Below are 45,281 nucleotides of genomic sequence, written 5' to 3'. Positions count from 1 at the left end.
AACTGGAAGGGATAAACAATCGAATAAAGGTCATTAAGCGGATGGCGTACGGTTACCGGGATAGCGAGTTCTTTTTCATGAAGATCAAGAGCGTCTTTCCCGGTAATCCGTGAAGAACCAAAAAAAATGCGCCCCTGAGGGCGCATTTTTTTGTTCGGTCAGCTACCGCCTATCAGGCCATCGCATCCCAAGCCCGATCACCATTCTCGTCTTTAATCCGAGTCGGCAACCCCATCACGTCCAGCGCCTTCAGGAACGGCTCAGCCGGCAGCTCCTCAACGTTGGCCATGTGTTTAACATCCCACTCACCTCGCGCTACCAGCAGCGCAGCGGCTACCGGAGGCACGCCTGCGGTGTAGGAGATGCCCTGGCTTTCGGTCTCGGCAAAGGCTTCTTCATGGCAGGCCACGTTGTAGATGAACATCTCACGTGGCTGGCCGCCTTTGGTGCCTTTGACCAGGTCACCGATGCAGGTTTTGCCGGTGTAGCCTGGGGCGAGCGACGACGGGTCGGGCAGCACGGCCTTGACCAGTTTAAGCGGCACGACTTCCAGGCCTTCGGCGGTGGTAACCGGCTTTTCGGAGAGCAGGCCGAGGTTTTTCAATACGGTGAACACGTTGATGTAGTGTTCGCCGAAGCTCATCCAGAACCGCACGTTGGGCACGTCGAGGTTTTTCGACAGCGAGTGCACTTCATCGTGGCCGGTGAGGTAGAGGTTCTGCGAACCGACGACCGGCAGGTCGTCGGTGCGTTTGACTTCGAACATGGTGTTGCTGGTCCACTGGCTGTTCTGCCAGCTCCACACCTGCCCGGTGAACTCGCGGAAGTTGATTTCCGGGTCGAAGTTGGTGGCGAAGTATTTGCCATGGCTGCCGGCATTGACGTCGAGAATGTCGATCGAATCAATGCGGTCGAAATGCTGTTGCTGCGCCAGCGCGGCATACGCGTTGACGACACCCGGGTCGAAGCCCACGCCAAGAATGGCAGTGATGTTCTTCTGTTTGCACTCTTCCAGGTGGTTCCATTCATAGTTGCCGTACCACGGCGGGGTCTCGCAGACCTTGCCCGGCTCTTCGTGAATGGCGGTGTCCAGATACGCAACGCCCGTGTCGATGCAGGCACGCAGTACCGACATGTTGAGGAACGAGGAACCTACGTTGATGACGATCTGCGACTCTGTCTCGCGGATCAGGGCCTTGGTCGCTTCCACGTCCATGGCGTTCAGCGCAAAGGCTTTAATATCCGCAGGCACCTTGAGGCTACCCTTGGCCTTGACGCTGTCGATGATGGCCTGGCATTTGGAGATGTTGCGCGACGCGATAGCAATACGACCGAGTTCGTCGTTGTGCTGCGCGCACTTGTGGGCCACCACCTTGGCGACACCTCCTGCACCAATGATAAGAACGTTCTTTTTCAATTGCTTTATCTCTCCTTTATCCGCCAGCTTACGAAAGGCTGGACAGGTAGTCGTCGTAACCAAATTCACGAACCACCTCGACTGTACCGTCGAGTTGTTTCACTACGATGGACGGCATTTTCAGGCCGTTGAACCAGTTTTTCTTGACCATGGTGTAGCCTGCGGTGTCGATGAACGACAGCCGATCGCCGATGGCCAGCGGACGATCAAATTGATACTCGCCGAAGATGTCCCCGGCCAGGCAGGATTTGCCGCACACCATATAGGTGTGTTCACCCTCGCTCGGCGCCAGCTTGGCGTTGAGGCGGTAGATCAGCAGGTCCAGCAGGTGGGCTTCGATGGAGCTGTCTACCACGGCGAGGTTCTTGCCGTTGTAGAGGGTGTCGAGCACAGTCACTTCCAGCGATGCGCTGTTAGTGATCGCCGCTTCACCGGGTTCCAGGTACACCTGCACGTCGTACTTCTGCGAGAACGCCTTGAGGCGCTGGCAGAAGGCGTCGATGGCATAGCCTTCACCGGTAAAGTGGATGCCGCCGCCGAGGCTCACCCAGTTGACCTTGTGCAGCAGCGCGCCGAAGCGTTCTTCGATGGTGTTGAGCATCTGGTCGAACAGGTTGAAGTCACCATTCTCGCAGTTGTTGTGGAACATGAAGCCCGAGATCTGCTCGATCACGCCTTCGATCTTCACCGGGTCCCATTCGCCCAGGCGGCTGAATGGGCGCGCCGGGTCCGCGAGCAAATAGTCGGAGCTGCTGACCTGCGGGTTGACGCGCAGGCCGCGGGTCTTGCCTTCGCTGCGTTCGGCAAAGCGCTTCAATTGGCTGATGGAGTTGAAGATGATCTTGTCGCAGTTATCCAGCATCTCTTCGATTTCGTCGTCAGCCCACGCCACGCTGTAGGCGTGCGCTTCACCTTCGAACTTCTGGCGACCGAGCTTCAATTCATACAGCGACGACGAGGTGGTGCCGTCCATGTATTCCTGCATCAGGTCAAACACCGACCAGGTGGCGAAGCACTTGAGCGCCAGCAGTGCCTTGGCGCCGGACTGCTCGCGCACGTAAGCAATCTTCTGCATGTTGGCCAGAAGTTTCTGTTTATCGATGAGGTAGTACGGCGTTTTGATCATTTTTGAGAGCCTGCGGCGGTGCCTGCCAAAAAAGGACACGCATTGTGCCCGCACTTGGATCAGATCGAAAGGTTAGCGGGCGGATTTTGCGCGCCAGGTTTTCAAAGGTAGCGTCTGAGTATGACTGTTTGTGGCTACGACACCGGTCTGCAGTAGCTGCAGGTGAGCCAAATCACTTCACGGACTTGGCGTGAGTGGCGGTGTCATCAGTCACCGAGTGAAACCCGCACTGTAGATAAAACGCTGCGCCCTGTGTTGTGTCTGTAGTCAGGCGTACCGTTTGAAAGTGCATTGCGGCGAATGCCAGCAACTGTTGTACCAACGTTTTTCCGACCTGTTGCCCACGCATCGCTGGAGCGACGTAGACGCGGCGTATTCGGCCGTTGTCGGCAGTGGAATACGGATCGCGTGAAACGCCCCCGATTGCGACCAATTGGTCGTGGCGGAACACACCCAGAAGGCACTCACCGGGTTGATCAAACCGGTTAGTGCGGTTTTCCCATTCGGTGACAAGCCGCGTGAGGAACCTGAAGCCTTCAGCAACGGCCTGCGCTTGCAGCGTGTGGATCTGCTCGGGCAGATCTTCCAGTCGTTTTATCGAAAAGTCTTGGCTGAGAACCATCACGCCACCCGATTACGGCCCGCGCCCTTGGCCTGATACAGCTGCATGTCCGCGCGCTTGAGCAACGCCGAAGAATCTCGGTCGGCTGGCTCCGCGATGCTTACGCCAATACTCACCGTCACATGCCCCACCGTCGCAAACTTCGCGGCCGCCACCGCCGCGCGGATTTTCTCGGCGACCACGTCGGGGCTGTCCGGCTCTTCGACTTCCGGCAGCAACACCGCGAACTCTTCACCGCCATAGCGTGCGACAAAGTCGGTGGCGCGGGTGTTGCTTTCGATCAGGGCGGCCAGTTGGCACAGCACCTCGTCACCGACCGCGTGGCCGTAGGTATCGTTGACGCGCTTGAAGTAGTCGGCATCGATCAGCAGCAGGGCGAAGGTGCGGCCGGTGCGTTGGAACAGCAGGCTGTTCTCGGCGAGTTTTTCGTCGAAACGGCGACGGTTGTAGACGCCGGTCAGCGCGTCGTGGGTCGCCAGGTTGAGCAGGTCGGCGTTGGCCTGGGTGAGGTCGGCCGTGCGTTGGGCGACGGTGGCTTCCAGGGAGGCGTTGGCCTCTTGCAATTGGCGCTCTTTGGCCAGCAGCGATTGGGTCATGCTGGTGAGGGAGCGGCCCAGTTGCGCAATCTCCAGCACTGCGTGTTCCTGGGGGAATGCGGCGCCAGGTTGCTGCTCCTGAACGAGCCTGGCGGATTTGGCCAGGCGTTCGATCGGGCGGCTGAGGGAGGAGGCGAGGTAGTAGGCCGCCAGTACAAACACGACCGCTGCCAGCACACCGAGTATCAGCAATTTATACAGCAGCGTACGTGCCGGCTGCAGGGCCACGTCCAGAGGCTGGCGGACCATGATGTACCAGGTCATGTTCGCATTGGATGGGCTCGGCACGGCGACCGAGGCGGTGACGTAGCCGTTGCCTGCCCACCAGCCGGAATGGGTGATCAGTTTGCCTTGCGGCATTTGCTCGCCTGCGAGGCTTTCGGGGTAGAGCACCTTGCCGTCGAAGTCGACGATCAGGGCCTCGATATCAGGGATAGCGTCTTTTTGCATCACTGCCGAGTCGACGATCTGCGTGACCCAACTCCAGTGCGCATGCGCGCCCAGCACGCCAATGGTCTCGCCCTGGGCATTGCGGATAGGTGCGGCAAAGTCGATAAAACGCAATGGCTCGCCGCTGGCCGAACTGGGCAACAGCTTGGCCAGCAATACCGCCTCGTGAGGGTCACCGGTGTATTCGCCGTGCAGGCCGGCCTGGAACCAGGGCCGCTGGCCGACCGACTGGTTGACCAGTAACTCGTTGACGGCCTGGAGCACTCGGCCCTCGGCGTCGGCAATGCCCATCCAGGCATATTCGGCGCGCGACTGGGTGCGCAGTTCCATCAAGGTGAGGATGTCCGGCGCACCCAGGTTGCCCTTGCGCATGATCGGCGCCTTGCTCAGCAAAGACACTTCCAGCTGGCGTTCACGCAGTTGCACCGCCAGCAACGCAGCAGTGGAGCGCGCCGTGCTCAGCAGGGCGTTGCCGCTGGCCTGCTTCATCTGTTCAGTGGCGATATGGCCCACGTAGACCCCAACGCTCAGCAGCGTGAGCAGGGATAAACCGGCAAACCATAAGGTCAGGTGAGTGCGCAGGCTGGCTTTGATCATGGGTGCTCATTTGAATATTTATTTTCAGCATAGTACCCGTAATAGATGCATGACCATCAACCACAAACGTTCAAGATTGCGCACCACCGCGCTCAGTAGACTCGCCAGACTTCTTCTACTGCGCAGGTTCCCCATGGACATTTTCCTCTACGCGTTCAGCGTCATGTACAGCCCCGGTCCCGTCAACTTGATGGGCCTGAACGCCGGGCTTACGGGCAAACTGCGTCGTTCCAGCGGGTTCTATATCGGCGTGGGCTGCGCGATGCTGTTGATGTTCGTGGTGTTCGGCTACACCGGCGAAGCGCTCATCTCCCAGGCGGCGTTGCCGTATATTTCTTTGATGGGCGGCGTGTACACGCTGTACCTCGCGTACCAAGTGTTCACCGCCCGTACCGAGGTGGATGACGCCTCAAGCTCGCCGGCCAAGACCCTGACCTTCTTAAATGGCCTGGTGATCCAGTTGCTCAACCCCAAGGGCATCGTCGCGGTGTTGCCAATCACCAGCGTGATGCTGCCGGCGGCGCATATTACCGGTGCCTCGATCTTTGGCGTGTCGGCCTTGCTGGGGCTGGGGGCGGTCGGCGCGCCGTGGGTTTACGCCTTGCTGGGCGCGCTGCTGGGGCGGCGGATCAACGGGGCGGCGGCGTTTACCTGGTTCAACCGCTGCATGGGGCTGGCGCTGGCCGGCTGTGCGTATTTCATGTTTCACGCGTTCTACCTGCACATCCTTGTGCCTTGAACCCATGCGCTTGGCGAAATCAGCGGAATAACATTTGGAGGAACCGTTTACGCGGCCAGGTCCACGAAAATTGATATCAATATTTGTGGTGGAGATAACAATTATGAATATAGGCCCGAAAACTGATCTGACCGGATTGCCTACTCATTTTCCGCCGGCTGATGACACTCAGGCGATCAACAACACTGGCGCCGGTGCGCTTTCCAGGAAAAAGCGTGGCTTGGCCGACAAATACAAACTATGGCCACAATTTTCGACCCTTAGAATTTCCATGGTTGGAATGACAAAAGAGCAAGCTTCCTTCACACAGGACAACATTAATAAGTGGGCGCCGTACGTTAATCTGACGTTCGAATTCACGGATCGCCACGACGCCGATATCAGAATTTCGGCCAATAATACTATTCGCGGTGGGTCCTCGCTCGTAGGGATCGATGCAAAAACTGCACCCCCAGACGAGCCGACGATGGAGATCGGCTTTTTGGGCGGACTAAATGAATATAACGCCGGGACGGTGCTACATGAGTTTGGTCATGCATTAGGTTTGAGGCATGAACATCACCATCCGCGCCGCACACTGGACTTGAATATGGAGCGGATCCGCGAAGACTACCGAGATAAAGACAAACCCAATTTGCTTGATTTTCTATTTCCTACCGCATCCCCAAAGGCGCTTGCCTCTAAATATGATAGGCATTCAGTCATGCATTACAGGCTGTCCTCAAGGTATCTAAACAGCGGCAAGCCTATCGGTGACAACAACCGCTTGTCAGCCGGAGACATATTATTTGCCCACTCACTCTACCCAAAGGAATATGTCAAAGTACCGACCTCGTTCCGGTTTCATCGTTTTCCTGCCACGTATTCTTGACCCTGCGCGGGGTTGGACTGGGACGATACCGACAGCAGTTTAACGTCGCCAATAACTGCGTATCCCGGCCAACCTGAACGTCTGATCGCCATGCCTGTTGTGGCGATTCCGGCTCGCCACAACACGCTAAAACAAGCAGGCTGCCTGGGTGGCGGGCAGTTTCAGGCCGTAGGACGATTGACCTCAATGGCGTCAAAACCCTTCCAGCGGTACAGCATCACCGAGATCGCCCAACTGGCGACAAAGATCGCGATGATGATGTACCCGAGCAGGCCGAAGCTGTCGTTCAGCGTGCCGATAAAGCCCCAGAACGCGCCTTTGAGGTCCAGTTGGTCCGAGATCAGCCCCAACGCCTCGATACTGCCGATCACCACGGCGACGATCACCGACACCAGGGTGATGGTCATGTTGTAGTAGATCTTGCGGATCGGCTTGAGGTAGGCCCAGCCATAAGCGCCGAGCATCAAGTGGCCGTCGAGGGTGTCGACCAGCGACATGCCGGCGCTGAACAACAGCGGGAACACCATGATTGACCATGGCGACAGGCCTTGTGAGGCCTGGCTGGCAGAGATACCGAGCAAGCCGACTTCGGTGGCGGTGTCAAAGCCCAGGCCGAACAGAAAGCCCAGTGGGTACAGGTGCCAACTGCGGGTGATCAGGCGAAACAACGGGCGGAAAAAGCGTGCGAGCACGCCACGGTCGGCCAGCAGCAGGTCGAAATCGTCATCCACATAAGTGCCGCCTTCGCGCACATGGCGCCAGGCCTTGTAGATGGCACGCAGGATGATCAGGTTCATCAGGGCGATCAGCAGCAGAAACAGCGCCGATACCGAAGTACCGATCACACCGCCCACCGTTTTGAAGGTTTCGAAGTGTGCCTGCATGGCCGAGGCTGCGAACACCACGCCAATCGAGGCCAGTACCACCACGGAGGAATGCCCGAGGGAGAAAAAGAAGCCTACGGCTACCGGGCGTTTCTGCTCTTGCATCAGCTTGCGGGTGGCATTGTCGATGGCCGCTATATGGTCGGCGTCCACCGCATGGCGCAGGCCAAAACCGTAAGCGAGCAGGGCGGTGCCGAGCAACACCGGGTGGTTGTGGAAGGCCGCCAGCGCCCAGAGCCAGGCCCCGACGTTAAGGGCGATCAATACCCCATAAATGCCAAACAGTTTGCTGCGCACTTGACGATTGGAATCGCTGAAAACCTGGGCAAGACGGTGGATCATCAGGTAAACCCTATGTGCAATGGTGCTACCGCAGGCAAGCTTGCGCGGCTCCCGTGGGAAACTTAATGGATATTGCCGACATCGATGATGAAATCTGTGCGGTTTTTTTTTGGGGGTTAAGCGTTGGAGAGGACGATGACGAGCATGCACGAACAATCTGCCGAGGCAGTGATCGCGTTCTGGAAGCAGGCAGGGCCGAAACGCTGGTTCACCAAGGACGACGCGTTTGACGCGACCTTTCGCGAGACCTTTTACACCACCCATATGCAAGCCGCCCGGCGTGAGCTGGAAAGCTGGCTGGATTCGGCGCAGGGCGCGCTGGCCTTGCTGATTTTGCTGGATCAGTACCCGCGCAACGCGTTTCGCGGCACAGCGCATATGTTTGCGACCGACCCGTTGGCACGTTTGTATGCGCGGCGGGCGGTGGACGCCGGGTTGGATCAACAGATCGAGCCTGAGTTACGCGCGTTCTGTTACCTGCCGTTTGAACATTCCGAAGACCCGGCGGACCAGCAGCGTTCGGTGGAGTTGAACCGGCATTTGGACGCCAATACCTACCATTGGGCCAAAGAACACGCGGATATCATTGAACGGTTTGGGCGGTTTCCCCATCGCAACGCGGTGCTGGCCAGGGCAACGACCCAACCCGAGCAGGCGTTTCTCAAGGCCGGCGGCTTCGCCGGCTAGGCGGCGATCGCGTGATCGTTCCCACGCTCTGCGTGGGCATGCATCCAGCGACGCTCTGCGTTGCCTTGCGCAAGGCTTAAGGCATGCGCCAACTTGGGACGCGGAGCGTCCGGGGCGGCATTCCCACGCAGAGCGTGGGAATGATCATGCTTCCTAGGCCTCGGCGGGCGCCTGGGTTTCCTTGGTGCCCACTGGACGAAAGCGCCGCAGCCCCTTGAGGTCGACCGCCCAGCGCAGCGCCTCGGTGGCCGAGGGGCGCGGGCCATGGGTGATCGCGTTTTCATCCTGAGTGAGCGTGCCAAGGTAGCCCTGTGCGCCGCCGCGCTCGCTCCAGTAACGGGTATGGCTGAGCCAGGAGCGGGCGAGCCAGCCTTTCCAGGTGCCTACAGTGACCGGTAAATCCAGCACGCCTGCACCCATCACCGGTTTGACCGGGCCGCCGACGATATCGCCAAACAGGCCATAGGGTGCCGGGAAGTACAGGTTGGTCCAGCGCGTCACGGCAAACGCCGCCGCGTGGTGCAGGTACTGCGGGGTAAACGGTTTTTGCCCCAGCATCACCGGTTGGCGGGCGTTGTAGCCGTAGCCCTTGGTGTCTTCGGTTGGCGGGCACGCCGGGGCTTCGCGGCGCTCGATGCGTTTTTTGAAGTCACTCACGCTGCGGCCCAACAACAGGCTGGCGTGGGCCATGGGGCTACCCACCGTGACTAAATCGGTGATGCGCCAGGGGTTGCCCAGGCCGCGCTGCTCGATAAACGCCTCGGCCTGCTGTTCACGAAATTTCAGGGTGCTGCCAAGGCTTCCGTCGAGTGCTGCACCGGCGTTGGGCAGCGCTTCCTTGATCACCGGTTGCAGGGGGTCGTGGTCGGCGTAACGGCGGGCCAGTTCGCGGTTGCTGGGGATGACTTTGGTCAGTTGATCGTGATGTTCATGCCACAGGTAGCCGATGATGTCGTAGGCAATCACGCTGCCCAAACTGTGGCCGACGACGATGATGCGGTCGTAGTCGCCTTTGTTATGCAGGGCGCGCAGCAATGCCACGCCGTCGGCGCGGATCTGTTCGCGCACCACCACATTCTGCGGGTTGGGGCTCAGGTAGCGGGCCGCATCGCCCAGGTAGGACAGCGCGGAATAACGCAGCCCAAGACCGATAGCGCCGAGCAGCAGCGGCACCAGTGCGAAGGGATTGTCGCTGTGGTCGAACCGGCCCCAGGCCGTGGCTAGGCTGCCACTGGCAATCAGTAGCAGGAGCACCATCACCGTCCAGCGCGTGGTACGCCAGATCGGCACGATGGCGTCGGGAATATCACGGCGCGGGCGCTTGAAAATATCCCACAGCCAGCCCAGCAGGTGGCCAACCTTGGTGCCCTGCATTTTGTGGGCCCAGTAATACTCGTAGAAATCGGTACTGGTACGGCCGGAGGACTTCAAGACGCGCAGGTCAAAATTGCGCGAAAGCCGGTCTGGCTTGCTCCAGTAAAACGGTGTGCCATCGGGCGTGTCCGCCGGGATCATGGCTTCGACGAAGCCGCGCAAAGTGTCCATCGGGCGCTGTTCGCCGATGCCGTGGATAACCACAACTGCTTGTTTCATAAGCTTATCTTCCTTGAAAGCTATGGGTGAGGGTGGCGAAGGCCGTAGCGGCTTCGCGGTGTGGCCAAGAGCTATTATCTTGCCATTAATGCTGCTATTCCCGCCAGGAATGCCTCCATAAAAACTGCGCATTGTCTTTCTCGCCGTCGATCTCGTAGCGTGGGCTCTCACCCAAGGAGAGCCTGTATGCCTTCACCGTCGTTGCGCCTGTATGTCGATGCTCAATTCACCAGCCCCTACGCCATGTCGGTATTCGTCACCCTGCTGGAAAAGGGCCTTTCCTTCGAAACCGTCACCCTTGACCTGGACGCGGCGCAAAACCGCGCGGCCGAATTCGTCCAGCTGTCCCTGACTCAGCGCGTGCCCACGTTGGTGCAAGGCGACTTTGCGTTGTCGGAGTCTTCGGCGATCAGCGAGTACCTGGATGAGGCCTACCTCGAAACCACGGTGTACCCGACGGACCCAAAACAGCGGGCGAGAGCGCGTCAGGTGCAGGCGTGGTTGCGCAGCGACTTGCAGGCTATTCGCCAGGAACGTTCGACGCTGGTGGTGTTCTATGGGCAGAAGATGCCGCCGTTGTCGCCTGCGGGTGAGGCGGCCGCGCACAAGTTGATTCAGGCGGCACAGGCGTTATTGGCGGGCAACCCGCTGTACCTGTTCGGTGCGTGGTCGATAGTCGACGTGGACCTGGCGGTGATGCTCAACCGTTTGATCCTCAACGGTGACAACGTGCCCGCCGAGTTGGTGGCCTATGCACAGCGCCAGTGGCAGCGGCCCTCGGTGCAGGCCTGGGTCAACCTGCAACGTCCGGCGCTCTAAGGGTTACAACCATTCCTGGGCCACACGCCGGTCCAGGTCTTCCCAATCGGCCATGCCCAGCACCCGCGTGGTGTTCAAGCCGTGTAGGTAGCCGCGCAGCTGCTGGGCGCTGGCGCAACGCAGGTCGGCGTCTGCGGTGTCGTCCTGCAGCACGTTTTCATATTCAACCAGGTAATCGGCGACCCGCTCGCGAAACTCCGGCAATACGGCTTCGCGGATGCGGTCGAAGGTTTTCTGGTGGGGCTTCATGGCGTGGTCCTTATAGGTTTTATGGGGTTAGGCTGCCTGACACTATCGGTTCAAATGATAGTCACCATCAAGGATCACAAGTTCTGTTTTTGTGCCAAAAGCGGACAATCACGCCATCGACACGCAGCTCAAGGAAATGCGCGATGAGGACGATAATCCAGCTGGGCCTGATGGTACTGATGCTCGGCACGGCAGTGCTGGCCAACCCGGCGATTGCCGATGATCTGCGTACCGGCCATTTGCTGCCCCTCGTCGGTAGCGTAGACTCCCTGCGGCACGCGCAATCGGTGGGAGTGTTGTACAGCGAAAACACCCGCGACAACCTCAGCTACCTTGAACGCTACCACGCCATGGCCATGAACGGCGCCAAGGATGCCCTCGACGGGCGCATCCGCCAGGCGTTCGTCAACAGCTCCGATCCGGAACTGGCGATTGATTGGTTAATGAGTTCGCTGCAGGGCACTTTTCTTACAGTCACTGTCTATAGCAGCCTGGATGAACTGGTGCAGGCGCACCCGGATGTGGTGGTGGTGCTCGATACCCACAACCAACTGTTGACCCAGCGTAACGATCAGGTGGAGGCGCGCTTTGTTGCACGGTTCTATGACGCGAACCTGCAGTACATCGCCAAGGCCGAAGGCTCGGTGCACAAGCAAGTGCCGTCGGTGTGGGTGCGTGACAAGGCGGCGCCGGAGATTGCCGCACAGATTGAACAGCAACGTGATGTACAGCTTGATGCGTTGAAGCAGTTCGATGTGTCGCTCAAGGCGTTGGTTAGCGCCAGTTGATGTGAACTTTTCTTTTTATATTCAGGATTTTATATGCGCGCTTTTTTCGTCCCGGCCCTGGCTGCGGCTCCTTTGTTGCTGACCGGGTGTATCACCGCTCCCAACGCGCCGAGCTTGACTCTGCTAACTGACAAGACTCCGGAAGGCTATGTGCAGTGCGTATTGCCCAAGCTTGAAAAGCACGCCATTACCTCGACCGTGACCCAAAACTCGCGTCACGCCAAAGTGGTGTTGACCAGCAAGATTGCTGCCGATGATGTGCTGGAAGCCTACAAGTCCCAGGACGGCACCAAGGTGTTCCTGTATGAGCGCAAGCCGCTGGCGTCGGCGATCAAGCCATCGCGGCTGGAGTTGGCGGCGCAGGATTGCAAGTAATCCTGGTAGGCGTACAGATTTAAATGTGGGAGCGGCGGTGCGACGATTCGACTTGCTCGCGAAAGCGGTAGATCAGTCAGTAAATATGTCGACTGATACTCCGCTTTCGCGAGCAAGCCCGCTCCCACATTGTGCTGTGTGTTCGGCTTAAGGTTTGGCTTCGTTGCTGAAGGTGTTCACGGTGTTGACCAGCCCCTTGGCTGCCAACGCCACCAACTCACCGCCTTTTTCCACCGTCGCCAGTGCGGGATCAGAGCCCATGCGGCCATCCGGAAAGCGTGCGCGGAAGTCCAGTGCTTCGCGGATCGGCCCGGTGTTGGCGATTCGTGGCGAATACTCCGCCGACTTGATCGACTCCGGGTACGCCCATTGCGTCACCGCAATCTCCGATGGTGTGGCATGGCTGCCGTGGCCCACCGGGAATTGGCGGTGGGCCAGTTCGTTGACGCCCTCCAGGTCCCACCAGTTCACCAGCTTGAGCGCAAACCCGGCCGGGCGGCGGGCGTAGCTGGCTTCGGCGTAGAGCTCGGAAAAGGCTGCTTCGATGGTGGCGATATTGCCGCCGTGGCCATTCAAAAACAGGATCTTCTCGAAACCATGCCCGGCCAGTGAACGCACCCAGTCGCCAATCGCTGCGATAAAGGTGGAAGGGCGCAACGAAATGGTGCCGGGAAAGCCCAGGTGGTGCTGGGCCATGCCGATATTGAAAGTCGGGCCGATCAGGATGTCGGCGTTTTTCTGCGCCTCATGGGCGATGATTTCCGGGCACATCCAGTCGGTGCCCAATAGGCCGGTGGGGCCGTGCTGTTCGTTGGAGCCGATAGGGATCACCACCGTGCGGCTGCGCTCCAGAAACTGCCCGATCTCGATCCAGGTGGACGTATGTAGAAGCATGCGACGCTCTCTTTTATCTGTGGGGACAGGCTAACCACCACGGATTGTACGACTACTGGCCACTTGTTGGGGCTTGCAGTTCAAGTACGTCGAGGACTTCAGCCAGCGCTGGTCCGGGTACCAGGAGAACATGAACTGCCCATCCTTGAGCTTGTCTACCACCTGACGCGCTACTTGTGGGCGCACAGCCGGGCAACCCTGGCTGCGGCCGATACGGCCTTCGCGCTTGCTCCAGGCCGGGTTGACGTAGTCGGCCGCATGAATCACCAGCGCGCGGTCGCGGGCCTGGTCATTGAAGCCCGGCTCCAGGCCGTCCATGCGCAACGAGTAGCCGTGGGTGCCCAAGTAACTTTCCTGGGTGCGGAACAAACCCAGGCTGGATTGGTGGCTGCCTTCCCGATTGGAGAATTGCGTGGCGAAGTTTTCCCCGGATTTGGCACCGTGAGCCACCAGGTCGCGCAGCACCAGGGTCTTTTTGCGCAGGTCGAAGATCCACAGCCGACGGGCGGTAGAGGGTTGGGAGTAGTCAATGACGGCCAGGCGATCCGAGCGTTCTTCGCCGTTATTGACCGCGCATTGCACCGCGCCCAGGGCGCTTTTCAGTACAGTGGGATTGAGTTCTGGAGCCGAGCGCGCCAGGCTGCTATACAAAGTAGGAGGGTTGGCATTGGCGGCGAGCGTAACAGTGCTCAGCGTAGCCAAAGTCACGGCGATCAAGCCGACGCGGCATATAAAAGTCAGCATCTACAGTACATCCCCCCCGCTGTGGATTGGAGTTAAGTCAATTGTTCAAAAAACACGCATGTTACTTGAGCATTTGCCTGCTCGTTGCACCATTGGTCGCGACAGCTGATGAGCTGCCGCTGGACGCTGTGCCGGTGGTTTCAACCAGCCCGGTGCAATTGGCCCTTTCTCAACTGCCCAGCGTTTGCCCCAACCTTGCCGCACAGATAGACCCAGCGGCGCAAGCGCGTTTGCAGGCGCTCTACCAGCAGCAGGGCAATGTGCCGTTGTGGTCCGATGAGCGCCGCCACGCACTGCAATCTCAGTTGCTGATGCTGGCCGACGATGGCCTGGACCCCACCCACTATAGCCTGCCTACCGTGGAGGCCACGGGTAACATGCTGTGCAGCGATATCGGCAGCAGCCGGCAATACCTGCAGGCCCTGCAGGATCTGCATTACGGCCGCCTGCAACAGTCGCGTTTCGAGCCGCTGTGGCATTCCCAGCCATCCACCCTCGACCCCAATATCCAAGTGCTGGCTTTTGCCGCCACCGGCCTGCAAGACATGGCCCAAGCCTTTGACCAGGCGCGCCCCAGCGCCGACCTGTACCGCAGCTTGCGCAATACCTATGCCACTGTGCGCCTGCAGCCGCTTCCCCACTGGGACCCGGTCGCCACCGGGCCGCTGCTCAAGCCCGGCATGGAAGACCCGCGCGTGCCCGAACTGGCGCGGCGCTTGTACAGCGGTGGTTACCTCGCCAAGGCGCCAACGGGCAACAGCCGACAGTACCGCGACGAGTTGGTCAAGGCGGTCAAGGCCTTCCAGCTCAGCCACTCGTTGCAGGCTGACGGTGTGATAGGCACGGGCACCGTGGCCGAACTGAATATCAGCCCGGCGATGCGCCGCGACCAGTTGCGCATCAACCTCGAACGCTTCCGCTGGCTGGCCCAGGACCTGGAGCCCGAAGGCGTGGTGGTCAACGTTGCCGCTGCGCAATTGAGCGTCTACCAAGCCGGCATCCCGGTGTGGCAAACCCGCCTGCAAGTCGGGCGTGCCGAACGCCAGACGCCACTGCTCAAGTCGCGCATCACCCGGCTGACCCTCAACCCCACGTGGACCATCCCGCCGACCATCATGCGTGAGGATAAACTCCCGGCCATCCGCCTCAACCCCGAATACCTGCGCCAGCAAAACCTGCAAGTGCTCGACGCTCAAGGCCGCCCACTCACCGCCGACCAGGTGGATTGGTCGCGCCCTGGCAATATTCTGCTGCGCCAGGAGGCCGGCCCGCGCAACCCGCTGGGCCGCATCGTGATGCGCTTCCCCAACCCTTATTCCGTTTACCTGCACGATACGCCGAGCCAGCCGCTGTTTACCAAAGGCCCACGGGCCTTCAGTTCGGGCTGTGTGCGGGTTGAACAGCCAATGATGCTGCGCGACCTGCTGGTAACCCCGGCCGAACGCACGCGCACCGAAGAATTGTTGGCCACGGGCACAACCCATGAGTTCAGGCTGGCCACGCCGGTGCCGGTGCTGTTGGGTTACTGGACGGTGGAGGTCGATCGCCAGGGCGGGTTGGTGTACTCGCCGGATATTTATGGGCGTGACCCGGTGTTGTTGAAGGCGATGGGGGCGGTGCTCTGAAGCTCGTTGTGGCAGATGCGCTTGTTGTGGCTAGCTGGTTTGTTGTGGCAGATGGGGTTGTTGTGGCGAGCAGGCTTGCCCTGCGTTGGGCTGCGTAGCAGCCCCAAAATCAGACGCTTATGTGTCTCTGAGAAAACGCGGTGACTGTATCAGGGCCGCTGCGCAGCCCAACGCAGGGCAAGCCTGCTCGCCACAGGGATGATGTGCGCCAGGATCACTTCGACGGCCTCAGCGGCTGTCACCTGTGCAGTGTCGATAGTCATAGGCGCTTCAGTCCACGCCTCATATTCATGTCCTGACACGGACTGCCAGGAGGGCGGCACCAACCCGGCAACATCGCCCGTGCGGCTTTCCACACGGCGCTGATGCTCCCGCAGGTCAGAGCAAACCACTTCAATATCAAGCAGCTCGACACCCGCTGTCGCCGCCACAGCCTGCCATGCCTCCCGGCTTTGCTTCACCGGGTTCACACAGTCGGCAATCACCGTCTGCCCCAATCGCAAATTACTCAATGCCAGCGCATTCGCCACGCCATAACCGCTGGCGTCCACATCGCCGGTCAGTACGTTTGCATCCCGAAGCGCCTGCTCAATCACATCAATTCGCAGGTAAACCGCGTTTATCCGACGTGCCAGTTCGCTGGCAATCGTGGTCTTGCCGGTGCCGGGCAGGCCGCTGAATACAATAAGCATGGTCGATCCTTTGAATAGGGCGCCGGGCCAGTCTAGCCGCGCTTACTTCAAATAGCAGGCGCTGATCCAATCGGCCGGGTGGGCCGCCAGTTGCGTGGCCACCGGCAGGTAGCGTTTATCCAGTTGCGCCGCCAGCCAGAACAGCGTCGCGCTGCTGTTGGCATCCCAGGTGCCGCTGTAACCGGCTTCGCCTACTTTGGCGCGGTCTTTGTCGAATTGCACATGGGTGTGCACGAATTCCTGGTGGCTGCGTTGCCCAGTGGCGTAAGGCACCAGCCAGTCGAGGGCGGCGCTCAGCGAAGCCCCATTGGCCTTGAGGTTCAGCCAGTCGCCACCGTAGGGCCTGGCCGCCAGTGCGGCCTGCACCAGCGGCTCAAGGTCGTAGACCACGTAATGCAGGGCGTCACGGTCCTGGAAGTCGGTGACCGAGCCGTCGGGCAGGATATTGTCGGCCACTTGCTGTTTAAACAGCTGATGAGCCTGTTCAAGCATGACCTGGTCGTTGAGTGCGGCGGCGGCCAGGGTCACCAACTTGACGCGGTGGCTCTGCCAGTTATTGGTCTGAGTGCCTTTTTTCTGCCCGTGGAATTGTTCGATATGCGCGAGGTAGCCATTGCCCAGGTTGCTGATCAAGCGGCGGCTGGCTGCGCGGGTTTCCAGGCGCAAATGGTCGGCGGTCAGCGCATAGGCTGTGATCAGCATATCGAGGTTGGTTTCGTCGATGGGATTGAAATCCGGCTGGTAGACATCGGCCCACGCGGCGAGGTAGTCGTCGACTTGCTTGAGGTAACCCGGGTCTCCGCCGATGCGCCAGGCCAGTGCCGCCTGGCGCATCAGCGGCCAGTCCTTTTCGGCAACCAGGCTTTGCTCGCGAATGCCTTGGTTTGGCAGGGTGCCTTCGGTGTGCACATGGGGCAACGGCGCAGGCGCGTCGACCAAATGCCGTTGGGCGGCGGCCAGCAGGGCGTTGGCTGCAGGGCTTGTAGCCGCAGGCTGGCAGAGGCTTGCAGCCATCGTCACCGGGGGCAGCGCGGCCAGCAGCAAGGTAAAGGCAAGCGTGGTTTTGTTCATAGACGGTTCTGCTGGATAAGGATGCGCCAACGCTAGCACGCGGCTGAAACGGCTTGGATGAAACTCCCGTATGCTTGCAGGCTGATCTCGAACGAGGACCGCCCGTGACCTTGCCCTTTGTGAAGATGCATGCCAATGGCGACGATTTCATCATCATCGACCGCCGTGGCCAGGACGATCCGATCACTGCACAGGTCGCCCGGCGCCTGGGCAACCGCCACACCGGTATCGGTTTTAACCAACTGGCCGTGGTGCTCGACTGCGAAGATGCTCTGGCCCGCATCAAGTTCTGGAACCCCAACGGTACGCCGCTGCAAACCTGCGGCAGCGCCACCCGTGGCGTGGCTGACCGCTTGATGCATGAAACCAGCCGCGACACCGTCGTATTGCGCACGGACCGAGGCTTGCTGACGTGCGTGCGCGCTGCCGGGCAACAGGTGTCCGTGAACATGGGCGCGCCCTCGCTGGACTGGTCGGCAGTGCCGCTGGCCGAAGCGCTGGACACCCGCACCTTGCCCATCGATGGCGCGCCTGCCGTCTGCAGCATGGGCAACCCGCACTGCACGTATTTTGTCGACGACATCAGCGCCATCGACGTGGCAGCCTTGGGCCCGGCGCTGGAAACCCATCCGTTGTTCCCGGCCAACACCAATGTGCATTTTGTGCAGGTACTGGACCGCAGCCACATCCGCCTGCGTATTTGGGAACGCGGCGGGGGCGTGCCGCTGGGGTCCGGTTCCTGCTGTTGTGGTGCAGTGGTCAATGGGATTCGGCGCGGTTTGCTGGACGCCACGGTTGAGGTGCAGTGCGATGGTGGCACGGTCACTGTGCAGTGGGACGGGCAGGGCGGCGTGGTGTTGACCGGCCGTGTCGAGCCGGTCATGCAGGGCACGGTGTACCTGGTCTAAAACGTCACGGTAAAGGTCGTGCCCAGGTTGGTGCAGGAGCTTACCGCCACGTCGCCACCGTGGGCCTTGGCCAGTTCATGCACGATATACAGGCCTAACCCCACGCTGCGCACCTCGCTGCCCTGGTCGGTGCCGCGCGTCATGGGCTCGAACAGCCTGGCGATCAGCGTTTGCGGGATTGCGGCACCGTGGTTATGCACGGCCACCTCGCAGCCACCTTCGCCCAGGCGCGAGGTGATGGTAATGGGCAGGAGCAAGTCGCCATACGCCACACTGTTGGCCACCAGGTTACCAATGATCTGCTGCACCCGGTCGGCGTCCAGGCACGCCTGACCTATGCCTTCGGCCTGGTGCTTCAACGTGGCCTTGGGGAAGGCCATGCGCAGTTCATCCACGGCGTGCTGGATCACGCTGTGCAAATCCAGGGGCGTGGTCTTGATGCTGATCCCGTGGCCAACTCGGGCCTGAGTGAAATCCAGCAGGTCGGCAATCATGCGCTGGGCGCGCTCGGATGACTGGCCGATATGGCCCAGCAACTGGCGCTCCTTGGGCGTGCGTTCGTTGCGTGCAAGCATGTCCGTGGCCATGCGGATGGCGGTCAGCGGGTTTTTCAGGTCATGGCTGACGATCGCCACCATTTGCTCGGCAAACAACGCGCGGCGCTGAGCAATGGCGTAGGCTTCGCTCAGTTCGGCCTGGGCCTGTTGCAGCGCCAATTCGGTGTTGGTGCGTTCCTGCAACAAGGCTTCGGCAAGCTTGCGGGCATTGAGCAGCTCGCGCTCGTACTTGTCGCGGTCGGTAGTGCCGAACAGTGCCAGGTCGTGTACCAGCGTGCCGGCCTGTTCGCGGGCGTTGGCGTTGAGCAATACGGTCACTTTGTGCCCGTCGTGGTGCACCAGGTCGAGTTTGACTTCGCTCACGCTGCCACGCATGCGCAGCATCGGCGCCAGGTGGGTCTGGTGGAATATTCGCCCGCCCATGGTCAGCAAGTCCTGGAAGCGCCGCCCGCACAGCTCGGCGCTGCGCAACCCCAGCCATTCGCCGAACATGGCGTTGGCGCGCAGGATCGTGCCGTCTTCGGCCGTGACGGCCAGGGCACAGGCGGCGCTGTCGAACAGGTCAGCCGACATGGGCCACGGCCCACGGCGCCAGGAAGTTATCCATCGCCATCGTGCAGGCCAGAGGTGCGCTCATATGCGGGCAATGGCCGACATTATCGACCAGGCAATAGGTGCTGTTGGGCAGCACGCTGTGCAAGTACTCGCCCACCGCCACTGGCGCAATCAGGTCGTCACGTGATTGCAGGATCAGCACAGGCGTGGTCAAGCCGATCACGTCTTTGCGGTTATCCGACATAAAGGTCACCCGCGCAAATTGCTTGGCAATGTCCGGTTCTGTGCGGCAGAAACTGTCGCTCAGCTCGGCACTCAACGCCGTTGGCTCGGGGGAGGCGCCCATGATCACCGGGGCCATGGTGCTGGACCAGCCCAGGTAGTTGCTGTCGAGGGTGTCGAGCAGGTCGTCGATATCGCTGCGCTTGAAACCGCCGACATAACCCGCGTCGTCGATATAGCGTGGCGACGGGCCGATCATGACATGGGCGGCGATACGGCCTGGCGCCAGGCGGTCGGCGAGTGTGGCGATCATCGCGCTGACCGAATGGCTGACCAGGATCACCGGGCCGCTGGCGAAAGCGTCGATAATCTCGTTCAAGTCACGGGCGTAGGCATCCAACGCAGCATATTTGCTCTTGTCGAATGCGCTGATGTCCGACAGGCCGGCACCCACCAGGTCATACATCACGACGCGAAAACGCTCGGCAAAGGGCGGCGCCAGATAATTCCACATGGCCTGGTTGCAGCCGAAACCGTGGGAGAACACCAGGGTTGCGGTGCCGTTACCCATCACACTGACGTTGTTGCGGTGCTTTAGGTTCATGGGGTTCTCAGTTATGGCGCATTGCTATATGTGCGGGCAGTTTAGATAGTCGCGGGCGTGGGGTCACGCGTTATACGTCTATAAGGTAAAGTCGACGCCTCCTCGAAGAAACTTCAGGTAACAAAGCATGCGGCTGTTTCTGCGCCAATCCGTCTTGAGTCTGCTGGCCTTGGCATTTCTCAGTCTGTTGACCAGCGCCCAGGCGGACACTTCGCTGATCAAAGTCGCCCTCGACCAGCGGGTGATCGACCTCACCAATACGCTGGATAGCGGCACAACCGAGCGCTTGAAGTCGCAACTCACCGCCCTCGAACAACGCAAAGGCGCCCAGGTGGCCGTGCTGCTGGTGCCTACCACCGGTGGCGCAACCATCGAGGACTTTGCCAACCAGCTGTTCCGTGCCTGGAAACTGGGGCGCAAGGACGTCAACGACGGCATCCTGCTGGTGGTGGCCAAGAACGACCATAAAGTGCGTATCGAGGTGGGTTACGGCCTGGAAGGCACGGTTACCGACCTGTTGGCCCACCGCATCATCGAAGAACACCTCACCCCGGCGTTTCGCCAGGGCGACTATGCGGGAGGGATTCAACAAGCCGTCGATGACCTGGGCGTGCTGGTAGACGGCGGCGACCTGCCCACCCCGGTGGGGCCAGAGGTTAACCCGCAGGCCATTGCAGTGTTGTTGGCGTTTATCCTGGGCGGTGTCGGCGGCGTGCTGATCGCGGCCGGCAAGCTGCCTTGGCGCCGGGCTTTAATCGCCACTGTGGCGGTTACGCTACTGTTGACGCTGTATGGGGGCGGGCGCGACTGGCCGATGTACCTGCTGGTATTGCCGCTGACGCTGCTGATTGGTGGCGCGACCTTCGGCGCCTTGTGGCTGGCGCGTACGGTGTTTTACTGCGTGATTGGGTTACTTGCCTATGTGGTCGGGCTGTTGGTGGTGGACCACTTCGTCGCCGTCAACTTCGTCCACTGGCTGGTGTGGCCGTTTGGCAGTGCGTTGGTGCTGGCGTTGTACGTGGGCCTGTTCTACGTCATCCACCAATCCTGGAAAAATAGCCCGCGCTTCTTCCTCGTGCGCGTGTTGGCGGTGGTAGCGGTGTATGTGGCAGTCGGGTTGCTGCTGGGGCAAGGCTATCAAGGCTGGATCATCGCCATACCCGCCGCTTCGGTGGTGGCGTTTATTGTGTTTTTGCAGAGCATTTCCGATGGCGGCTCGGGTTCGGGTGGCGGCTCTGGCTCAAGCTCCGGCAGCTCTGGTTCAAGCTCCAGTTCAAGCAGCAGCTCGTCCGGGGGCGGTGGTTCCAGTGGCGGCGGTGGGGCATCCGGTAGTTGGTAAGCGCTAGTGCGGTTTGTAGCCGACCCATCCTTTGAAACTGAAGCCGGCGTAGAACAGCTCCACGCCCTCGAACCCGGCTTTAACCATCAAGGCGGCATCTTGCTCGGGTGACAGTACCGGCAATTTGGCACTGATCGCGGTAATCGCGCGCTCGGCATCCTCGACCGGCACGCCCGAGTCGACTGCAAACGCGGCGTAACGTTTCAACCAACGGCTTTTTTCCTGCGGTGCCTGGGGGAAACTATGGTGCGCCACGATCAGCGGTGCGCCGGGCAGCAAACGTTGCCACAGGGCCTTGAGGGTTTGCAGGCGTTCCTGTTCTGGAATGAAGTGCAAGGTCAGCAGGCAAGTGGCGCCGTCAAAGGGACCCAATGGCGCGGTGTCGATGTAACCCTCATGCAACTGCACGCGCTCATTTAACGGGCCGAGTGTCGCCTGCGCCAACTTCAGCATCTCGGCCGATGGGTCGACGCCCGCAAAGCGCCAGCTTGGCTCGGCGTCGGCAAAACGTTTAAGTTCCAGGCCGCCCCCGGCGCCCAATACCAACACGTTGCCGGTAGCAGGAACCGCTTCACGCAGCAGCAAGGTGGTCATGCGTTGCAGGCCGTCGAAGCCCGGCACCAAGCGCACAGGGCCTTCGGCGTAGCGGGCGACCGCATCGGGGTCGGAAAAAAAGCTCATGGCGGGCTCCGGCAGATTGGGCGAGGCGTAAACCCTACTGCGGCGCATCGGCAGAGGCAATTGCTGTCGCCTGTATTCGTGGTAAAACGTTGATCCTTGTACCCCCTGAGTACGGAGACTCAATGCCTGCTATCAACCCGCCACCCGTTACTGTTCGTGATGCCATTGCCGAGGACGCCTTATGCATTGGCGTGCTCGGTATGCAGGTATTCCTCGACACTTATGCCACCCAAGGCATCCGTGCCTCGATTGCCAATGAGGCGTTGCAAGCCTTTGCGCCGCAGACCATCGCCCACCTGATGGCACAACCTGGCCTCTCGCTGGTGGTGGCTGAGTCGAACGGCCACCTTGTTGGCTTTGCCCAGATCCAACTTCACGCCACTCACTCGATGATCACAGCACCGGATGCCGCCGAGTTGCAGCGCCTTTATGTCCAGGAGCGATTTACCGGCCTGGGAATTGGCTATCGGTTGCTGCAGGCGGCAGAACAGCGCGCAGCCTCGGGCGCCGCGTCTGTATTGTGGGCGACCGTGTGGGTGGGCAATGAACGCGCGTTGGGTTTTTACCCTCGACGTGGTTATGCGATGCTGGGTTCGCCGACCTATACCTTCCAGGGAGAAACCCACGGCAATCGTTTATTTGGCAAAACCTTGGAGCCCTGCACATGAAGGCTCAGGGCAGGGTGATGTAGTCGTTCCGCTGGATGATCGGTTGGTGCGCGCCTTGCACCAGGTGAACATAGCGACCGTCCACCAGGTCGATAGGCAAGCAGTCGTCAACATCCATCACGCCATCGGTATGGGCCTGCGACCAGTGCTGCAATAGCTGTTGCTGGCCCTTGCGCTTGGCTTCCTGTTTGTCGCGAGCCACCACCAGTAAGTAATGGTGGGCCTCGCCGAACACGCTGGCTTCATAACCCCCCAGGTTGATGAAGTACAGGTGATAAGCACCGGCAGGCGGTGCCATTTGGCTGAGTTCGACCTTCCAGCCGCCCACGCCATCGACCGCCATCCAGGCGTCGATATGCATGCCTTTGGGGCTGCCGAACCAGCCTTCGCGCAATTGCGCGTAGGTGGCTTGCAGCGTGTCCGCCACTGCGAATACCACATCGTGAACTTCGATTTTGGCCCGTGGGTGCTTGCCCCCGAGCATGACAACAAACAGCATTACAGGTCCTGCCTGGCGATTGGGTAAAGGCTAACCATACTTCGATTGAACCCTTTTGTCCGGTCAGTGCCACACTGTTAATTCGCCAACTCATCAGGAGGTTGTTATGCGTACCATTGATCTGGCCGGTGTTCCCGTGCCTGTCATCGGCCAAGGCACCTGGCGCATGGGTGAAAATCCGGACCAGCACAAAGCCGAAGTCGCCGCGTTGCAATTGGGTATCGACGAAGGCATGGGCCTGATCGACACCGCTGAAATGTACGGCGAAGGTGGCGCCGAAAAGGTGGTAGGCGAGGCCATTCGTGGCAAGCGCGACCAGGTGTTCCTGGTCAGTAAAATCTACCCTCACAATGCCAGCCACAAGGGCGTGCCGCGTGCCTGTGAAGCCAGCCTTCAGCGCCTCGGCACCGATTATATTGACCTGTACCTGCTGCACTGGCGCGGCCAGTACCCGCTCGAAGAAACCGTTGAAGCGTTCGAACGTCTGCGTGAGGCAGGCAAGATCGGCCGTTGGGGTGTTTCCAACTTTGACGTCGCCGACCTGCAGGAACTTACATCCCCCGCCTGTGCGACCAACCAGGTGCTCTACAACATCGAAGAGCGGGGTATCGAATTCGACCTGTTGCCATGGTGGCAACAGCACCATTTGCCACTTATGGCGTACTGCCCGATCGCCCAGGGCGGCGAACTGCTGTCCAGCCCGACGCTCAAGCAAATTGCCCACCGACATGAGGCCACACCCGCACAGATCGCCCTGGCCTGGGTATTGCGCCAGGACGGTGTGATTGCGATCCCCAAGGCGGTGAGCCCCGAGCATGTGCGGCTTAATGCAAACGCCGCGAAACTGGTGCTCGACGAGCACGATCTGGATGCGATCGACCGGGTGTTCGGTGCACCCAAACGCAAGCATCCACTGGCAATGGTGTAGCAAGTGCGCAGAAACGGTGCCGTCCATGGCCGCCGTTTCTGCGTCGCCCAGGGTTAGCCGGCGACCGGGCTACGCCAATCGTCCGAGCCGGAAGTACCTGCCACTTCGTGGGTCCAGATAATCTTGCGATAGGTGAAGTGCACATCTTCCAAATGCGTGAAGTGCGCGTTTTCAGGCGCCTGGCAGTTGGGCATGCGTGACTGGATATCCACGATGGTCGCCCCCTCAAGCTCGATGGTGAAATAGTGCTCCTGGGTGCCGGCCGAGGACGTACGGAACCATTGCAACTGGCATTTGACTTCTTCGCCACTGGTCAGCGCGCTGAACAGCAGGGGCGATGATTTGTCGAAGACCTTACTGATCATCAGCGGTTTGTGAACCCTCTGGCCGGTTGGCTGACCGGATTGCGGGTCACGGGGGATGATCACCTGATGCGAAAAAGCCTGGACCAGAATCTGGTCTTCGTGGCCCTCCTGATAAATATTGCCTACCGAGTCCTGGGTAAAAGTGCCTGCCGTAATCAGTCCTTGTTTGACACCGGTGATCGAAAGGTATGCGGGTGTTGGCATGACGGGTTTCCTTGCCTGATGGTTGAAGTAGTGCCAAGCGGCAGTTGTGCCGGCTGGGCAAGTTTCTATAACAAGAAGCGTGCCTGAAATTAACAAGTCCAGTAAAAACAAGGGGTGCGCTTGTTGTTGGGGTTGTTTTTGAAAGATGGGGGGTCGTTTTAATGGATTTTTAATGAAAGTATTTGCGCAGGAGTGTGCATTAATTTGCTCATCTTGTTGTTGTGTGTATTTATTGAAGGGGCAAAGTAATTAAACATATTGAGCTGATTTCGCTGCGCAAAACGGTGCGCACGCCAATAATCATGGGGCTTGTAGGAAAATCCTTAAGTGCGAGGTGGGCACTTGCTGGATGTCATTTGCGAGGCTAGTGTTTACGAACTTTGCGGAGGGGGTTGCGAGGTTTTTATAGACGTTACGAGGTTTTTATAATCGTGTTTTTTTGCGCCTCAGTGTGATTCAGGTGCATGGGGTTTTATTATTTTTTATTTGGTATGCGGCCCAAAATGGATTATTCAGGCGCTTTGTGTGGTTATTATCTTGAACTTGCCTTAGTGCCCTGTTCGCAAGGTAACTTTGCAGGCAGTGATATGCGCTTTTCAAGTGAATATGAAGCCTTGGAGGCCGAACTTGGCAAGCAGCAATCGATTCATGTCAGCACCCAGCCGGACTGGCAGGTGGTCGTGCAAATCAGCCAGAGCTTGCTGCGTCAGCACACCAAGGATCTGCGGGTGGCCGCCTGGTTGACGTGGGCGTTGTACCAGCGTGAATCCTGGCCAGGGCTGGTGGCGGGCCTCGGGTTGTTGCGTCATTTATGCGAGCACCAGTGGGCGGTTGTCTATCCGCAAAAATTGCGCACTCGTGGCGCAGCACTCGGCTGGTTGGCGCTGCGCCTGGAGCAGGTACAAAGCTTTTCGCTCAACGATCAGCAGCCATTGTTTCGCCGCATGCTTGAGCACCTGACGCGCCTCGATGCGCTCTTGTCTGCGCACTTGAGTGATGAGGCGCCGTCGCTGTTAGCGCTGCGCAGGCAATTGACGCAGCGGTTGGAGCAAGCCGCACAAGCAGAGCTGCCAGAAGCAGCTGTGACGGGTGTGATCGCTCAGGTCAAGCAGGCCGCGACGCGGTTGCTGAGCACGGAGCCGGCAGCAGATCACGACAAAACTGGCCACCAGACGCTAGCCAGCGAAAAAGAGGCCCACAAGTCACTGCGCACGTTACAGGAACAAGGCCGGCACTTATGCAACTGGTGGCAGCGCCAGGATGCGACCGACCTGCGTGCCTTGCGCCTTAACCGGACACTGACCTGGCTGGCACTCAACAGCTACCCGGACGCTGACAGTGAGCGGCTCACGGTGCTTCGTGGCCCGACGCCCGACAAGCTCAAGCGCTACCGGGAACGTTTTGCCCAAGGGCACTACGGTGAACTGTTGCTCGAATTGGAGGCCAGCCTGGCGAGTACGCTGTTCTGGTTTGACGGCTTGCGCATGGTTTGGGAATGCCTTGAGGCCTTGCAGGCCAATCTGGCCATGACCGAACTGGAAGTCAGCTTCGCGCTGTTACTGCAACGCTTGCCAGACCTGCCCGAATTCAGGTTTCACGATGGTACGCCGTTTGCCGATACCGCCACTCGGGACTGGATCACGCTTCAGGTCGCTCGACACTTGCAGCCTCTTTCGCCGTCCGACGTGGTTGTTGATGCCAACGCCGAACCCTGGGAGGTGGCCTTGCAAGAGGTCATGCCCAGGCTGCGCAAGGACGGGCTCAAGGAGGCAATACACGTACTCAAGCAGGGCATGCTCACCGCACGCAGCGAGCGCGCGCGTTTTCATTGGCGGCTGGCATTGGCGCGGTTGTGCGTATCGGCAGGCAAGCAAGCGCTGGCGAAAGTGCAGCTGGAAGGCCTGGACCACGAGCTTCAGCACGCCGGCCTGGATCGTTGGGAGCCGGAACTGGCACTGCAGGTTGCACAGCTTTTGTATCGCTGTTGCGAGCTTTTGCCGCAAAGCCAGGCCGTACGCGAGCGTAAGGAAACGACCCACCGAAGGCTATGCCACTTCGATGTTGAAGCGGTACTTGAATAGGTTTTTGAACCCCTCGAAAAAAGGAGATTTACCGTGGCCAAAGAAGGTTCGGTAGCACCCAAGGAACGTATCAATATCACCTTCAAGCCCGCCGTAGGGGGCGCCCAGGAGGAGGTCGAGCTACCGCTGAAGTTGCTGGTGCTGGGCGACTTCGCCCAGCGCGAAGACCCCCGCAAGCTCGAAGACCGCAAGCCCATCGGTATCGACAAGAACACCTTTGATGACGTGCTGGCCAAACAGGCACTGGCGTTGACCCTGAGCGTGCCTAATCGCCTGCAGGAACAGCCTGATATCGAAGCGCTGTCGATCCAGGTGCGGATCAACTCGATGAAGGATTTTACCCCGGCCAACCTGGTCGAGCAGATCCCGGAGCTGCAAAAACTCATGGCGTTGCGTGAAGCGCTGATGGCCCTCAAGGGGCCGCTGGGTAACACGCCGAGCTTTCGCAAGGCGATCGAACAGGCGCTGGCGGATGACGACTCCCGCGCCCGGGTATTGACCGAATTGGGGTTGAGTGACCCCACAGCCTGACACTTTCAGTAAAGGACACTGATGCCATGACGACCCAGCAGCAACCGCTACCCACCCGAATGGCTGACGAGCACAGCATTCTGGACACCATCGTTGCCCAGACACTGCTTAGCGCGGATGACGAGGCCTACAGCATTGCCAAACGCGGCGTTTCGGCGTTTATCGAGGAGCTTGTCAAGCCGCACAACCGCGGCGAACCGGTCAAGAAGCGTCTGGTCGATCGAATGATCGCCGAGATCGACATGAAGCTCAGCGAGCAAATGGATGAAATTCTTCATCACCCGGATTTCCAGGCACTTGAGGCCGCCTGGAGAGGGCTGCAACTGCTTGTCGACCGCACTAATTTTCGCGAGAACATCAAGATTGAACTGCTGAACGTCTCACGACAGGACCTGCTGGAAGATTTCGAAGACTCCCCGGAAATAACTCAGTCGGGGCTCTACAAGCACATTTACAGCGCCGAGTACGGTCAGTTCGGCGGCCAGCCCGTGGGCGCCATCATCGCCAACTACTTTCTTGGGCCCAGCGCGCCGGATGTGAAGCTGATGCAATACGTTTCCAGTGTTGCCTGCATGGCCCATGCACCGTTTATTGCCGCCGCTGGGCCGGGCTTTTTCGGTTTGGAAAGCTTTACCGGTTTGCCTGACATGAAGGATCTCAAGGATCATTTCGAGGGGCCTCAGTTTGCCAAATGGCAAAGCTTTCGTCAGAGCGAAGATGCTCGATACATCGGCTTGACCGTGCCGCGGTTCCTGTTGCGCACCCCTTACGACCCCCTTGAGTGCCCGGTCAAGACATTTGCCTACCAGGAAAACGTGGTTAACAGCCACGAACACTATTTGTGGGGCAATACTGCGTTTGCCTTTGCCACCCGGCTGACGGACAGTTTTGCCCGCTTTCGCTGGTGCCCGAACATCATCGGTCCGCAAAGCGGTGGTGCGGTCGAAGACCTGCCCCTGCATCACTTCCAGAGCATGGGTGAAATTGAAACCAAGATCCCGACCGAAGTGCTGGTCTCTGACCGTCGCGAATACGAGCTTGCGCAGGAAGGCTTTATTGCCCTGACCATGCGCAAAGGCAGTGATAACGCGGCGTTCTTTTCCGCCAGCTCGGTGCAGAAACCCAAATATTTCGGCAACAGTGCCGAGGGCAAGGAAGCGGAGTTGAATTACCGCCTGGGAACGCAACTGCCCTACATGATGGTGGTCAATCGGCTGGCCCATTACCTCAAGGTTTTGCAGCGCGAGCAGTTGGGTTCATGGAAGGAGCGTACCGACCTGGAACTGGAGCTCAACAAATGGATCCGCCAATACGTTGCCGACCAGGAAAACCCCAGCGCCGAGGTGCGTGGGCGGCGCCCATTGCGGGCTGCCCGCATCGTGGTCAGTGATGTCGAGGGCGAACCTGGCTGGTACCGCGTCAACCTCAGTGTACGGCCGCACTTCAAGTACATGGGCGCGGACTTCACCCTGTCCCTCGTCGGCAAACTCGACAAAGAATGAGAAAGGGGCAGGGGATACCCGATCATCGCAGCCTTTTTGAGCGTCTCGAAGGCCTGGCACCCGCCAGGGCCGGGAGCGTGGCGTCGATTGCCGCGCACTTGGAGAAAATGCTCAGCACACGTGCAGGCAGTGTCTTGACGCTGCCTGACTACGGGCTGCCCGACCTCAACGACATGCGCCTGAGCCTGCATGAGTCATTGAGCCAGTCGCGCCTGTCGATTGAACGGTTCATTCAGGTGTACGAACCACGTCTGTCGAATGTACGTGTCAGGGGCTTACCCGATACCGGCAACCCTTTGGTCCTGGCGTTTGTGATTGAGGCAACACTGCTGATTGATGGCGTTATGCAGCCGGTGGTTTTTAACGCGCAGTTGGCCGGTGGTGGTCGGGTTGAGGTGCTGCCGGATGTCCTTTAACCACTTTTACCAAAGTGAACTCAGTGCCTTGCGCCAACTGGGACGGCGTTTTGCTGAACGCAATCCAGCCTTGGCACCGTTTCTCGCCGACTCAGGCCAGGACCCGGATGTAGAGCGTCTATTGGAAGGCTTTGCCTTCCTGACCGGGCGCCTGCGCCAGAAGCTGGCCGACGAGCTGCCAGAACTGACTCACTCATTGATGCATCTGTTGTGGCCCAACTATATGCGGCCACTGCCGGCCTTCAGCATCTTGCAGTTTGACCCCTTGAAACATGCGTGTACCACGGTAAGCGTAGAGCGCGACACGCCGGTTGAAAGCGTATTGGTCAACGGTGAGCGCTGCCGTTTTCGTACCTGCTACGCCACACAGGTGCTGGCGTTGCAACCGAGCCACCTGGCGTACTTGCCCCAGGGCGTACAAACGTTGCTCAACCTGCGCATGGAGATGAGCGTCGAGGGCAATTTGAGTCAGTTGGCATTCGATCAATTGCGCTTGCATCTTGCAGGTGATCGACAGGTGAGCCAAGGCTTGTACCTGAGCCTGCTGCGTCATCTGGAAGGCATCGAGTTACGGCTCTTTGACCACGAAGGGTTGGTGATAAACGATCGCGATGGCCAGCCGTTGTCGCTGCGGCTTGCTGCCAGCCAAGTAAGACCGGTGGGGTTCGATGAGGAGCATGCACTGATTCCCTATCCGGCCAACACCTTTTGCGGTTATCGGCACCTGCAGGAATATTTTGCGTTCACGGACAAGTATCTGTTTGTCGATGTACTGGGGCTCGATGCGTTACAGACGTTGCCCAATGAACTGCTCAAGCAGGCGAGGGGGGTAGAGCTGCGTTTCAAGTTAAACCACCCTGCGCATGCGACGCATCGCCCCACTCTGGACAACGTAAAACTGTATTGCACGCCGATTGCCAACCTGTTCAAGCATGACGCAGTGCCCATTCGTCTGGATGGCAAGCAGGATGAGTACCTGCTGCTGCCGGGTGGCATAGCGCGGGGCAATGCCGCTGTGTTTTCCGTGGACCAGGTGACCGGATGGCGCCCGGGTGGTCTGGGCTACCAGGCGTACGTGCCGTTCGAATCCTTTGAGCATGGCAGTGGCAGTGCCACGTCGGCGCGCACGCCCAGCTACAGCATTCGTCAGCGCTCGTCGGTGCAAAGTGCCGAACTGGATACGTGGTTGAGTTTCGGCACCGGCCCAGGCAATGAGCAGGAAACCCTCTCGGTTGAATTGACCTGCACCAACCACAACCTGCCACGATTGTTGCAGATTGGGGAGATCAATCAGCCCTGCGAGCAAACCCCGGAATTCCTGACGTTTCGCAATATCTGTGCGCCTACGGCGAGCTTTGCTCCGCCTCTGGACCAGGACTTTCTCTGGAAGCTGATCAGCAACATGTCGCTCAACTACCTCTCGTTAACCGATACCGGCGCCTTGAAAGTCATCCTCGAAACCTACGACTTGCCGCGCTATCACGATCGACAGGCACACAACGTCAGCCAGCGCAGGTTGGATGCGTTGAAGTCCATCCATCATCACGCCGTCGACCGAATTCATCGTGGGCTGCCGATACGCGGCCTGCAAGTCGAGTTGAGCATTGACGCCAACGGCTTTACCGGCCAGGGCGAGCTGTTTGTATTCGCTTCGGCACTCAATGAGTTTTTCGCTTTATACGCCGGCCTCAATTCGTATCACGAACTACGGGTCACCAGCACACAAGGAGACGTGTATCTATGGCCACCCCGCATGGGTCGGCAGGCCCTGCTTTGACTGCTCTATCACGCTCAATTCGTGAGTATTCGTTATTTCAGGCGGTGCTGCAGGTGATCGAGCGCCTGCGCGGCAACCATCCCTTGCTGGATGACGACGCGCTATATGACCTGCTCGAGTTTCAGGCCAACCCAAGCTTGGGGTTCCCTGGGCACGACATCGACCGGGTGACTTTTTTTGTCGAACACGGACAGTTACGGGCGCGCCTGCGTCTTAATGTGCTTGGCCTGTTTGGCTCCGGTTCGCCATTGCCCGGGTTTTATCAAGAGCAGGCGAGTGGCAGCGTCAGCCGTGGCTTTCTGGACGTATTTCACCACCGCCTGCAGAGGTTGATGCTGCCGATCTGGCGCAAATACCGTTATCGAGCGTGTTTTCGCACCGACGCCGGTGATGCTTTTTCCGCGCAGATGTTCGCGCTGGTCGGGCTGGGCAGCCAGCAGATTCGTGACGTGGCGCAGTTGGACTGCAAGCGATTGTTGCCGTACCTGGGGCTGCTGAGCCTGCGCGCGCACTCGGCAACCTTGATCGAAACGGTCCTGCGTCATTACTTCAAGCACAGCAGTGTGTTCATTGAACAATGGGTTGAACGCACGGTGGTCATCGCCCAACAACAACGCAACCAACTCGGTGCGGCCAACAACGTGCTTGGCGAAGACCTGCTGCTGGGGCAGCAGGTTGCCGATCGCAGCGGCAAGTTCAGAGTGCATGTCGAGGGCTTGAGCTGGCAGCTATTCCACACGTTTTTACCCGCCGGCAACGCCTGCAAACCGCTGTGCTCGCTGGTTCGCCTGATGCTGCGTACGCCACTGGACTATGACGTGCGCCTGGTACTGGCCGAGGGTGAAGTGCGGCCGCTGCATATTGGCGAGCGCAACGTGTGCCGTCTCGGTTGGACCAGTTGGTTGGGGTACGAGCGTGCCGACGGTGTGGTCACTCTGGCCAGCCACTCTGATTAGGGACTGATGATTATGATGAATGTAGACCTGCAACAACTGATCCGGACCTTGACCCCGCAGACGCGCCTTGACTTGACGCGGTCCGCCGAGCGCTGTGTAACGCGAGGCGGCAAGGAAGTGTTGGTTGAGGACCTGCTGCTGACACTGCTGGAGCACCATGACGGCCCTTTGGTCAGGGCGCTGGCGGATGCCGAAATCGCTCCCGGTGAGCTTCAGGCCATGCTGCAGCTAAAAGGCGAGCAAGGTGCATCGCGCAGTCCGGTGTTCGCCCCGGCACTCGTGCAGTGGTTGCAACAAGCGTTAATGGTTGCCCACCTTGAACTGGGGCAGGTAGAGGTAGGTGCAGGTGCTTTATTGTTGGCACTTCTACGTCATCCGCTGCAACACGCGGGCAGTGGTTATCAGCGACTATTGAGTCGTTTGGACGCGCAGCGTGTGCGTGAGTTTTTGTTGAGCCAGGACTCCGATACCCGTCCGTTGCAACAAGAGGAATCACTGCTTGAGCGCTTTACCCATGACCTGACGCATCAGGCTCGCGAGGGGCTTATCGACCCGGTCCTGTGTCGAGATGCGCAGATCCGTCAATTGATCGATATCCTCGTGCGTCGGCGCAAGAACAACCCGATTCTGGTGGGTGACGCTGGCGTGGGCAAGACCGCCATCGTCGAAGGGCTGGCGTTGCAGGTGGTGGCCGCACAAGTGCCCGAACCCCTCAAGGGCGTGCGCATACTGACCTTGGATATGGGCTTGTTGCAGGCCGGTGCGAGCATCAAGGGCGAGTTCGAACGGCGGCTCAAAGGTGTGATCGACGAGGTTAACGCCTCACCCCAGGCCGTGATCCTGTTTATTGACGAGGCGCATACCCTGGTGGGCGCAGGCGGGCAGGCAGGGGGAGGCGATGCCGCCAATTTGCTCAAGCCCGCCCTGGCGCGTGGTCAATTGCGCACGATCGCCGCCACAACCTGGTCCGAATACAAAAAATACATCGAAAAAGACCCGGCATTGGCACGGCGCTTCCAGCCGGTGAAGGTCGGCGAGCCGAGTGTGGCGGCAGCGGTCTGCATTTTACGTGGGTTGGTGCCGGTGTATGAAGCCAGCCATGGCGTCTATATACGTGACGATGCGGTCGTCGCGGCAGCGCAGATGAGCGCTCGTTACCTGGCAGGACGGCAGCTGCCGGACAAAGCCGTCGACGTATTGGACACCGCCTGTGCGCAAGTGCGCATAAGCCTGACGGCGGCGCCTGAGGCGTTGCAGCAACTGTGCGCTGAAGTGGCTGAGGGTGTTCGACAGCGTGTGGCGCTTGAGCGGGATGTTGCAGCAGGCTTGACCGTTGACCAACCGGCGTTGCAAGCACTCGCCCAGCGGCTGGACACACTTGAGCTTGAGCGCCAGCAAGCCGAGCAGCGCTGGATGCAGCGTGAACAGCAGCAAGCCCACCATGAGGTATGCCCACGGGTGGTCGCTCAGGTAATCAGCGGCTGGACAGGGATCCCGGTTGAGCAACTGGCCTTGGAGCACAGTGAGCGCGTGCTGGGTTTTGCCGACGCTCTGCGAAGTCGAATTATTGGGCAAGAACCGGCGGTGCAGGCGCTTGATCGCAACCTGCGGGCGGTGGCTGCGGGCCTCAATAACCCTGGCGCCCCGGTGGGCGTCTTTTTGCTCGCAGGCCCAAGCGGGGTCGGCAAGACCGAGACGGCCTTGGCGCTGGCGGACTTGCTGTACGGCGGCGAGCGCTTTGTGATCACGCTGAATATGTCGGAGTACCAGGAGCAACACTCCCTGTCCCGATTGATCGGAGCGCCTCCCGGTTACGTTGGTTACGGCGAGGGTGGGGTGCTGACCGAGGCCGTACGCCAGCGACCTTATTCAGTGGTGTTGCTCGATGAAATCGAGAAGGCCGACCCAGAGGTTTTAAACCTGTTCTACCAGGTCTTTGACAAAGGCTTGGCCAATGACGGTGAAGGCCGCGAAATTGACTTTCGTAATACGCTGATCCTGATGACGTCCAACCTGGGCAGCGAACGCATCACCGCACTGTGCGCCGATGGCCAGCGCCCCGACGCTGCGACCCTGGAGGAAGGGATCCGTCCCGTATTGCGCGCCCACTTCAAGCCGGCGCTGCTCGCCCGCATGCGTGTCGTGCCGTATTACCCGCTTGCTGGCGAACGCTTGCATGACGTGGCAAGGCTCAAGCTGGCGCGCCTTGGCCAACGGTTGCACGCGCGCGAACTGGTGTTCAGCTACAGCGCCGAATTGGTCGCGCACATGGTCGAACGCTGTCTGCACCAGGACAGTGGCGCGCGTTATATCGACCAATGGATCGAATCCCATTTGCTGCCGCAGATCGTTGACCGTTTGCTCAGTGCGATGGCCGTTGGCGAATCCCTCAAGGCCACCCACGCGACGCTGGATGGCCGCGGTTTGCCGGTGTGTGAGTTCAGCCAATGACGCACAGCCCATTCAACCCGTTGCCCGACCCGCTGACCTATGCCGACCAACTGCTGGGCTGGTTCAGCCGCCTGGGGTTCGAGCGTGAAGAATCGACGTTGGCGAGCCTTTGCGTCACGGCCGCTGCGCAGTTGAGCCAGTGCGACCTGTGCCAACTCTACGCCCGGGATGAAACGACCGGCCAGTTGCGGTTGATCGCTCACCACTTCCCTGAAGGGGAACCAACAGACGTGCTGGCGCCAGGTGTCGATGTTCAGCATCAGCAGTTATTGCGCTACGCCCTCGAGCAGCGGAGTGCGTTGACCATTGATGAGCTGTGCAACAGCGCCTATGACAGTCGTTTTCTACCCGCGACGACAACGCCTTGGCACTCGCTGTCATGCCTGCCTCTGGTCAATCAGAGCAAGGCGGTGTGCGGCGTCCTGCTGTGCGCCAGCCTGCGCCCGGCGCAATTGCAGCGTTACGCCGTGTCACTGGGCCAACTGGGTAGCTTTGCCCTCGGCCAATTAACCCTGCGTCGGCTTGCCCATCCTGGGCGCCTCACTGCTGTTGCCCAGTGCGGTACACCCGTCACCGGCGCCTACGGTTTGATCGGCAACAGTACGGCGATGGCGGCGACCTGCCTATTGATCGGCAAGGTTGTGCAGGCGCCTTTTACCGTGCTGCTGCACGGTGAAACAGGCACTGGCAAAGAGGTTGTGGCGCGTGCAATTCACGCCGCTGGCCTGCGCAGCAAGCAGGCGTTTGTAGTGCAAAACTGCGCAGCCTTTCCCGAAGGCTTGCTGGAGAGTGAGCTGTTCGGTTACCGCAAAGGTGCTTTTACCGGTGCGGAGCGAAATTATGCAGGGCTGTTTGACGCAGCCGACGGCGGCACATTGCTACTGGATGAAATTGGCGATATGCCGCTTGCCCTGCAGGCAAAGCTACTGAGGGTTTTGCAAGAAGGTGAGGTGCGCCCCCTGGGCGCCAATACCGCCCATAAGGTCGACGTGCGAATCATCGCCGCTACCCACCGCGACCTGCTGGCAATGGTCAGCCAGGGGACTTTTCGCGAGGACCTCTATTACCGATTGGCACAGTTCCCTATCCAATTGCCGGCATTGCGTGAGCGCGACGGTGATGTGCTGCTGCTTGCCCGGCACTTTGCTGAAAAGGTTTGCGCTGCACTCGAAAAACCGCTGGTCAGCTGGTCCAGTGCTGCGCTTGATCAGCTCTCGGGTCACGCCTTCCCCGGCAATGTGCGTGAGCTCAAATGCCTGGTGGAACGTGCGGTGCTGCTGTGTGACGACGGGGTGATTTTGCCTGCGCATCTGTCGCTGTCCTCGGCGCCTGCAGGTGCGACCGTCGAGGCAACCCTGCGTCAGCGCCTGGAGCGGGTGGAGCGGGTCTTTCTGATCGATTGCCTGCACAAGAACCGTGGTAATCGAACGCGCACTGCGCGTGAACTTGGGGTTGCACGTCGCACGCTGCTGTACCGGCTGGCGCGGTTGAATATCCCCATGGGCGCGTCTCGAGGGGAATGCTGAATGGCGTATTCACGCTGGCGTGCTCATGGGCTCTGCGATGCCCCGCTTGTTTTATCTACCTGGGAGAACCCCGATGTCTGATCGTCCATGGCGAGCCGTGGTGCTCGTGTTGTGTTTGCTGAGCGGCTGCAGCGCCAATTACGTGTTTGATGATGCTGACTATCGTCCTTTGGGTGATCCCCAAGCGACCCGTCGCGGCCAATGAAAAGGGAGCCTTTCATGCAATTAGTGCTTGAGGTGTGTGATGGCGCGGGCGGTGAGCCGCCAGCGCGCAAGGTGTTCGATGGCATGGGCGGCGTGGTCGGTCGTGGAGCCGGTTGCGACTGGATTATCCCTGACCCCAGTCGCTTGCTTTCCAGTCACCACGGGTTGATCGGTTACCGCGACGCACGTTATTTCCTGACGGATATCAGCAGTAACGGTATCCGCGAGGTGGGCAGTGGCAAGTCGCTGCAAAAGGGCCAGGCACGGTTGATTCTGGAGGGTGATGTTTTCCAGTTGGGGCCGTTTGCAATCCGTGCGCGGCTGATTGAGCGCGCGGCATCGCATCGCCCGCCATTGTCCGCCGACGCCGGGTTGATACCCGAAGACGCTTACCTGGGCCTGGACCCCGTTCACGCATTGGATCACCAGTCGGTGCATGGGGCACTGTCGTGCGAGTTGGACGCCTTGAACGACACGCAAGAGGCATCGGGTGCCTGGCTGTATGGAGACGGTGTTGAGCGCGATCACCTGGCCTTACCCGCACAGGTAGCTTCTCCGGGGGAGAGGGTCGAGCCGGTCTTGCCTGAATCGCCGGCGCCCGAGGCGGACGAAGCGTTCTGGGCGCAGTTCGCCAAGGCGTTGGGCGTCAATGTGCAGACGCTTGATTGCGCTGGCCGCGAGGCGTTGGCGATCAAGGCTGCGGGTTTGCTCAGGCACGCGATTGATGGGTTGCAACAGAACCTGCGCACTCACGACGAACTGCGCAACGAACTGGATCTGGACGCAAGCACCTCGATCAAGCGCCCGAACGCGTTGAAAGACAGCCTGGGCGTTGACGCTGCGTTGGTGTCGTTGCTGGGCACGGGTGAGTTGGCGCAACCCTGCGCTGAAACTGCCATTACGCAGGTGTACCGACAAATGCAAGTGCATCAGGTCGCGCTGCTCGTTGCGTGCCGCACGGCGGTGCGCACCTCGCTGGCGACGTTTGCCCCCGGCCATTTGCTGGCCAGTTTTGAGCGCGATGACAAGGTGCCTAGGTTCTTTGCAGACGGGGCGCATTGGCGGGCCTACCAGCGCCGCTATCAACGGTTGGTCGAAGCAGACGCATTGAGCCCGGGCCTGTTGCGCGGCGACTTTGCCAAGGCCTATGAGGAGCAGGTACGCCTGGCCTCAGCGTTATTTGCCACACACCCGGGAGGATGCCCATGACTCGTCTCGCCATAGCCCTGTTGGTCGTGTTGGGGCTACTGGGTGGTTGCAGCAGCCTGTCACCCTTTTCCACATTGACCAAGCTGGACCTGACGCTGGCCGCCAGTGAAGAAGTGAATCCCGACCTGCATGGGCGTCCCTCGCCGGTGGTGGTGCAGCTGTTTGAACTCAAGCATCCGGTTGCATTCGAACACGCGGATTTTTTCACGCTTTATGAGCATGCCGAGCAGGCGCTGCCCAAAGACTGGGTGAGCAGCGAGGAGCTGGAGTTGCGTCCCGGCGAGCAGGTGGCCCTCAAGCTCAGGAACGAACCGCAAAGCCGTTACGTGGGCATCATTGCGGCGTACCGCGATTTGCCCAATGTGCAATGGCGATGGGTGCTGCCGCTTATGCCACAGCAAGTGACGCGAGCGCACCTGGTGCTTGACCAGTCGGGTATCCGGGCTGCCGACCCACTCGCCAGCCTGGTGGAGAACTGATATGCAGGTTCATAAAGTCATCTGGCAGGAAGGGATGTTGCTGCGCCCCGAGCATTTGCAACACAACGATCGTTATTACCACCAGCAGCTCAACCGAACCCGTTTGTTGGCCAGTGATGCCTGGGGTTTCCTGAGCCTGGACATCGATCTGCAGTACCTGAACCTGGGCAAGTTGGTGGTCAATCAAGCCAGTGGCGTTTTGCCGGACGGCAGTCTTTTTGAGTTGACCTCCACCATGGCGCCACTGGTACTGGAGGTGCCGGCCAACGCAGGCAAACAATCGGTGTACCTGGCGTTGCCGATGGCGACCGGCAATCAGGTTGAAACCCGCACGCAGGAGGCGCGGGATGTCTTGGCGCGCTACATCGCCTGTGACGTTGAAGTGGCCGACTCCAATGCAGGCCGGGATGCGCGTTGCCAGATCCGTTGCGCACGCCCGGATTTGCGCCTGTTGCTCGGTGATCAGCCGGGTGATGAGGCCTACGTGAAGCTGAAGATTGCCCAGGTGCTGGAATGCTCTGCGCAAGAGGGGCTTCGAATGGAACCTGATTTTGCCCCGACGTTTATTTATGTGCAGGGCTCGGGGTTTGTTTCGTCCTGTCTCAAAGAAGTGATCAGCCTGCTCGCCAGTCGGGGGGATGCGATTGCTGAGCGGATTGGCGGCAATGGCGCCACGGCAGGTGCGCAGGTTGCGGACTTTCTGATGCTGCAACTGATCAATCGGGCCGAGCCGGTATTGCGTCATTACCTGGCTCAGGCGCAGGTGCGCTCAGAGGCGCTGTTCCGCGAAATGCTGTCGATACTGGGGGAACTGGCGACGTTTGCCAGTGACAGCAAGCGCGCCACCCAGCAGGTGCGCTACCTGCATGGCGACCAGGGCGCCAGTTTTCGTGGGTTGATGGCAGGCCTGCGCACGGTGCTGTCGATGGTCTTTGAGCAGCATGCCCTGGAGCTGGTACTGCAACAGCGCCAGTATGGAGTGATGGTCTGCCCGGTGGCTGATCTCAAATTGCTGGGCAGCGCGACATTCATCCTGGCGGTCGCGGCTCAATGTGATTCGGAAGAACTGCGCCATCGCTTGCCGGCCCATCTCAAAATCGGCCCCGTAGAGCGCATTCGTGAGCTGGTCAACCTGCACCTGGCGGGCATCAAGGTCAAACCACTGCCGGTGGCGCCACGCCAGATCCCTTTTCACGCCGGCAAAACCTATTTCATGCTCGAACTCAGTGCCCGTGATATCGCGCAGCTGGAGCAGTCGGGTGGGTTTGCGTTCCATGTCGGCGGCGAGTTCAGTGAGTTGGAACTGACCTTCTGGGCAATCAGGAATTGAACATCATGAACATGGACTGTGAATACCCGCTGGATGAAAAAACCGTGTTGCTGGACCGTAACGGCCACGGCCCGGCACAGCGCCCGGTAACGGACTTCCCGTCGCCACCGCGTTTTGAGCAGTTGGAGGACCGCATGGTCTATGCCGCCGCTGTGCAGGGCGCGCAACGTTTCAACGTGGGCCTTAACCCGCTGGTGGCAGCTGCCTGGGAACTGCTGTCCGAGGTGCTTGAACTCAAACTCAGCAGCGGCCGGGAAAACCTGCAGACGCTCAACGACCGCCTGGCCGCAAGCCTCACACGCTTCGAAGCCCGCGCCCAGCATGAAGGCATGGAAAGCGCTCAGGTGATTGCTGCTCGTTATGTGCTGTGCAGCGTTGTTGATGAGGCGGTGGTCACCACGGCGTGGGGGAGTCGCAGCGACTGGTCGAAGATCAGCCTGCTGAGTCGTTTTCACAACGAAACCTTTGGCGGCGAAAAGTTTTTCCAGCTGTTGGAGCGACTGTCTCGCGACCCCGTAAAGCACCTGGCCATGCTGGAGCTGATGTACCTGTGCCTGTCGATGGGTTTCGAAGGCAAGTACAGGGTTATGGAGCGCGGTGTGACCCAGCTTGAGGGCGTCCGTGATGCCTTGTATCGCCAGATAAGACACGTGCGTGGCGATCCGGTGTCCGTGTCTGCATGTGCCTTGCGACCGGAGCCGGCACGCCACAAGCGATTGCGCACGCTCTCTGCAAGCGGGTGTGTGGCGTTGGGCTTGATCGCTTTGCTGACGATGTATTCGGCCGCTGCCTGGGTATTGGGGCAGGAGCGAGCCCAAGCGCTGCAACCCTTTCAACCTTCGGCGCCGGAACTGACTCTGACGCCCTTGTAACGCTGGGAACATTGAATGAACGCATTCTTCAAGGGCGTGTGCACCCTGCTGCGCATTGTTTGGGTATGGAGCTTGTTGCTGGTGCTTTCCAGCGCCTGCCTGGTGTGGTTTTTCGGGCCTGCGCTGGCGGTGGATGACCACCGGTTCTGGCAGGGTGCCACGGCTCGGCTCGTGACTATCAGCGCGCTGTTTCTGCTCTGGGGGCTGGCGATGGTCATTACGGGCGCACGCCACAGCGTGCGGTCTCCAGCCGACGAAAGCCGTGCCGACCGTCAGCATCCGGGGCTGGTAGAGGACGAGCGCAAACAGGTGCGCAGCCGTTTCAAGCACGCGCTGCACACCTTGAAAACATCTCGCCAATATTTGGGGCGCAGCGTGCGCTCACGCAATGAACTGCCCTGGTACTTGTTGATCGGACAGCGCGGCAGTGGCAAGAGCGCTTTGCTGGCGGCGAATGGCTTGCAGCGTCCGCCGGATCAACTTCAAGCAGCATCACCCGGGGCCAGCGCCTACTGTGATTGGTTCTTCGCCGATCAGGGCGTGCTGATGGAGAGTGCCGGGCGCTACCTGGACCAACCTGACCGCGAGGTCGATGCTGCTGGTTGGTCGACATTGCTCGGCCTGCTCAAGTCCAGGCGCCGGGTACGTCCACTCAATGGCCTGGTGGTGACGTTGTCGGTGGACACCCTGCTGGGCAGCAATGAGCATGATCTGGAGCGTCATGCACGGCATGTGCATTCCCGGTTGCAAGATATCCAGCAGTCGCTGCATATCGATATTCCGGTGTATCTGGTGCTGACCCACGCTGACCACATCCCAGGCTTTACCGAGTTTTTTGATACGCCGCAGGACAGCACCGCAGAGGGCGTACTCGGTGAGCTGGTCACTGGCAGCCACACGGGTGTGCCGATGGCGCAGGTACGCCAGGCGTTCGAGGCGCTGCTGCAGCGCCTGAGTGGTGAACTGGTGCAGCGCCTGCACCAGGAGCGCAGTGTCGAGCGCCGTGGCCAGATACTGGATTTTGCGCCACAGCTGGCACGCATCGGTGAGCGTTTATGCCTGTTTATCGAGGTGGCGTTCTGCGCCCATCGCAATCAGCGCATCCAGGGGTTGCGAGGTTTCTATTTGACCAGTGCGGGTGAGCGGCACGAACGCTTTGCCCAAGGTCTGTTCAACCAGGTGATTTTTGCCGAGGCCGATCTTGCGGGGCTGCACACCGAGGAGCGCCGACGCATTCGTTGGCAGCAGGCGGGATGGGCGAGCGCCGTAGCGCTGGTCATCGGTGCGGCGGGCATGCTCTGGACGCACAGCTATTGGAGCAATCACCAACGCCTGGAGCAATTGGCGCAGTTAGGTCAAGTTAATACGCAGGCTTCGGCCGATGCGGACCAGACGTTGGTGTTACTGACGTTGCTGAACAATCGCCTGGCGGCTACTCGGGTGTTTCCGCAGGTATCAGAGGCGGGCGTGCTCGAGAGGGCCGGGCTGTTTCAGGGGGAAGTGACTCGACCCGTGTTAGTCAGTGCTTACAACGACGCCCTGCAGCAAATGGGCGCCCAGGTCGCTTCGCTGCTCGAAGAACAGGTGCGGTCGAGCCTTGGGGATCGCGAACGGTTACTGGATAACCTGCGCGCCTACCTGATGCTCAATCTGCGCGAGCGACGTGACGCCGTGTGGCTGGCGGAGCGGGTGGCCACTCGGTGGTCCGAGCGTTTTGCCGGTGAGGCTGCGACGCAGGCGCGCCTGAGTGAGCACTTTGGCCAGCTGCTTGAACAACCCTTTGCTGTGCCACTCAATGATGAGCTGGTAGCCCAGGCGCGCCAAGTGCTGCGCGGAGAGTCGCTGGCAGACGTGGTGTATCGCGTGCTGCGCGAGCAATCGCACACGCTGGAACCCAGCCGCCTCACGGACGGCACCGTATTCACGGCGCTGGATCAACCGATTGCCGGTTTTTACAGCAAGCGCTATGTGCAGTATTTCGACCAGCAAGGCCCGCGACTGGTTAACGCGATTGTCCAGGACAATTGGGTGCTGGGACAGGCGACTGACCTTAGCGCGATGGAACTGCGCCGGTTGATAGTCGAACTGGAACAGCGTTATTTCAGTGAGTACGCCGATGCGTGGAGCCAGGCCCTGGGGCAGGTCCGATTACGCGAAACCGAAAACCTGCGCCAGGACGCCGAGCAACTGGCGAGCCTCACCTCGGCGCAATCACCGTTGCTGTTGTTGTTGCAACAGGTGCGTGAAAATACCCGTTTGCTGACCACTGATGAGCCGCTGTCAGCGGTGCTCCACGAGAGCGGTGACGTAGCTGCTATCGCTCAGTCAATGGCTGCCCGAGTACGTGCAGGTGTTTTGCCCAAACCCACAGGCGATGGCGCCGCAAGACGCGCGTTGCAACGTCGTTTCGAGCCCTTGTATCAACTGCTTGATGAGCAGCAAAACCCGGGTGAACAATTGACCCAGGCGTTGCGCCAGCTTGACGCTGTGCACCTGCAACTGATGGCGCTGAACCGCGAAGGAGCACCGGAGCAGGCGGCTTTCCAGATGGTGAAACGGCGTATGGAAGGGCAGCAACCTGGGTTGGGACAGTTACGCGATGTTGCCGCACGTTTGCCGCTGCCGCTCAAAAGTTGGATCGAGGGCCTTGCCGACGACAGTTGGCGGCATCTGTTCGACGAGGCCTATACCTATGTAAACCAGCGCTATCAGAGCGAGGTGTACAGCCTGTACGCCAGGGCTATCCGCCAGCGTTACCCGTTCAATGCCCATGCCAGCAGCGACGTGGCCGTGGGCGACTTCGAGGAGTTTTTCAAACCCCAGGGCGTGTTGGCAAAGTTCCATGACAGTTACCTGCGCCCGTTTATCAGCGCCGACGGCGGGCGTTATCGCTTGCGCGGGCTGGAAGGCCAGAGCCTGCCAATGTCGCGCGCGATGCTGGAACAACTCGGCAAAGCGCAGACCATCCGCCGTGGTTTTTTCGCTGGCGACCAGGGCGAGCTGGCGGTTCGATTTACGTTGGCACCCTATAGCCTGGACCAGGCGGTCAGCCGCGCGGTGTTGAGCTTCGGCGGTCAGCAGTTGGAGTACCGTCATGGGCCTATTGTGCCTGTGACGTTCCAGTGGCCCAGCGAGGTGGAAAATGGTCGCAGCAGCCTGGTATTGGAGCGCGGTGCAGAGCGACCGTTGGGCATCGAGAAGAACAGCGGGGCCTGGTCGCTGTTTCGCTTCTTTGACTTGCTGCACAGCGAGCCTGCCAGCGGGCGCGATGCGCAGATACTCAAGTCCGACCTTGCCGGTTTGCGCGCCAATTACCTGTTGGTCAGCCAGCGCACACCCAGCCCCTTTCAGATGGACACATGGCGCACGTTCCGTTTGCCGGAGCAACTATGACCGGGCTGCAAGCACCTGCAAACAGCGCGGCACGCACCCAACGTGGCAAGGCCAGGCAGCGCAACGAAGATGCGTTCCTCGACTGCCCCCAGCAGGGTTGCTGGGCGGTTGCCGATGGTATGGGCGGCCATCGGGCCGGGCACAGGGCCAGCCAATCGGTGGTCGACAGCCTGGCCGCGTTGCCGGCCCAGGGTACGTTCGATCAGCGCATCGATGCGGTGCAGCGATGCCTGCAACGGCTCAATCAGAGTTGGGGTGATCAAGTTTCACCGCCGGCCGAAGGCCGCGACGACAGGATGGGCAGTACCGTGGTGGTTCTGCTGCTGCAGGACCGTCGCGCAGCGTGTATCTGGGCGGGCGACAGCCGCTGTTACCTGTGGCGAGGTGGGCGGTTGTATCAGCTGTCGCGCGATCATTCACTGCTGCGTCAATTGATGGATGAGCAGCGCTTGAGCCTGGCGCAGGCCCAGGCGCATCCCGACGCCAGGGCATTGACCCGCGCCGTCGGCGCCCGGCACCCGCTGAAACTCGAGGTGCTGGAGTTGGGCGCGCACCCAGGCGATGTGTTTGTGCTGTGCAGTGACGGCGTGTACCAGGCGATGACGCACGCCGAGCTGGGCAGCGCCATGGACAGCGGTACGCCGCAACAGGTAGTGGCGCGGTTGTTCACGACGGCGTTGCGCGGGCCGGCGCGGGATGACCTGACGGCTGTGGTGGTGCGCGCATGACCACGGCACCTGGCATGCCCACCTTGCTGGCAGGGCGTTATCACCTTGAGCGCGTGCTGGGTTCGGGCGGCATGGGCGTGGTCTACCGGGCGCGCGACCTGTTGCACGAACAGTTTGGCGAGCCCTGTGCCAGTGTGGCAATCAAGCTGCTCGGTGAGAATCTGCGGCTGGCGCCCGATGCACATGTGTTGCTCTACAGCGAGTTTGCCCTGACCCGCAGCCTGCAGCATGAGCGCGTGGTACGCATGTTTACCTTCGAAGTGGATATCAGCAGCCAGATCGCGTTTTTCAGCATGGAGTTGATGCATGGCATGACCCTGGACCGGCTGCTGCTGGAGTGTCCCGATGGCTTGTCGTGGCGTGAGTTGCAGCCCCTGGCCGTGCAGTTGCTGGATGCCGTGGCGTATGTGCATCGTCAAGGTGTGCTGCATGGTGATGTAAAACCGGTGAATATCATGGTGGGTGAAGAGGGCATTCGTTTGTTCGATTTTGGTCTCGGGCAGGCGACGGCGGATGCGATGACGGGACTGGCGAGGGTGTGTCGTGACCGATTTAATGCCTGGACACCGGCATATGCGGCGCCGGAGTTGTTGGCGGGCGGTGCGCTGACGGCGAGTGCTGAGCTGTATGCGGTGGCCTGTGTGATCTATGAGTTGGCCGATGGCAGGCGCCTGGGTGAGCGCGGCGCCATTGACCGCCTGCAGCGTCCCCGGCAGTTGCCGGCCGCGTGCTGGCCGGCGTTGCGCTTGGCGTTGGCGATGGATCCTGAGCGTCGAACGATCAGCGTGGAGGCGTTGGGCGAGGTTATGGCACGGTGTCGGTGTCGATGGCGCTGGTTCAGGTAGCTACCGGTGCCTGCCAAGGTATCGATTTGGCCTGCGCTGTGTATCGGCTGTTTTGTGGGGATCTGGTTTTCTGTGGGAGCTGGCTTGCCTGCGATGGCGGTTTGTCGATGTACATATCCGTTGCTGCGGTAACGGCTTCTATCGGTTCCGCTCTTACAGCCAGCCCTTTCAAGGTCTTTTAACTTTAGCGGCCTTAAGCACCCGATCCGTCGATACGTGGGCATTCGCGGCTTTGCCTTCAAGCCATTCCTTAGGTTTAGGCACCTTCGG

Annotated in this window: 44 protein-coding genes; 28 read left to right on the top strand and 16 right to left on the bottom strand. The window is 60.0% G+C overall.

What is annotated here, in order from left to right; genetic code table 11:
- Nucleotides 1–113, top strand: a 113-nt coding sequence (locus tag ACTD9P_RS16130; protein WP_036984840.1) for a transposase, incomplete at its 5' end; no start/stop codon positions are given.
- Nucleotides 114–172: 59 nt separating this feature from the next.
- On the opposite strand, the gene ACTD9P_RS16125 is transcribed toward ACTD9P_RS16130, so the two are convergent.
- From ACTD9P_RS16125 to ACTD9P_RS16110, 4 genes are all read right to left on the bottom strand, one after another.
- The gene (locus ACTD9P_RS16125; protein WP_219267129.1) at nucleotides 173–1,417 is read right to left on the bottom strand and encodes a saccharopine dehydrogenase family protein; all 1,245 of its coding nucleotides are present in this window, start codon (nucleotides 1,415–1,417) and stop codon (nucleotides 173–175) included.
- A gap of 28 nt (nucleotides 1,418–1,445) precedes the next feature.
- Nucleotides 1,446–2,543, bottom strand: coding sequence for a carboxynorspermidine decarboxylase (locus tag ACTD9P_RS16120; RefSeq protein WP_438868458.1), 1,098 nt, complete (start codon nucleotides 2,541–2,543; stop codon nucleotides 1,446–1,448).
- 172 nt (nucleotides 2,544–2,715) lie between these two features.
- The gene (locus tag ACTD9P_RS16115; protein WP_438868457.1) at nucleotides 2,716–3,165 is read right to left on the bottom strand and encodes a GNAT family N-acetyltransferase; all 450 of its coding nucleotides are present in this window, start codon (nucleotides 3,163–3,165) and stop codon (nucleotides 2,716–2,718) included.
- A complete protein-coding gene (locus ACTD9P_RS16110; protein ID WP_438868456.1) occupies nucleotides 3,165–4,808 on the bottom strand; it encodes a sensor domain-containing diguanylate cyclase in 1,644 nt (547 codons plus the stop codon). The genes ACTD9P_RS16115 and ACTD9P_RS16110 overlap by 1 nt, the downstream gene beginning before the upstream one ends.
- A gap of 133 nt (nucleotides 4,809–4,941) precedes the next feature.
- On the opposite strand from ACTD9P_RS16110, the gene ACTD9P_RS16105 reads away from it, so the two are divergent.
- Nucleotides 4,942–5,547 carry a LysE family translocator gene (locus ACTD9P_RS16105; RefSeq protein ID WP_438868455.1) on the top strand — a complete coding sequence of 202 codons (606 nt, stop codon included), beginning with the start codon at nucleotides 4,942–4,944 and terminating at the stop codon, nucleotides 5,545–5,547.
- 103 nt (nucleotides 5,548–5,650) lie between these two features.
- The gene (locus tag ACTD9P_RS16100; protein WP_438868454.1) at nucleotides 5,651–6,418 is read left to right on the top strand and encodes a M12 family metallopeptidase; all 768 of its coding nucleotides are present in this window, start codon (nucleotides 5,651–5,653) and stop codon (nucleotides 6,416–6,418) included.
- 161 nt (nucleotides 6,419–6,579) lie between these two features.
- On the opposite strand, the gene ACTD9P_RS16095 is transcribed toward ACTD9P_RS16100, so the two are convergent.
- Complete coding sequence (locus ACTD9P_RS16095; protein WP_438868453.1) at nucleotides 6,580–7,644, bottom strand: HoxN/HupN/NixA family nickel/cobalt transporter; 1,065 nt, start codon at nucleotides 7,642–7,644, stop codon at nucleotides 6,580–6,582.
- A 144-nt stretch (nucleotides 7,645–7,788) separates the two neighbouring features.
- Here ACTD9P_RS16095 and ACTD9P_RS16090 point away from each other — a divergent pair, with 144 nt between their 5' ends.
- Entirely contained in the window at nucleotides 7,789–8,331 is a 543-nt protein-coding gene (locus ACTD9P_RS16090; RefSeq protein ID WP_438868452.1) for a DUF924 family protein, read from the top strand.
- A 153-nt stretch (nucleotides 8,332–8,484) separates the two neighbouring features.
- Here the strand turns inward: ACTD9P_RS16090 and ACTD9P_RS16085 are convergent, their stop codons facing one another.
- Nucleotides 8,485–9,924 (bottom strand): alpha/beta hydrolase family protein, encoded by a 1,440-nt coding sequence (locus ACTD9P_RS16085; RefSeq protein ID WP_438868451.1) that lies wholly within the window; start codon nucleotides 9,922–9,924, stop codon nucleotides 8,485–8,487.
- Between the two features lie 186 nt (nucleotides 9,925–10,110).
- On the opposite strand from ACTD9P_RS16085, the gene yfcF reads away from it, so the two are divergent.
- Nucleotides 10,111–10,743: a glutathione transferase gene (gene yfcF / locus ACTD9P_RS16080; RefSeq protein ID WP_438868450.1), complete on the top strand. Its 633-nt coding sequence runs from the start codon at nucleotides 10,111–10,113 to the stop codon at nucleotides 10,741–10,743.
- A 3-nt stretch (nucleotides 10,744–10,746) separates the two neighbouring features.
- On the opposite strand, the gene ACTD9P_RS16075 is transcribed toward yfcF, so the two are convergent.
- Nucleotides 10,747–10,992 (bottom strand): hypothetical protein, encoded by a 246-nt coding sequence (locus tag ACTD9P_RS16075; protein WP_438868449.1) that lies wholly within the window; start codon nucleotides 10,990–10,992, stop codon nucleotides 10,747–10,749.
- 143 nt (nucleotides 10,993–11,135) lie between these two features.
- On the opposite strand from ACTD9P_RS16075, the gene ACTD9P_RS16070 reads away from it, so the two are divergent.
- Together ACTD9P_RS16070 and ACTD9P_RS16065 are read left to right on the top strand one after the other, a co-directional pair.
- Nucleotides 11,136–11,780 (top strand): ATPase, encoded by a 645-nt coding sequence (locus ACTD9P_RS16070; protein WP_438868448.1) that lies wholly within the window; start codon nucleotides 11,136–11,138, stop codon nucleotides 11,778–11,780.
- A 33-nt stretch (nucleotides 11,781–11,813) separates the two neighbouring features.
- Nucleotides 11,814–12,155 (top strand): hypothetical protein, encoded by a 342-nt coding sequence (locus tag ACTD9P_RS16065; protein ID WP_438868447.1) that lies wholly within the window; start codon nucleotides 11,814–11,816, stop codon nucleotides 12,153–12,155.
- A gap of 147 nt (nucleotides 12,156–12,302) precedes the next feature.
- Here ACTD9P_RS16065 and ACTD9P_RS16060 read toward each other — a convergent pair whose 3' ends face one another.
- Both ACTD9P_RS16060 and ACTD9P_RS16055 read right to left on the bottom strand, forming a co-directional pair.
- The gene (locus ACTD9P_RS16060; protein WP_438868446.1) at nucleotides 12,303–13,049 is read right to left on the bottom strand and encodes a creatininase family protein; all 747 of its coding nucleotides are present in this window, start codon (nucleotides 13,047–13,049) and stop codon (nucleotides 12,303–12,305) included.
- 30 nt (nucleotides 13,050–13,079) lie between these two features.
- A complete protein-coding gene (locus tag ACTD9P_RS16055; RefSeq protein WP_438868445.1) occupies nucleotides 13,080–13,793 on the bottom strand; it encodes a murein L,D-transpeptidase catalytic domain family protein in 714 nt (237 codons plus the stop codon).
- 41 nt (nucleotides 13,794–13,834) lie between these two features.
- Between ACTD9P_RS16055 and ACTD9P_RS16050 the strand changes: the two genes are divergently transcribed.
- A complete protein-coding gene (locus ACTD9P_RS16050) occupies nucleotides 13,835–15,418 on the top strand; it encodes a L,D-transpeptidase family protein (RefSeq protein ID WP_438868444.1) in 1,584 nt (527 codons plus the stop codon).
- 149 nt (nucleotides 15,419–15,567) lie between these two features.
- Here ACTD9P_RS16050 and ACTD9P_RS16045 read toward each other — a convergent pair whose 3' ends face one another.
- Nucleotides 15,568–16,110: a P-loop nucleotide/nucleoside kinase family protein gene (locus tag ACTD9P_RS16045; protein ID WP_438868443.1), complete on the bottom strand. Its 543-nt coding sequence runs from the start codon at nucleotides 16,108–16,110 to the stop codon at nucleotides 15,568–15,570.
- Nucleotides 16,111–16,152: 42 nt separating this feature from the next.
- Complete coding sequence (locus ACTD9P_RS16040) at nucleotides 16,153–17,181, bottom strand: alginate lyase family protein (protein ID WP_438868442.1); 1,029 nt, start codon at nucleotides 17,179–17,181, stop codon at nucleotides 16,153–16,155.
- 104 nt (nucleotides 17,182–17,285) lie between these two features.
- Between ACTD9P_RS16040 and dapF the strand changes: the two genes are divergently transcribed.
- The gene (gene dapF, locus ACTD9P_RS16035; protein WP_438868441.1) at nucleotides 17,286–18,089 is read left to right on the top strand and encodes a diaminopimelate epimerase; all 804 of its coding nucleotides are present in this window, start codon (nucleotides 17,286–17,288) and stop codon (nucleotides 18,087–18,089) included.
- Here dapF and ACTD9P_RS16030 read toward each other — a convergent pair.
- Nucleotides 18,086–19,219, bottom strand: coding sequence for a PAS domain-containing sensor histidine kinase (locus tag ACTD9P_RS16030; RefSeq protein ID WP_438868440.1), 1,134 nt, complete (start codon nucleotides 19,217–19,219; stop codon nucleotides 18,086–18,088). The two genes, dapF and ACTD9P_RS16030, sit on opposite strands and share 4 nt — an antisense overlap.
- A complete protein-coding gene (locus ACTD9P_RS16025) occupies nucleotides 19,209–20,027 on the bottom strand; it encodes an alpha/beta fold hydrolase (RefSeq protein ID WP_438868438.1) in 819 nt (272 codons plus the stop codon). Before ACTD9P_RS16025 ends, ACTD9P_RS16030 begins: the two co-directional genes overlap by 11 nt.
- A gap of 127 nt (nucleotides 20,028–20,154) precedes the next feature.
- Here ACTD9P_RS16025 and ACTD9P_RS16020 point away from each other — a divergent pair, with 127 nt between their 5' ends.
- Nucleotides 20,155–21,366 carry a TPM domain-containing protein gene (locus ACTD9P_RS16020; protein WP_438868437.1) on the top strand — a complete coding sequence of 404 codons (1,212 nt, stop codon included), beginning with the start codon at nucleotides 20,155–20,157 and terminating at the stop codon, nucleotides 21,364–21,366.
- Nucleotides 21,367–21,369: 3 nt separating this feature from the next.
- Here ACTD9P_RS16020 and ACTD9P_RS16015 read toward each other — a convergent pair whose 3' ends face one another.
- The gene (locus ACTD9P_RS16015; RefSeq protein ID WP_438868436.1) at nucleotides 21,370–22,047 is read right to left on the bottom strand and encodes a class I SAM-dependent methyltransferase; all 678 of its coding nucleotides are present in this window, start codon (nucleotides 22,045–22,047) and stop codon (nucleotides 21,370–21,372) included.
- A 122-nt stretch (nucleotides 22,048–22,169) separates the two neighbouring features.
- Here ACTD9P_RS16015 and ACTD9P_RS16010 point away from each other — a divergent pair, with 122 nt between their 5' ends.
- Nucleotides 22,170–22,715 carry a GNAT family N-acetyltransferase gene (locus ACTD9P_RS16010; RefSeq protein WP_438868434.1) on the top strand — a complete coding sequence of 182 codons (546 nt, stop codon included), beginning with the start codon at nucleotides 22,170–22,172 and terminating at the stop codon, nucleotides 22,713–22,715.
- Nucleotides 22,716–22,719: 4 nt separating this feature from the next.
- On the opposite strand, the gene ACTD9P_RS16005 is transcribed toward ACTD9P_RS16010, so the two are convergent.
- Nucleotides 22,720–23,214, bottom strand: a complete 495-nt coding sequence (locus ACTD9P_RS16005) for a DUF1543 domain-containing protein (protein ID WP_438868433.1) — start codon at nucleotides 23,212–23,214, stop codon at nucleotides 22,720–22,722.
- 106 nt (nucleotides 23,215–23,320) lie between these two features.
- Between ACTD9P_RS16005 and ACTD9P_RS16000 the strand changes: the two genes are divergently transcribed.
- Nucleotides 23,321–24,142, top strand: a complete 822-nt coding sequence (locus ACTD9P_RS16000; RefSeq protein WP_438868432.1) for an aldo/keto reductase — start codon at nucleotides 23,321–23,323, stop codon at nucleotides 24,140–24,142.
- Nucleotides 24,143–24,195: 53 nt separating this feature from the next.
- Here ACTD9P_RS16000 and ACTD9P_RS15995 read toward each other — a convergent pair whose 3' ends face one another.
- The gene (locus ACTD9P_RS15995) at nucleotides 24,196–24,711 is read right to left on the bottom strand and encodes an Hcp family type VI secretion system effector (RefSeq protein WP_017136833.1); all 516 of its coding nucleotides are present in this window, start codon (nucleotides 24,709–24,711) and stop codon (nucleotides 24,196–24,198) included.
- Nucleotides 24,712–25,214: 503 nt separating this feature from the next.
- Between ACTD9P_RS15995 and tssA the strand changes: the two genes are divergently transcribed.
- The 16 genes from tssA (at nucleotide 25,215) to ACTD9P_RS15915 (ending at nucleotide 45,011) form a co-directional block, all read left to right on the top strand.
- Entirely contained in the window at nucleotides 25,215–26,792 is a 1,578-nt protein-coding gene (gene tssA, locus ACTD9P_RS15990; RefSeq protein ID WP_438868430.1) for a type VI secretion system protein TssA, read from the top strand.
- A gap of 33 nt (nucleotides 26,793–26,825) precedes the next feature.
- Nucleotides 26,826–27,323, top strand: a complete 498-nt coding sequence (gene tssB / locus ACTD9P_RS15985; RefSeq protein ID WP_438868429.1) for a type VI secretion system contractile sheath small subunit — start codon at nucleotides 26,826–26,828, stop codon at nucleotides 27,321–27,323.
- A 26-nt stretch (nucleotides 27,324–27,349) separates the two neighbouring features.
- Nucleotides 27,350–28,825 (top strand): type VI secretion system contractile sheath large subunit, encoded by a 1,476-nt coding sequence (tssC, locus tag ACTD9P_RS15980; RefSeq protein WP_438868428.1) that lies wholly within the window; start codon nucleotides 27,350–27,352, stop codon nucleotides 28,823–28,825.
- The gene (gene tssE, locus ACTD9P_RS15975; protein WP_257626883.1) at nucleotides 28,822–29,241 is read left to right on the top strand and encodes a type VI secretion system baseplate subunit TssE; all 420 of its coding nucleotides are present in this window, start codon (nucleotides 28,822–28,824) and stop codon (nucleotides 29,239–29,241) included. Before tssC ends, tssE begins: the two co-directional genes overlap by 4 nt.
- Nucleotides 29,231–31,018: a type VI secretion system baseplate subunit TssF gene (gene tssF, locus ACTD9P_RS15970; RefSeq protein WP_438868427.1), complete on the top strand. Its 1,788-nt coding sequence runs from the start codon at nucleotides 29,231–29,233 to the stop codon at nucleotides 31,016–31,018. The genes tssE and tssF overlap by 11 nt, the downstream gene beginning before the upstream one ends.
- Nucleotides 30,982–31,974, top strand: coding sequence for a type VI secretion system baseplate subunit TssG (gene tssG, locus ACTD9P_RS15965; RefSeq protein WP_438868426.1), 993 nt, complete (start codon nucleotides 30,982–30,984; stop codon nucleotides 31,972–31,974). The genes tssF and tssG overlap by 37 nt, the downstream gene beginning before the upstream one ends.
- Nucleotides 31,975–31,986: 12 nt before the next feature.
- Nucleotides 31,987–34,425 carry an AAA family ATPase gene (locus ACTD9P_RS15960; RefSeq protein WP_438868425.1) on the top strand — a complete coding sequence of 813 codons (2,439 nt, stop codon included), beginning with the start codon at nucleotides 31,987–31,989 and terminating at the stop codon, nucleotides 34,423–34,425.
- Nucleotides 34,422–35,951 carry a sigma-54 interaction domain-containing protein gene (locus ACTD9P_RS15955; RefSeq protein WP_438868424.1) on the top strand — a complete coding sequence of 510 codons (1,530 nt, stop codon included), beginning with the start codon at nucleotides 34,422–34,424 and terminating at the stop codon, nucleotides 35,949–35,951. Before ACTD9P_RS15960 ends, ACTD9P_RS15955 begins: the two co-directional genes overlap by 4 nt.
- 73 nt (nucleotides 35,952–36,024) lie before the next feature.
- On the top strand, nucleotides 36,025–36,156 hold the full coding sequence (locus tag ACTD9P_RS15950) for a type VI secretion protein (RefSeq protein ID WP_438868423.1): 132 nt from the start codon (nucleotides 36,025–36,027) through the stop codon (nucleotides 36,154–36,156).
- A gap of 14 nt (nucleotides 36,157–36,170) precedes the next feature.
- On the top strand, nucleotides 36,171–37,364 hold the full coding sequence (gene tagH / locus ACTD9P_RS15945; protein WP_438868422.1) for a type VI secretion system-associated FHA domain protein TagH: 1,194 nt from the start codon (nucleotides 36,171–36,173) through the stop codon (nucleotides 37,362–37,364).
- Nucleotides 37,361–37,843 (top strand): type VI secretion system lipoprotein TssJ, encoded by a 483-nt coding sequence (tssJ, locus tag ACTD9P_RS15940; protein WP_438868421.1) that lies wholly within the window; start codon nucleotides 37,361–37,363, stop codon nucleotides 37,841–37,843. Before tagH ends, tssJ begins: the two co-directional genes overlap by 4 nt.
- Before the next feature lies 1 nt (nucleotide 37,844).
- On the top strand, nucleotides 37,845–39,173 hold the full coding sequence (gene tssK, locus ACTD9P_RS15935) for a type VI secretion system baseplate subunit TssK (protein ID WP_438868420.1): 1,329 nt from the start codon (nucleotides 37,845–37,847) through the stop codon (nucleotides 39,171–39,173).
- A 5-nt stretch (nucleotides 39,174–39,178) separates the two neighbouring features.
- Nucleotides 39,179–40,045, top strand: coding sequence for a type IVB secretion system protein IcmH/DotU (gene icmH, locus ACTD9P_RS15930; RefSeq protein ID WP_178112675.1), 867 nt, complete (start codon nucleotides 39,179–39,181; stop codon nucleotides 40,043–40,045).
- 15 nt (nucleotides 40,046–40,060) lie between these two features.
- Complete coding sequence (gene tssM, locus ACTD9P_RS15925; RefSeq protein WP_438868419.1) at nucleotides 40,061–43,438, top strand: type VI secretion system membrane subunit TssM; 3,378 nt, start codon at nucleotides 40,061–40,063, stop codon at nucleotides 43,436–43,438.
- Nucleotides 43,435–44,166: a PP2C family protein-serine/threonine phosphatase gene (locus ACTD9P_RS15920; protein WP_438868418.1), complete on the top strand. Its 732-nt coding sequence runs from the start codon at nucleotides 43,435–43,437 to the stop codon at nucleotides 44,164–44,166. The genes tssM and ACTD9P_RS15920 overlap by 4 nt, the downstream gene beginning before the upstream one ends.
- Complete coding sequence (locus ACTD9P_RS15915; RefSeq protein WP_438868417.1) at nucleotides 44,163–45,011, top strand: serine/threonine-protein kinase; 849 nt, start codon at nucleotides 44,163–44,165, stop codon at nucleotides 45,009–45,011. Before ACTD9P_RS15920 ends, ACTD9P_RS15915 begins: the two co-directional genes overlap by 4 nt.
- Nucleotides 45,012–45,281: the final 270 nt, after the last annotated feature.

This window comes from Pseudomonas onubensis (genome assembly GCF_965653655.1).
Classification (GTDB): Bacteria; Pseudomonadota; Gammaproteobacteria; order Pseudomonadales; family Pseudomonadaceae; genus Aquipseudomonas.
Note: the sequence above shows the minus strand (reverse complement) of the source record. Positions and strands in the feature narration are given on the sequence as shown.

What these genes read in the sequence shown, in the direction of transcription:
- tssE (WP_257626883.1), top strand. Translation starts at nt 28,822, where the DNA reads ATGAGAAAGGGGCAGGGGATACCCGATCATCGCAGCCTTTTTGAGCGT.
- ACTD9P_RS16045 (WP_438868443.1), bottom strand. Translation starts at nt 16,110, where the DNA reads ATGCTTATTGTATTCAGCGGCCTGCCCGGCACCGGCAAGACCACGATT.
- ACTD9P_RS16115 (WP_438868457.1), bottom strand. Translation starts at nt 3,165, where the DNA reads ATGGTTCTCAGCCAAGACTTTTCGATAAAACGACTGGAAGATCTGCCC.
- tssA (WP_438868430.1), top strand. Translation starts at nt 25,215, where the DNA reads ATGGATTATTCAGGCGCTTTGTGTGGTTATTATCTTGAACTTGCCTTA.
- ACTD9P_RS16040 (WP_438868442.1), bottom strand. Translation starts at nt 17,181, where the DNA reads ATGAACAAAACCACGCTTGCCTTTACCTTGCTGCTGGCCGCGCTGCCC.
- ACTD9P_RS16120 (WP_438868458.1), bottom strand. Translation starts at nt 2,543, where the DNA reads ATGATCAAAACGCCGTACTACCTCATCGATAAACAGAAACTTCTGGCC.
- ACTD9P_RS16070 (WP_438868448.1), top strand. Translation starts at nt 11,136, where the DNA reads ATGAGGACGATAATCCAGCTGGGCCTGATGGTACTGATGCTCGGCACG.
- ACTD9P_RS16000 (WP_438868432.1), top strand. Translation starts at nt 23,321, where the DNA reads ATGCGTACCATTGATCTGGCCGGTGTTCCCGTGCCTGTCATCGGCCAA.
- ACTD9P_RS16100 (WP_438868454.1), top strand. Translation starts at nt 5,651, where the DNA reads ATGAATATAGGCCCGAAAACTGATCTGACCGGATTGCCTACTCATTTT.
- icmH (WP_178112675.1), top strand. Translation starts at nt 39,179, where the DNA reads ATGAACATGGACTGTGAATACCCGCTGGATGAAAAAACCGTGTTGCTG.
- ACTD9P_RS15915 (WP_438868417.1), top strand. Translation starts at nt 44,163, where the DNA reads ATGACCACGGCACCTGGCATGCCCACCTTGCTGGCAGGGCGTTATCAC.
- tssK (WP_438868420.1), top strand. Translation starts at nt 37,845, where the DNA reads ATGCAGGTTCATAAAGTCATCTGGCAGGAAGGGATGTTGCTGCGCCCC.
- ACTD9P_RS16005 (WP_438868433.1), bottom strand. Translation starts at nt 23,214, where the DNA reads ATGCTGTTTGTTGTCATGCTCGGGGGCAAGCACCCACGGGCCAAAATC.
- ACTD9P_RS16105 (WP_438868455.1), top strand. Translation starts at nt 4,942, where the DNA reads ATGGACATTTTCCTCTACGCGTTCAGCGTCATGTACAGCCCCGGTCCC.
- ACTD9P_RS16060 (WP_438868446.1), bottom strand. Translation starts at nt 13,049, where the DNA reads ATGCTTCTACATACGTCCACCTGGATCGAGATCGGGCAGTTTCTGGAG.
- ACTD9P_RS16065 (WP_438868447.1), top strand. Translation starts at nt 11,814, where the DNA reads ATGCGCGCTTTTTTCGTCCCGGCCCTGGCTGCGGCTCCTTTGTTGCTG.
- ACTD9P_RS16110 (WP_438868456.1), bottom strand. Translation starts at nt 4,808, where the DNA reads ATGATCAAAGCCAGCCTGCGCACTCACCTGACCTTATGGTTTGCCGGT.
- ACTD9P_RS16085 (WP_438868451.1), bottom strand. Translation starts at nt 9,924, where the DNA reads ATGAAACAAGCAGTTGTGGTTATCCACGGCATCGGCGAACAGCGCCCG.
- ACTD9P_RS16020 (WP_438868437.1), top strand. Translation starts at nt 20,155, where the DNA reads ATGCGGCTGTTTCTGCGCCAATCCGTCTTGAGTCTGCTGGCCTTGGCA.
- ACTD9P_RS16030 (WP_438868440.1), bottom strand. Translation starts at nt 19,219, where the DNA reads ATGTCGGCTGACCTGTTCGACAGCGCCGCCTGTGCCCTGGCCGTCACG.
- yfcF (WP_438868450.1), top strand. Translation starts at nt 10,111, where the DNA reads ATGCCTTCACCGTCGTTGCGCCTGTATGTCGATGCTCAATTCACCAGC.
- ACTD9P_RS16075 (WP_438868449.1), bottom strand. Translation starts at nt 10,992, where the DNA reads ATGAAGCCCCACCAGAAAACCTTCGACCGCATCCGCGAAGCCGTATTG.
- ACTD9P_RS16095 (WP_438868453.1), bottom strand. Translation starts at nt 7,644, where the DNA reads ATGATCCACCGTCTTGCCCAGGTTTTCAGCGATTCCAATCGTCAAGTG.
- ACTD9P_RS16015 (WP_438868436.1), bottom strand. Translation starts at nt 22,047, where the DNA reads ATGAGCTTTTTTTCCGACCCCGATGCGGTCGCCCGCTACGCCGAAGGC.
- ACTD9P_RS15955 (WP_438868424.1), top strand. Translation starts at nt 34,422, where the DNA reads ATGACGCACAGCCCATTCAACCCGTTGCCCGACCCGCTGACCTATGCC.
- ACTD9P_RS15950 (WP_438868423.1), top strand. Translation starts at nt 36,025, where the DNA reads ATGTCTGATCGTCCATGGCGAGCCGTGGTGCTCGTGTTGTGTTTGCTG.
- ACTD9P_RS15920 (WP_438868418.1), top strand. Translation starts at nt 43,435, where the DNA reads ATGACCGGGCTGCAAGCACCTGCAAACAGCGCGGCACGCACCCAACGT.
- tssC (WP_438868428.1), top strand. Translation starts at nt 27,350, where the DNA reads ATGACGACCCAGCAGCAACCGCTACCCACCCGAATGGCTGACGAGCAC.
- tssF (WP_438868427.1), top strand. Translation starts at nt 29,231, where the DNA reads ATGTCCTTTAACCACTTTTACCAAAGTGAACTCAGTGCCTTGCGCCAA.
- ACTD9P_RS16025 (WP_438868438.1), bottom strand. Translation starts at nt 20,027, where the DNA reads ATGAACCTAAAGCACCGCAACAACGTCAGTGTGATGGGTAACGGCACC.
- tssM (WP_438868419.1), top strand. Translation starts at nt 40,061, where the DNA reads ATGAACGCATTCTTCAAGGGCGTGTGCACCCTGCTGCGCATTGTTTGG.
- ACTD9P_RS15995 (WP_017136833.1), bottom strand. Translation starts at nt 24,711, where the DNA reads ATGCCAACACCCGCATACCTTTCGATCACCGGTGTCAAACAAGGACTG.
- tssJ (WP_438868421.1), top strand. Translation starts at nt 37,361, where the DNA reads ATGACTCGTCTCGCCATAGCCCTGTTGGTCGTGTTGGGGCTACTGGGT.
- ACTD9P_RS16090 (WP_438868452.1), top strand. Translation starts at nt 7,789, where the DNA reads ATGCACGAACAATCTGCCGAGGCAGTGATCGCGTTCTGGAAGCAGGCA.
- ACTD9P_RS15960 (WP_438868425.1), top strand. Translation starts at nt 31,987, where the DNA reads ATGATGAATGTAGACCTGCAACAACTGATCCGGACCTTGACCCCGCAG.
- ACTD9P_RS16055 (WP_438868445.1), bottom strand. Translation starts at nt 13,793, where the DNA reads ATGCTGACTTTTATATGCCGCGTCGGCTTGATCGCCGTGACTTTGGCT.
- tssG (WP_438868426.1), top strand. Translation starts at nt 30,982, where the DNA reads ATGGCCACCCCGCATGGGTCGGCAGGCCCTGCTTTGACTGCTCTATCA.
- ACTD9P_RS16010 (WP_438868434.1), top strand. Translation starts at nt 22,170, where the DNA reads ATGCCTGCTATCAACCCGCCACCCGTTACTGTTCGTGATGCCATTGCC.
- tagH (WP_438868422.1), top strand. Translation starts at nt 36,171, where the DNA reads ATGCAATTAGTGCTTGAGGTGTGTGATGGCGCGGGCGGTGAGCCGCCA.